Here is a 41790-nt window from a genome sequence, read left to right on the forward strand (position 1 = left end):
CACAGCCAGCACGGCCCGATACCGCTGCTCGGTCACGCTCAACTCCCTCATCTGGGGAGTGTCACCAATCAACCGGAGTAGCTGTCACCCATCACCCGAAGATGTGTGACGCATCAACCGAAGGCCGGACGTCACCCATCAGGCGAAGCAATACACGAGACACAGCGCCCCCGGCAGGACTCGAACCTGCAACCCACGGATTAGAAGGCCGTTGCGCTATCCATTGCGCCACGGGGGCTGGGCGCCGCCAGTATCCCAGCAGCGCCCAGCCCGTCCGTTGCTCCCCCCGACGTCCCTCACGGGTCGATGACGATGGTGCAGGTGATGGTCCGCGGTGACGGATCGATCTTGATGCCGGTGTAGGTCGCCGAGTCGTCCCAGCCCGTCGCGGCCGTGGTGTCGGCCGTGACGCCGGTGTTGGTGCAGGAGATGGCCTCCACGAGGCTGGTCTCACCCGAACCGCCGTCCCGGAAGTTGACCTGGAGATCGGCCAGCGGGGCGTTGACGAAGGTCGCGACTCCTGTGCCGGTCGGCTGGTTGTCGGAGCAGTTCGTGCCGGTCACGACCGTCACCGCCACGTTGGTCTGCGTGGCGCCGCCGTACCCGGGTGGCGGCGTCGTCTCGTTGACCGTGTAGTTGCCGGTTGCGAGCCCGGGGACGCACACCTCGCCGATGTCGGGGTCCGAGTCGCCCGTCCCGTTGTCGGTCACGCTGCCTCCGGTGTAGGAGAACACCGCTCCGGCCGTGGAGACCGCTCCGCCCTTGGTGCTGTTCTTGAGGATCTTCAGGGCGCCGAGCTGGAGCTCGTTGTAGTAGGTGCACTCGAGCACGTCGGTGTCGGCGTCGATGTCGAAGGTCACCTCGGGGCCGTCCAACGACGGTGTCACGCCCACGCTCGCCGAGCAGTCGACGCTGTCGAAGGCCCAGTTGGTCGGGATCACGTCCTCGGTCACGGTGTAGCCGCTGCCGAAGAGCACGCCGTTGAAGACCTTCTCGCCGTCGTCGGTCAGCGTGAAGGTGTTGCCGGAGGTCGGGTCGGTCCCGAACGTCTTGGTGTAGCCGAACACGGTGGTGTTCGGGTTCTCCTCCGGGATCGTCTGCTTGTGGATGACGACCTTGCCGCAGTTGGTGAGGTTGATGCCGACGGGTGCGACGAAGTCCTTGAGCTGTGAGGTGAACGAGTCGGAGGACCGGCTCTTCAGCATCGCGCTGCCGAACGACGAGCACTTGTTGGCCTGGAAGATCAGCCGCAGGTCGAGCTGCGCCTCACCGAAGGTACGAGCCTGCTTCGCGCCGCTGTCGATGAGTCCGTCCGACTCGGCGAAGGGGATCGTGGAGGAGTTGATCGTGCCGGCGGCGCAGGGGTTCCCGCCGCAGGTTGCCGACGGGATGTCGAGGTCCGCGGGGTCTCCCCAGGCCGTGCCGCTCCACGTCCGGGCGGTGATGTCGGCGCGTGAGCCTCCTTGGTCGATGGCGTACTCGAGCAGGAGGTCACCCGCGGTGCGGACCTTGTTGGGCCCGGAGGCGCAGTTCTGGCTCGACTGGTTGAACTCGAAGTCCATCAGCGTCGTGCCGCTCGGCTCCGACACGCGGCTCCACGCGAGGTTGAGGAACCCCGGGTGACCACCCGTGCCGGCCTCGCGGTAGACGTGGAAGCTGAGCAGGTCGCTCTTGTTGGGCGGGATCGAGTCGGTCACCGCGCCGGGGCACGACGTGTCCTCCTTGACGCCTCCGGCGTAGGAGTCGTCGCCCGTGCCGTTGACCTTGTCGGTGGCTCGGGTCTCGGTGACGTTCGCCCAGTCGAGCGAGGGCGGTGCGGCGTCGTCCACCTTGAGGTTGGCGTCGACGTCTATCTCGAAGTTGCTGCCGGCCAGCGACGCCTCGGCGTGGCTGGCGAAGGCCCCCGTGGAGGCCATGGCGATCACCAGGAGGGCGGCGCCGCCGACGGCCGCGGCTCTCCTGGTCCGGTGCGTGCGAAGGTGTGGATGCATGCCGGAGTCTCCTTGCGTGAAGGACTCGGTCGCGGTCGACGTGGAGGTCGGGGCCTGGTGCCCGAGGAGTCGGGTCTCGGCGCGCGCGCTGCGGCCGTGCGGATGTGGGTACGACCCTCGATCGTGGCCCTGGCACCCCGGGCCGTGCGCCGTCGCGACGATCACGATTTCGTCCTGCTTCTTCGCAAGTCCAGCCAGTTCGGTCAAGCGGGCCGACAGACTCGCCGCGGGTCCAGACCAGTCCAGACCGGTGTCCGGACGCGGACGGGCCGCCGACGGACGTGTCCGTCGGCGGCCCGGTGGTGGACGAGCACTGCGTCAGGCAGCCGCCCGCGCGGAGTCCTCGGTGCGCGCGGCCTCCTCGCGCCAGACGCTGCGCCCGCGCGGGGCGTCGTACGCCTCCTGGTCGAGGATGCCCTCGCGCTTGGCGACGATCGTCGGCACCAGCGCCTGGCCGGTGACGTTCACCGCGGTGCGACCCATGTCGAGGATCGGGTCGATCGCCAGCAGCAGGCCGACGCCCTCGAGGGGCAGGCCGAGCGTGGAGAGCGTCAGCGTCAGCATGACCGTCGCGCCGGTGACCCCCGCGGTGGCGGCCGAGCCGATCACCGAGACGAAGGCGATCAGCACGTAGTCGGTGACCGACAGGTCGAGGCCGAAGAACTGCGCGACGAAGATCGCCGAGATCGCGGGGTAGATCGAGGCGCAGCCGTCCATCTTGGTGGTGGCGCCGAGCGGCACGGCGAAGGAGGCGTACGAGCGGGGGACGCCGAGGTTGCGCTCGGTCACCGACTCCGTCAGTGGCATGGTGCCCACCGACGAGCGCGACACGAAGGCCAGCGAGATGGCCGGCCACGCGCCCGAGAAGAACTGGCGCACCGAGAGGCCGTGGAGGCGGAGCAGCGCCGGGTAGACGCCGGCGATGACCAGGGCCAGGCCGGCGTAGATCGCGACGGTGAACATGCCGAGCGAGCCGAGGGCGTCCCAGCCATAGCTGGCGACGGCGTTGCCGAGCAGGCCGACGGTCGCGATCGGGGCGAGCAGGATGATCCACCACAGGACCTTCTGCACGACGGCGAGCGTGGAGCGCACGAACGCGAGGAACGGCTCGGCGGCGTCGCCGACCTTCAGCGTCGCGATGCCGACTGCGATGGAGACCACGAGGATCTGCAGCACGTTGAAGGACAGGCCCACGGAGCCGTCGTCGGACGCCGAGCCCTCGAGCCCGAGCACGTTGGCGGGCACCAGGCCGGTGAGGAAGTCGAGCCACGAGCCGGTCGTCGAGGGCGCGGACGCCGCGTCGGAGGTGACGCTCGTGTGGTCGCCCGGCTGGAGGACCAGGCCGAGGACGATGCCGATGACGACGGCGATCAGCGCGGTGATGGCGAACCAGGCGAGGGTGCGCCACGCCAGGCGCGCCGCGCCGGTGACGTCGCGCAGGTTGGCGATCGAGGCGACGATCGCGAGGAACACGAGCGGGGGCACGACTGCGCGCAGCAGCGTGACGAACGTGCCGCCGACCGTGGCGAGGGTCTCGGTGAGCCAGTTGGGGTCGACCTCACCGGTCGAGGTGTCCACGCTGTCGGCGCCCATGCTGCGGGCGACGAGGCCGAGCGCGACGCCGAGCACCAGGCCGAGCAGGACCTGGACGCCGAAGGATGGGAGCGTGAAGCGGTTCCGCTTCTCGGGCTCCATGACAGGAGTACTCATGCTGGAGGGGCAACCTTTCGGGACCGCCCGGCCGGGAGCCGGACGCAGACGCAGCGGATGTCGGGATGTCGAGGGATCAGGCAGTGCGTCGATGGCGACAGAGCGCGCTCTCGGTGCGGGCCAGGTCGACGGCACGACGCTGCGTCAGCAGGTCTCCGACTGTCAGGTTGGTGCACACGCTGGGTCCAACCTGTGGCCATCCCCACTGATTCCGTGGTTCGAGTCACACGTCAGGAGTCGCCTGACTACAGTGCGCGCATGCTGTCTCGCCACGGCGCCCGTCTGGCCGCCTTCCTCGCCCCTGTCGCCCTTCTCCTGCCCACCGCGGCCCACGCCGACCAGGTCACCGTCGACGACGCCGCCGGTGACGCCAAGGCGATCAACTTCGGCTCCGAGCTGGCCGGCTTCCTCTTCGGGTCGGAGGTCGAGGGGCAGCCGCTGTTCCTCGACGCACCTGCCGAGGCGGCCACCGACATCACCCGCACGACCATCCAGCACGGCAGGCGGATCACCATCACGACCCACTTCCGCGACCTGGTCGAGACCGCGGAGCACTCCGTCGAGATGCGCGTGCTCGTTCCCCGGGGACGGTTCGACCTGTCGGTCGGTCGGTCCGCGGACGGGTCCGGGTACGCCCAGCTCGCGCCGCGCATGGTCTTCACCGAGGACGGTGACGTGCGTCCGCGCCTGTGCCGCTCGGTGCGCGGGCGCTACGACGTGGCCGCCGAGACCGTGACGGTGTCCTTCCCTGCTGCCTGCATCGGCAAGCCCCGCTGGGTCCAGGTCACCTCCGTGGCCAGCCGGATCCAGGTCACCCCGATCGGCGACGGCTCGGTCAACCTCGCCGGCTGGGCCGACGACGCCTTCCGCTCGAGCCTGAGCGAGAAGAGCATGGGTCGCAGCCCCAAGGTCCGCCGCGGCTGACACCGCCCCCGATCCCGACCAGGACGGACCGCGCATGTCTCGCCCCCTCCTTCCCCGCCTCGCTGCCCTCGTCGCGCCTCTCGCCCTGCTGCTGCCCACCGCCGCGCACGCGGAGACGGTCGTGACCGAGGATCCGGCCGGCGACGCCCGGGCGTGGACCGACTACCAGGAGTTCCAGTTCGTCCCGGCACCGGACGAGGAGTCGGTCGACGTCATCCGCACGGCCGCGGCGTTCGGCCAGCGTCGGCTGAGCGTCGCCGTGCACTTCCGCGACCTCGAGGCCCGGGTGCGCCACGGGACGCTGGTGCGGGTGTGGACGCCCCGTGGCGCCTTCGACGTCACCGCCGAGCGTCGTTCGTCGCGACGGACGACCGTCTCGCTCGCGAGGAAGGGTGGCGACACCCTCCGCTGTCGAGGGCTCAGCGGGGCGTACGACGGTGCAGCGGACACCGTCGTCCTCTCGGTCCCGGCGCGGTGCATCGGCGCTCCTCGGTGGGTGCGGCTCGGCGTCAGGGCGACCGCCACCCCGAGGGCGTTCGCGGACAACCCGGGCACCGTCTTCTTCCTCGTCGACGACGGCCACCGCCCCGGACTCAGGGAGAACAGCATCGGCAAGGGGCCGAGGATCCGCCGCGGCTGACCCTCACCGCGCGAGCAGCACCATCACCTCGTAGTGGGTCGTGTGCGGGAACATGTCGAGCACCCGCGCCTCGACGGGCCGCAGTGACGGCATGAGGGCGAGGTCGCGCGCGAGCGACTCGGCGTTGCACGACGAGTAGACGACGTGGCGCACGCCCGACTGCTCGAGCCACCCGGCCAAGTCGGGGCCGATCCCGCGCCGGGGTGGGTTGACCACGACGAGGTCGGGCACGTCGACCTGCTCGAGGGCGTACGCCGTGGCGTCCGCCGCGACGAAGCTCGCGCCCACTCCTAGCTCGGCCGCCGTGCCGGTCGCCGCGGCGACGGCGTCGGCAGAGACCTCCACCCCGAGGACCTCGCGCCCGGGGCCCGCGAGGTGGAGCGCGAAGCCGCCGACGCCGCAGTAGAGGTCCCACACGGTGCGGACGTCCGGCAGCGCGTCCACCCACGCGCGCGCCTGCTCGTACAACGCCTCGGCGACGAACGTGTTGGTCTGGAAGAACGACCGCGGTCCCAGCCGCAGCGTCACGCCGGTGGCGAGGCGCATCGGCAGGACCGCGTGCTCGGTGAGCACGATCTCGCGCTCACCCTCGAGGACCGCCTTGTGCTCGGGCTGCACGTTGATCGTCACCACCCGCAGTCCCGGCACCGCGTCCAGCAGGGCAGGCAGCCGGGACCGTACGCGGGCCTCCAGCGCCGTGGAGCGCATCACCAGCCGGAGCAGCATCTCGCCGTCGGGCGACTCGGTCAGCAGCACGTGCTTGAGCTCACCCGTGCGAGACGCGACGTCGTAGGGCGCCAGGCCGGCGTCCCTGATCCAGCCGGCGATCCGGTCGAGGGCCGTCGTCAGGCCGGGGGAGTGCAGGCCGCAGTCACGCAGGTCGACGCCGGCCAGGTCGCGGTCGAGGATCCCGAGGGTCGGTGCGTCGACCGTGCCGCCGACCGCCATCTTGGCCTTGTTGCGGAAGCCGGCCTCCGGGCCGGCCACGGTCCGCAGCCAAGCCGGTGCGTCGACCAGCGACCGGGCGTGCTGCTCCTTGTCGGAGAGCTGCCGGGCGCGTGGCACCTCCAGCAGCGTGCAGGAGCGGCACCGGAAGGCGTCGTAGTGGTGGCAGTCCATGGTTTCGAGACGGTCGCTGCGCGACCTCCTCAACCAGCGGACCTGTGGCGGCCCATCCACTCCTCGACGTCGGCCGACGTGCGGGGGAGCGCGGCCGAGAGGTTCCGGTGGCCGTCGGCGGTGACGAGGATGTCGTCCTCGATGCGGATGCCGATGCCGCGCAGCTCCTCGGGCACGAGCAGGTCGTCCTCCTGGAAGTAGAGGCCGGGCTCGACGGTGAGCACCATCCCCTCGGCGAGGTCGCCCTTGGGGTAGATGTCGGCCGACGAGCGGCCGCAGTCGTGCACGTCCATGCCGAGCATGTGCGAGGTGCCGTGGAGGGTCCAGCGCGCGTAGAGCTTCGACTCCGGGTCGAGGGCCTCCTCCGCGGAGACGGGCAGGAGCTGCATGTCGGCCAGGCCGTGCGCCAGCACCTCCATCGCCGCGTTGTGCGCGGCCAGGAACGGCACGCCGGGGCGTACGGCGTCGATGCCCGCCTGCTGCGCCTTCTGGACGAGGTCGTAGAGCTCGCGCTGCAGCGGGGTGAACGTGCCGTCGACCGGCAGCGTGCGGGTGACGTCGGCGGTGTAGAGGTTGTGGCCCTCCACGCCCATGTCGAGCAGGACCAGCTTGCCGGGCTCGATGGAGCCGGTGTTGTCGATCCAGTGCAGCGTCGTGGCGTGCGAGCCGCCGGCGCAGATCGAGTCGTAGCCGATGTCGTTGCCCATCGCGCGGGCGCGACGGAAGAAGGTGCCCTCGATCCAGCGCTCGCCGAACTCGAGGACGCGGTCCCACTCGCGCACGGAGTCCTCGAAGCCGAGCGTGGTGATGTCGCAGGCCTCCTGCAGCTCGCCCACCTCCCACTCGTCCTTGACCAGCCGCAGCTCGTCGGCGACGCGGGCGAGGTCCTCGTCCTTGGTCAGGTCGCGCGTCTTGCGGTCGTCGCCGAAGGACGGCAGGTCCTTGACGTGGCGCACCTCGATGCCGAGGGAGTCGGAGATCTCCTGCGCCGACGGGCGGCGGCCGGCCCACAGCTCGCCGTACTGGCGGTCGCGGAAGAACTCGTCGGTGTCGCGGTCGGAGCGCGGGCGGGCGTAGAGCACGGACTCGCCGTCCTCGACCACCAGCACGGCGTCGGAGGTCTGGTTGCCGGTGAAGTAGGTGTGGGCGGTGTCGGGCCGGAAGCGGTAGTCGGTGTCGTTGGCGCGCACCTTGTAGGTGCCGGCCGGCAGCACCAGGCGGTCGTCGGGGAAGGCCTCGGTGAGCTTCGCCCGGCGGGCAGCGGCCAGGTCCGCGACGGGGTGGCGCGGCACGTCGAGCTCGCGGTCGCCCCAGCCCTTGCGCATGAACGCGGCGTAGGCAGCCGGCACGGCGGGGTCGTGCGACTCGGTCTTGGGCTCGGTGCTCTCGGGTGTCGTCTGCTCGCTCACGCGGTCACTGTACGCCCGGCGGCGGGCGTGAAGTGCCCGAGGCGACGCCCCGGGGCCGCCGCCCCAAGGGGTGCGGCGAGGCGGGCGCGAGAGGCCTGCTCCGTTAGGGTCGGACCCATGCAGAGAGGCCGCCGCGACAGTGTCGCCTTCACCGTGGTGGTCGCGGCCCTGGTCCTCCTCGGCGGCATCGTGATGGCTGCCGTCGTCGCGTTCTCCGGCGCGCCCGGCACCCTCGCCCTCGCGGCGCTGGTCGCCGCCGTCCCCGTCGGTCCGCTGGTCGGCTGCTTCATGTGGCTCGACCGCTACGAGCCCGAGCCGCGCAACCTCCTCGTCGCCGGCCTGCTCTGGGGCGCGTTCGCCGCGACCGGCGCGGCGCTGGTCTTCCAGGGCCTCGGGCTGGTCGGCGGTGCCAGCGAGCGCGACAGCCTCGCCGTCGTCGCCCCCGTCACCGAGGAGCTCACCAAGGGTGCGTTCCTCATGCTCCTGCTGTGGTGGCGCCGCCACGAGCTCGACGGGGTGCTCGACGGCATCGTCTACGCCGGCATGGTCGGCGTCGGGTTCGCCTACACGGAGAACATCCTCTACCTCGCCGCCGCCTACGACGGCACCGACGGCCTCGGCCCCGGTGGGACCACCGCCCTGACCGTCACCTTCGTCGTGCGGTGCCTCATCAGCCCGTTCGCGCACCCGTTCTTCACCGCGTTCATCGGGATCGGCGTCGGGCTCGCGATCGCGTCGCGCCGGGTGTCCGTACGCGTGCTCGCGCCGGTGGTGGGCTTCGTCCTGGCCGCCTTCCTCCACGGCGTGTGGAACTCCTCCACGCTGTCGGGGACCGGTGGCTTCCTGGTCGTCTACGGCACGTTGATGTTCCCGGCCTTCGTCGGGGTCGTCGCCTTCGCGGTGTACCGACGCCGCTCCGAACGGCCGCTCCTCACCGAGGCCCTGCAGGACGCCGCGGACCGCGGGCTGCTCCCCGCCACCGACATCCCGTGGCTCGTCGACCTGCCCGCACGACGGCACGCCCGTCGCTGGGCACGCCACCACGGCGGCCAGCAGGCCGAGCGCGGCATGCGCGAGTACCAGGCCGTCGCGATCGAGCTCGGCTACCTCCACCACCGCTACCTGCGCGGGACCGCACCGGCCGACTTCTCCGTGCGCGGTCAGGAGCACGTCGAGGAGCTGCGCCGGATCCGCCCCTACATCTCCTTCCCCGGACAGGTGGTACCCACCCGATGAGCGACACCACGGCGATGGTGACGGCCCTCGTGCGGCTGCGTGGCGCCCTCCAGGAGGCGCGCCTGCCCCTCGAGCTCCCCGGTGCCGCCGAGCAGCGCGCGGCCCGGGCGGAGATGGTCGACCAGCTCGAGGACTACGTGATCCCGCGGCTGATGACCCTCGACGCACCGCTGCTCGCCGTCGTCGGCGGGTCCACCGGCGCCGGCAAGTCCACGCTGGTCAACTCCCTCGTCGGCACCCGCGTGACCGCCCCCGGCGTGCTGCGGCCGACCACCCGCTCGCCGGTCCTCGTGCACCACCCCGACGACGCCAGGTGGTTCGGTCAGGACCGGCTGCTCCCCGAGCTCGAGCGCGTCGACCGGCAGACCAACGACCCCGGAGCGCTCCAGCTGGTGCCGTCGCCGGCGATGGCGCCCGGCCTCGCGATCCTCGACGCGCCGGACATCGACTCCGTCGAGGAGCAGAACCGCGTCCTCGCCGCCCAGCTCCTCGCCGCCGCCGACCTGTGGCTGTTCGTCACGTCCGCGGCCCGCTACGCCGACCAGGTGCCGTGGGAGTTCCTGCGCAAGGCCGCGGAGCGGTCCGCCGCGGTCGCCATCGTCCTCGACCGCACGGCCCCGGACGCGGTGGACACCATCTCCACCCACCTCGCGCGGATGCTGGCCAGCAGGGGCCTCAAGGACTCGCCGCTCTTCGTCGTCGAGGAGGGCGAGGTCTCCGAGCTGGGGCTGCTGCCGGCGGCGGACATCCTGGAGATCCGGCAGTGGCTCCGGGCGCTCGCCGACGACCAGGAGGCGCGCGCCTCCGTCGTCCAGCAGACCCTCGACGGCGCCATCCGCACCCTCGGCCGGCGTACGCACACCGTCGCCGACGCCGCCACCGAGCAGGTCGACGCGGTGCGCCGGCTCCGGGAGGACGCCAACGAGGCCTACGACCGCGCCGTCACCGCCGTCGGCGAGGCCTCGGCCGACGGCTCGCTGCTGCGCGGGGAGGTGCTCGCCCGGTGGCAGGAGTTCGTCGGCACCGGCGAGCTGCTCCGCAGCCTGGAGACCCGCGTTGGCTGGTTGCGCGACCGCGTCGTCAACGCGGTCAAGGGCAAGCCCCAGCAGGCCGAGCGGGTCAGCGTCGCTGTCGAGTCAGGCCTCGAGACGCTCATCCTCGAGCACGCCGAGGCCGCGGCCGAGCGCGCCGAGGCGTCGTGGCGCGGCACCGCCGCCGGTCAGGTCCTGCTGCGTGACGCCGGCGAGGACCTCGGCCGCGCCTCTCGCGACTTCCGCCGCCGCGCCGAGCGCGCCGTGCGCGACTGGCAGTCCGACGTGCTGGAGATGGTCCGTACGGAGGGGGCCGACAAGCGGTCCACCGCGCGCTTCCTCGCCTTCGGCGTCAACGGCCTGTCCGTCGCCCTGATGGTCGTCGTCTTCGCCCACACCGCGGGCGTCACGGGCGCGGAGGCGGGCATCGCCGGTGGCTCCGCGGTGCTCGGCCAGAAGCTCCTCGAGGCCGTCTTCGGCGACCAGGCCGTCCGCTCGCTCGCCGAGCGCGCGCGCCTGCAGCTGGAGGCCACGATGCACGAGCTGCTCGACGCGGAGCGGCGCCGCTACACCGACCTCCTCGACAGCCTCCAGATCGCGCCGGAGACGCCGGACCGGATGCGCGCAGCGGCTCGCAAGGTCGACGACCTGCGATATGCCGCAGCGCACACCCCTATGGGTTCGGACAGCAGCGAGGGCGCGCCCTAGGGTTGGGGGACAAGCAGTCCGCCCAAGCCGTGAGGGAGTCATGACGTCGTTGCTCGAAGGTGCCAAGAACCTGGTCACCAGGAGCTCTGACATCGGCGCTCGCGTCGACGGGCTCGAGCGCGCCGCCGAGGCAGCCCGGGGTCGGGTCGACGACGCCGTCGTCGACGAGGCCGCGAAGGTCGCCGCGCGCGCCGCGGGCCGCCTCAGGCTGTCCGCCGACCACACGGTGGTCGCGCTCGCCGGGGCGACCGGCTCCGGCAAGTCCTCTACCTTCAACGCGCTGAGCGGGCTCGAGCTCGCCGCGGTCGGCGTACGCCGGCCCACCACGTCGTGGGCCACCGCCGTCGTGTGGGGCAAGCAGGGCGCGGAGGAGCTCCTCGAGTGGCTCGGCATCCCCGCCCGCCACCAGGTCACCCGCGACTCGATGCTGTCGAAGGCCGACGAGGACGCCGAGATGCGTGGAGTGGTGCTGCTCGACCTGCCCGACCACGACTCGACCGAGGTCTCGCACCACCTCGAGGTCGAGCGCCTCGTGCAGCTCGCCGACATGCTGGTGTGGGTCCTCGACCCGCAGAAGTACGCCGACGCCGCCATCCACGACCGCTTCCTCAAGCCGCTCGCCGGTCACCGCGACGTGATGCTCGTGGTGCTCAACCACATCGACACCGTGCCCGAGGACCGCCGCGCGGGCATGCTCGACGACGTACGCCGCCTCCTCGAGGCCGACGGCCTGGCCGGGGTGCCGGTGGTGCCGGTCAGCGCCCGCCACGGCTGGGGCATCGACGAGCTCCGCGGCATGGTCGCCAAGCGCGTCGCGGAGAAGAAGGTCACCCGCTCGCGGCTGGAGGCCGACGTGCGGTCCGCTGCGGAGCGGCTCGAGCAGGCCGTCGGCACCGGGAAGCCCCCGACCCTGTCTAAGGAGCGCGTGGCCGCCCTCGACGACGCGTTCGCCGACGCCGCCGGTGTCCCCACCGTCGTCAAGGCCGTCGCCGACTCGACGCGCCTGCGTGCCAACCGCGCCACCGGCTGGCCCGTCACGGCATGGTTCTCCCGGCTGAAACCCGACCCCCTCAAGCGGCTCCACCTCGACCTCGGCGCGGCGGGCAAGGAGCTCACCGGCACCGCCCGGACGTCCGTGCCGAAGGCGACCGGGGTGCAGCGCGCCCGGGTCGACACCGAGGTCCGCGCGCTCGCCGACCAGGTCGGCGAGGGGATGGCTCCCTCGTGGGCCGCATCCGTGCGGGCGGCCTCGGTCTCGCGGCTGCCCGACATCAACGAGCGCCTCGACAGGGCCGTCGCCGCCACCGACCTCGGCGCCGCGCGGATCCCGGCGTGGGCCGGCCTGGTGCGGGTCCTCCAGTACGTCCTGATCATCTCCGCCCTCGTCGGCGCGGGCTGGCTCGCCCTGCTCGCCCTGGGTTCGTACGCCCGGCTCCCCGAGCCGCCGACCCCGGAGATCGGCGCGTTCCCGCTCCCGACGCTGCTGCTGCTCGGCGGGATCGGCCTGGGCCTGCTTCTCGCCCTGGTGAGCCGGTGGCTGGTCGCCGCCACCGCGCGCAAGCGGGCGCGCACCGCCGACAAGCGGCTGCGCGACGCGATCTCCGAGGTCTCCAGCGAGCTGGTGGTCGCCCCGATCGAGGCCGAGCTGGCGTCGTACGCCGCGGTGCGCGAGGGGCTCACGGCGGCCCTGCGCTGAAGCGGCGGGCCCGGTTCCGGGCCGGCAGGCGTCCACAGGCGGCTCCTCGGGCCGTTCCTCCACAGGGCACGCCTGTGGTCGGCCCGTGCTGTCGGTCGGACTGCGGAGCCTTGGGTCATCGCGGCGGACCACCGTCGCCCGACCCGAGGAGTCATCACATGAACGACACCCACATCACCCTGACCGGCTGGATCGGCGGGGACGTCGCCCTCCGTGAGGTCGCCGGCGGCCGCGCGGTCGCCTCGTTCCGCCTCGCCTGCACCCCCACCCGCTACCGCGACGGCGAGTGGGTCAAGGGCACCACGTCGTGGCACACCGTCAAGGTGTGGAACCGGCTGGCGCGCCACGTCGCCGCCTCGCTCGGCAACGGCGACCCGGTGGTGGTGCACGGCCGGCTGGTGGCCGACGTGTGGGAGCGCGACGGCAAGCCGCAGACCTCGTTCGAGGTCGTCGCGACCTCGGTGGGGCACGACCTGACCCACGGCACCGCGAGGTTCACCCGGGCGGCGGCTGCCGAGGCGGCCGTGGAGCCCGCCGCCGAGCCTGCACCCGAGCCCGCACCCGAGCCCGCGCTCGGGTCCGCGCCGCAGGCGGCGTGAGCCGGGGCGCGATTGTCGGCGGGGGCGCGCTTCCCCGTAGGCTCGCCCGCATGGCTGAGTACGTCTTCACGCTGCGCAACGTGCGCAAGGCCCATGGTGACAAGGTCGTCCTCGACAACGTCACCCTCTCGTTCCTCCACGGCGCCAAGATCGGCGTCGTCGGACCCAACGGCGCGGGCAAGTCCACGCTGTTCAAGATCATGGCGGGGCTCGAGCACGCCAACAACGGCGACGCGATCAAGGACCCCGAGGCCACGGTCGGCATGCTCCAGCAGGAGCCGCCGCTGAGCGAGGGCAAGACCGTCCTGGAGAACGTCGAGGAGGCTGTCGCCGAGCTCAAGGGCAAGATGAAGCGCCTCGAGGAGGCCTACATGGAGATGGGCGAGCCCGACGCCGACCAGGACGCTCTCATGCAGGAGACCGGGGACCTCCAGACCGAGCTCGACAACGCCAACGCGTGGGACCTCGACAGCCGGCTCGACCAGGCCATGGACGCCCTGCGCTGCCCGCCGCCGGACGTGCTGGTCGACAACCTGTCCGGCGGTGAGCGTCGCCGCGTCGCCCTGTGCAAGCTGCTCCTCGAGCAGCCGGACCTGCTGCTCCTCGACGAGCCCACCAACCACCTCGACGCCGAGTCGGTCCAGTGGCTCGAGGGCCACCTCAAGTCCTACCCCGGCGCCGTCATGGCCATCACCCACGACCGCTACTTCCTCGACAACGTCGCCGAGTGGATCGCGGAGGTCGACCGCGGCCAGATCCACGGCTACGAGGGCAACTACTCGACCTACCTCGAGACCAAGCGCGACCGGCTCAAGGTCGAGGGTCAGAAGGACGCCAAGCGTGCCAAGATGCTCGAGAAGGAGCTGGAGTGGGTCCGCTCCAACGCCAAGGCCCGCCAGACGAAGAGCAGGTCGCGACTCGCGCGCTACGAGGAGATGGCGGCCGAGGCCGACCGGATGCGCAAGATCGACACCTCCGAGATCAACATCCCGGCCGGGCCACGCCTCGGTGACATCGTGCTCGAGGCCGACAACCTCGCGAAGGGCTTCGAGGGTCGCACCCTCATGCACGACGTCTCCTTCAAGCTCCCGCGTGCCGGCATCGTCGGCGTGATCGGCCCCAACGGCGTCGGCAAGACCACGCTCTTCCGGATGATCACCGGCCAGGAGGAGCCCGACGCCGGTGAGCTCAAGGTCGGCCAGACCGTGAAGATCTCCTACGTCGACCAGAGCCGTGGCGGCATCGACCCCAACAAGAACGTCTGGGAGGTCGTCTCCGACGGGCTCGACTTCATCAAGGTCGCCAACTTCGAGATGAACAGCCGCGCCTACGTCGCGTCGTTCGGCTTCAAGGGCCCCGACCAGCAGAAGAAGGCCGGCGTGCTCTCCGGTGGTGAGCGCAACCGCCTCAACCTCGCGCTCACCCTCAAGATGGGCGGCAACATGCTGCTCCTCGACGAGCCCACCAACGACCTGGACGTGGAGACCCTGTCCTCGCTCGAGGACGCGCTGCTCGACTTCCCCGGCTGCGCCGTGGTCACCTCCCACGACCGGTGGTTCCTCGACCGCGTGGCGACCCACATCCTCGCGTGGGAGGGCGACGACCAGGACCCGGCCAAGTGGTTCTGGTTCGAGGGCAACTTCGCGTCCTACGAGGAGAACAAGGTCGAGCGCCTCGGCATCGAGGCCGCGCGACCGCACCGGGTCACGCACCGCCGCCTGACGCGCGACTGATGAGCCGGGCAGCCGGCCGCGAGGAACGAGCGGCCGGCGTGGGCCCGGCCAGGTCGAGTGGCCCGCGACCGAGGGACGAGGTCGCGCAACGGCTGTATCGAGACCCGGTTACCTGATCTCCGACTCCGGGTGCCGGGTCACCAGGTGGTCGGAGATCCGGTCGAACACGCGGCCCACGGCGGCGAAGTCCTCGGCCGGCACGAGGTCGACCACGTTGCGTCGCACGCTCTCGACGTGGCACGGCGCGGCCTTGACGAGCAGGTCGTGGCCCGCCTCGGTCATGGTGGCCACCACGCCGCGCCCGTCCTCTGGCGTCGTGCCGCGGGTCACGTAGCCGGCCGCCTCCATCCGGGCGACCGTGTGCGTCACCCGGCTGCGCGAGTACGCCATGGCGTCGGCGAGCTGGGCCATCCGCATCGCGCGGCCGGGTCGCTCGGAGAGGCGCACCAGTACCTCGTACTCGGTCAGGGACATGCCGAACTCGCGCCGCAGGTCGTCGTCGAGCCGTTCGAGCAGCAGGGTCATGCCCATCATCAGGGCACGCCAGGAGTGCTGCTCGTCGTCGTCGAGCCAGCGCGGTTCCCCCGTCACGGTCATGACGGCAGCCTAGTGCCGACGAGCGCCCGTTCGGCTCAGGCTCAGGAGACCCGCTCGAGGATCATCGCCATGCCCTGGCCGCCGCCGACGCACATGGTGATGAGCCCGGTGGACTTGTCGTGCCAGTCGAGGCTGTTGAGCATCGTGTTCTGCAGCCGGGCCCCGGTCATGCCGAACGGGTGGCCGACCGCGATCGCGCCGCCGTTGACGTTGAGGCGGTCGAGGTCGATGCCGAGGTCCTGGTAGGACGGCACGACCTGGGCGGCGAACGCCTCGTTGATCTCGACGAGGTCGATGTCGTCGATGGTCATGCCGGCGTACCTCAGGGCGTTCCGCGTCGCCTCGACGGGGCCGAGGCCCATGATCTCGGGGGACAGGCCGGACACGCCGGTCGACACGATGCGGGCCAGCGGGGTGAGGCCGAGCTCGGCCGCCTTGGTGTCCGACATGATGACGACCGCGGCCGCGCCGTCGTTGAGCGCGCAGCAGTTGCCCGCGGTGACGACGCCGTCGGGGCGGAAGACCGGGTCGAGGCCGGCGATGGCGTCGTACGTCACGCCTGCGCGCGGGCCGTCGTCCTTGGTCACCACCGTGCCGTCCGGAGTGGTGACCGGCGTGATCTCGCGCTCCCAGAAGCCGTCGGCGATCGCCTTCTCGGCGAGGTTCTGCGAGCGTACGGCGAACTCGTCGAGCTCCTTGCGGTCCAGCCCGCGCAGCCGGGCGACGTTCTCCGCCGTCTGGCCCATCGCGATGTAGATGTCGGGGAGCAGGCCGTCCTCGCGGGGGTCGTGCCAGTCCTGGCCGCCCTTGGCGTACTCCTCGGTGCGCGCGCCGGCCTCGTCGAAGAGCGGGTTGCGGGTGCCGGGGAGGTGGTCGGAGGTGCCCTTGGCGAAGCGGGACACGGTCTCGACGCCGGCGGAGACGAAGATGTCGCCCTCGCCGGCCTTGATCGCGTGGAACGCCATGCGGGTGGTCTGCACCGACGAGGAGCAGTAGCGGGTGACGGTGGCGCCCGGGACCTCGAGCCCGAGCAGCGTCGTCACGACGCGCGCCATGTTGTTGCCCGACTCGCCGCCGGGCAGTCCGCAGCCGAGGAGGAGGTCCTCGATGGCCGCAGGGTCGAGGTCGGGGATCTTGTCGAGCGCGGCCTGGACGACGAGGGCGGTGAGGTCGTCGGGGCGGAAGTCCTTGAGCGAGCCCTTGTTGGCCCGGCCGATGGGGGAGCGCGCTGCGGAAACGATCACTGCCTCGGGCATGGAGAACTCCGGTTACTCGTGGGTTGCATGGTCTCCCGGCACCTTAGCGCCGCAGCCGGTCAGCCCTGCCCCTGGCCCGGGTCGAACCCGGCGAGCAGGAGGTCGACGCTGCTCGCCACGAACGCGCCGCGGCGGTCCGGGGGCAGCAGGAGCGAGGCGAGCAGCACGCCGTCGAGGGCGGCGACGAGTGCCTCCGCGGATCCCGGGTCGTTGCCCGCGTCGGCCAGGACGTCGCGGACCATGCCGACGAGGTCCTCGCGCCACTGGGTGAACCGTTCGGCGAGCCGGGCGTCGCGGGTCGCGGCGACGGTCAGCTCGAGCCTCGCCGCGAGCAGGTCCGGTTGCTCGAGCCACTGGGAGAACAGGGTGGACACCTCCGCGACGGCGCGCTCGTGGTCGCCCGGGCAGCACGCCAGGCGCGTGCCCAGCGCCGCGACGTCTGCCGCCAGCCGGTCGGCGACGAACTTCCCGAGCGCGCCCAGGAGGGCGTCGCGGGTGCGGAAGTAGGCCGACGAGCTCCCCTCGGGGAGGCCGGCCGCGCGGTCGACCGCGCGGTGGGTGAGGCCGCGGTTGCCGCTCCTCGCCAGCACGGTCGTCGCCGCAGAGAGGATCTCGCGGCGGCGCGGCGACAGGGCGTCGTTCCTGGGGCTCACCGGGTCTCCTCTCCCGACCGCGGTGATGCAGGACACCTGTGGTCCGGCTTGCGGTTCGGCGAGGGCAGCGTAGTCTTCTACATACGTAGAACCTACATCTGTAGAAGGAAGGCCCCCATGCAGCTCCTCGCCAGCACCGCCCTCGCTCCCTACCTGTCCTTCGTGGGCGTGGTGCTCCTCGTCGGCCTGGTCACCGTGCTCGCCGTCGCGCCCGTCGCCGTGCGCGAGGCCCGACGCGACCGCCGGGCCCGTCACGAGTCGATCCCGACCTACTACGGCCGTCTGCACTTCGCACACTGATCGCCGGCCCCGGTCGCATCTGCGACGATCGGGTCGTGCGCCATCTGTACCGCTGCCCGCTGAGGTGGGCCGACCTCGACCTGCTGGGCCACGTCAACAACGTCACCTACGTCGACTACCTCCAGGAGGCGCGGGTCGACATGTTCCGCACCCACGCCCCCGACAGCCGGGCCGAGGACCTGGCCGAGGGCGTGGTGGTGGTCCGGCACGAGGTGACGTACGTGTCCTCGCTGACCTTCGGCTTCGAGCCGGTGGCGATCGAGTGCTGGGTGACCGAGATCCGCGCGGCCAGCTTCACCATGGCCTACGAGGTCTTCGAGGAGGACGAGTCGGGTGGGCGCACCGTGTTCCTCCGCGCGCGCACGGTGCTGACCCCGTACGTCTTCGCCACCGAGCGCCCGCGGCGGCTGCACGCGGAGGAGCACGAGTCGCTGTCGCGGCTCCTCGAGCCGGACGAGCCCGTCCGGCCGCGCCCGGCGCCCGAGGTGGTCGACGTGCCGGGCGGGCACTACCCGGTCCACGTGCGGTTCAGCGACGTCGACGTCTACGGCCACGTCAACAACGTGAAGTACTTCGAGTACTTCCAGGAGGCGCGGATCCAGCTGATGGTGGCCAGCGGCCGCGAGCTCGGTGAGGGCTACCACCTCGTTGTCGCGCAGACCGACGTCGACTACCGGCGCCCGATCCTGTTCCGCGCCGAGCCCTACGACTGCCGTACGTGGGTCTCCCACCTGGGCAGCACCTCGGTCGTCTTCGAGTCCGTGGTGCGCGACGGCGACGAGGTCCTCGCCCGCGCGCGCGTCGTGGGGGTCTGCATCGACAGCGCCAGCGGGCGGCCGGCGCCCGTCCCCGACGCCTTCCGCGAGATCGTCGCGGCCGCTAGTCCATCGAGTTGACCATGAACTGGGCCGCGTGGGTCACGTAGTCCCAGAAGCGTGCGTCCTGCTCCTCGGTGAGGTCGGCCTCGTCCAGGCCCGCCCGGAAGTGCACGAGCCAGCGCTGGGCGGCCTCGGGGGTCACCCGGAACGGCGCGTGACGCATCCGCAGGCGCGGGTGCCCGCGCGTGTCCCCGTACGTCGTCGGCCCGCCCCAGTACTGCACGAGGAACAACGTGAAGCGCTCCTCGGCCGGGCCGAGGTCCTCCTCGGGGTACATCGGCCGCAGCAGCTCGTCGTCGGCCACGCCCTCGTAGAAGCGGTGGACGATCGTGCGGATCGTCGCCTCGCCGCCGATCTCGTCGTAGAACGTGGTCGTCACCCGGCCATTGTGTCCGGTGCCTGCTCGCGCGCTCAGGCGGGCCCCTCGGCGCGGGCGGGACCCTGTGCCGGCGGGGTGCCGGCCGGGGGCTCGGCGGGCGAGTCGGCGGCGTCGCCGTCGGGCTGCCGCGGGTCGCCGTCGCGCATCCACAGCACGCGCTGGGCGAAGGGGATCTCGATGCCCTCGTGGTCGAAGCGGTACTTGATGCGCTGGCGCATCTCGCGGGCGACCGCCCACTGCTCGAGGGGAGCCGTCTTGAGCGCCACGCGCACGACCACGGCGTCCGGCCCGAGGTCCTGCACGCCCCACACCGAGGGCTCCTCGATGATGCGGCCCTTGAAGTCCTCGTCCTCCCAGAGGTCGTGGGCGACGTCGGCCAGCACGCTGCGCACGCGGGCGAGGTCCTCGCCGTACCCCACGCTCACGTCGAGCACGGTGCGGGCCCAGTTCTGGCTCATGTTGCCCACGCGCAGGATCTCGCCGTTGCGGACGTACCAGACCGTCCCGTTGACGTCGCGCAGCCGCGTGACGCGCAGGCTGACGGCCTCCACGGTGCCGACGGCCTCACCGAGGTCCACCTCGTCGCCCACGCCGTACTGGTCCTCGAAGATCATGAAGATGCCGGACAGGAAGTCCTTGACCAGCGCCTGCGAGCCGAAGCCGATCGCGACGCCGATGATGCCGGCGCTGGCGATGAGCGGCGCGATGTCGTAGCCGAGCTCGGCGATGAACATCAGCGCGATCACGACCATCACGACGCCGGTGACGATGCTCTTGAGCAGCGAGCCCATGGTGGCGGCGCGCTGGACGCGCCGGGTGTAGGCGGGGTCCTCGCGCAGGTTGAGCGCGGCTCCCATCCGACCGCCGGCGATGGCGCGGCTGACCCGGTTGGGCAGCATCCCGTGCTCGGCCTTCAGCACGACGCGGTCGATCAGCCGGTGGAGCAGCCACCGGACCGTGAGTCCGATGAGGATCAGTCCCACCAGGGCCGACGGCTTGCCGACGACCCAGTCCGCGACGTTGGCCAGCTGCTGGTTCCCGGTCTGGTCGAAGACCCAGCCGCAGATGTTCTCGTCGGGTCCGCAGGTGGACATCAGGTTCAGGGTTTCGGTCTCGCTCCCGGAGACCTCGGTCACGTTGATGATCGGGGTGGTGAGGGGGTGAGGCATGCCCGCCAGTATGGCGATAGCCTTGTAGCCGTGACCACGCACGTCAGCCTGCACGTCAGCCCCTCCCGCTCGCCCCGCAGCGCGTACGCCCGCTGGGCCGGGCGCGCAGCCGTCGTGGCCGCGGCCCCCGCCCTGGCCCTGCTCTCCGCGCCGGCCCACGCCGACGTGCCTGCTGGCTGGGGCGACCAGACCGAGCACCAGGGCCTCGACGCCCTGCACAGCCTCGGCATCTTCCTCGGGGCGCCGCTGCTGCTGTTCGTGATCATCGCGGTCGCGGTCTACCTGCCCGCCATGATCCGTGGCGAGAAGCTGCTGCCCGACCACTCCGCCGGCGAGGCCCAGTGGATCGGCGGCCCCCGTCAGGGTGTCGCCGAGCTGCCCGCGCCCGACGGCGCGGACTCCCGGGCGGGTGGCGCCAGTGGCAGCTGGTGAGCTGAGCGAGACCGACCGGCTGTCCCTCGACAAGGCCATCCGTCTCGCCGAGCAGACGTGCCGCTTCGAGTTCTCGGTCTATGTCGGGCCGGCCGAGGGTGACGACACGCGCGCCTGGGCGACCCGGCTGCACAACCGTCTCGTCGCCCCCGCACGCAGCGTGCTCGTGCTCGTCGACCCGCGCCGACGCGTCGTCGAGGTCGTGACCGGCGGTGACGTGCGCCGGCACCTGACCGACGCCGAGGTCGAGCTGGCCGTGCTGACGATGTCCTCGGAGTTCGCCGCCGGCAACCTCGCCGCGGGCCTCCAGCGCGGCATCGCGATGCTGGCCGAGCACGCCCGCCCGCAGAACACGCTCCACGCCTGACGGCGAGCGGGGCCTGACGGACACGACGAAGCCCCCTCCCGCGATCCGCTCGCGGGAGGGGGCTTCGGTCGTTCGTACGCCTCGCTCAGCGGGCGTCGTACCGCTGGGCCGTCAGGGCCCGGGCGATCTCGGCGCGCGCCTCGCCGACGTAGCGCTGCGCCTGCTTGGGCGCCTTGTTGTCGGCGAGCCACTCGTCGAGGCGCGCGAGCGTGGCCTCCGAGCCGAGCGGCCTGGGGAAGCCGTGCTCGAGGATCGTCGACGCCTTGTGGAAGCCCAGCACGTCGACGAGCGTCTCCGAGGCGGTCAGGAACTTCTCGAGGTAGGGCTCGAGCACGTCCTCCTGGCCGAACCGGAAGATCGAGAACGCGATCTCGCGCGAGGTCTCGTTGGGCGTGGCCGGGTCGACGAGCGCGTCCCAGGCGGCGGCCTTGGCCTCGGCGGTCGGCTGGGCGGCGCGCGCGGCCGCGGCCTGCTCCTGGCCGGAGATGGTCTTGTCGACCTCGAGCTCGGCGTCGATCTCGGCGTCCCCGAAGCGACCCTGCTTGGCGAGGGCGGTGATGAGCGCCCAGCGCATGTCCTGGTCGATCGCGAGGCCCTCGACCTCGAACGACCCGTCGAGCAGGCCGATCAGGTCGTCGAGCGCCGCGTCGCTGTGCGCGGCGCCGGCGTACGACCGGGCGAAGGTGAGCTGGTGGTCGCTGCCCGGCTCGGCGGCGAGCAGGAGCTCGCGCAGGCCAGTCTCCCATCGCGCCTTCAGCTCCGACCGGTGGGCGGGGGCGGAGTAGAAGTTGACGGCCAGTGCGGTCGAGGCCGGGATCCGGGTGACCGCCCACGCGTCGGTCTCCGCGCCGATGTTGGCGAGCACGAGGTCCGCCCAGTCGCGGGTGCGCATCTCACCGTCGCGGGTCATGTCCCACGCGGCACCCCACACGAGCGCGCGCGGCAGGGAGTCGTCGAACGTGGACAGAGCCGAGATCGCGGTGGCCATGGACCGCTCGTCGAGGCGGATCTTGGCGTAGGCGTGGTCCTCGTCGTTGAGCAGCAGCAGCGCGGGCTGCTTGACGCCGACCAGCTCGGGCACCTCGGTGCTGGCGCCCTCGACGTCGATCTCGAGGTAGTCGCGACGGACCAGGCGGCCCTCGACCTCGTCGTAGAGGCCGATGCCGAGGCGGTGGCGCCGCAGCGTCGGCCAGTCCTCGTGGGCCGTCTGCTCGACGGAGAACGACGAGTAGGCGCCCTCGCCGTCGAGCTCGAACGCCGGCGCGAGGGTGTTGACGCCGGCGGTCTGCAGCCACTCCTGCGCCCAGCCCTGGAGCTCACGGCCCGAGGACTTCTCGAGCGTGGTGAGCAGGTCCTTGAACTCGGGGTTGCCGTACTCCCACTCCTTGAAGTAGGCGCGCAGGCCCTCGAGGAACGGCTCGATGCCCACCCACGCCACGAGCTGCTTGAGCACCGACGCGCCCTTGGCGTAGGTGATCATGTCGAAGTTGACCTCGACGGCGTGCAGGTCGACGTTGTCGGCCGCGATCGGGTGCGTCGAGGGCAGCTGGTCGGCGCGGTAGCCGGTCTGCTTGCGGGCGTTGGCGAAGCCCGTCCAGGCGTCGTCGAACTCGGTGGCGTTGGCCTCGCACCAGTAGCAGGCCCACTCGGCGAACGACTCGTTGAGCCAGAGGTCGTCCCACCACTTCATCGTGACGAGGTCGCCGAACCACATGTGGGCCATCTCGTGGGTGATGACCGAGGCGCGGAACTCGAAGAACGAGCGCGGCTGACGGCTGCGGGGGAGGTACTCGTCGCGCAGCGTCACGCAGCCGGCGTTCTCCATCGCGCCGGCGTTGTACTCGGGGACGTAGAGCTGGTCGTACTTGCCGAACGGGTAGGGGTAGTCGAACTGCTCCTCGAACCACGCGAAGCTCTGCTTGGTGAGCTTGACGAGCTCGGCCGTGTCCAGGTGCTCCTTGAGCGACTGGCGGCAGTAGTGGCCGAGCGGGATCGTGCCGAACTTGCCCTCGTAGGTGTCGAACTCGCCGTGGTACTCGCCGGCGACGATCGCGGTGATGTAGGTCGACATCCGCTTGGTGGTCGGGAAGCTCCACAGCGACGCACCGTCGCCGGCGTCGGTCGGCTCGGGGGTGGCGGCGTTGGAGACCACGACCCAGTGCGACGGCGCGGTGACGTTGAAGGTGAAGACGGCCTTGAGGTCGGGCTGCTCGAAGGTGGTGAAGACGCGCCGGGCGTCAGGCACCTCGAACTGGCTGTAGAGGTAGACCCTGCCGTCGGCAGGGTCGACGAAGCGGTGCAGGCCCTCGCCGGTGTTGGAGTAGGCGCAGTCGGCGGTGACGACGAGCGTGTTGGTCGCCTCGAGGTCGTCGAGCGCGATGCGGCTGTCGGCGTACGCCGTGGCGGGGTCGAGGCTGCGTCCGTTGAGCGTGATCTCGCGGACCGTCGGTGCGACCAGGTCGGCGAACGTGCTGGCGCCGGGCTCGCGGCAGGTGAACTCCAGCGTGGTGGTGGAGACGAAGGTGGTCTCCTCGGGTCGGGTGGCTGACGTCAGGTCCAGGTCGACGGTGTACGCCGAGACGTCCAGGAGCGCGGCGCGGGTGGCGGCCTCGTCCCGGGTGAGGTTGGTTCCAGGCATGCGGGCATCCTGCCACCGGGGTTGTGGCCCGGCCCACACAGGTGGGGAATACGTGGCCGAGGCGAGGGCTTGTGGTGGACATGGCTACCGCTGACCTCTGGTTCGACCCGCTCTGTCCCTTCGCCTGGATCACGTCGCGCTGGATCCGCGAGGTCGAGCAGGTCCGCGACATCGACGTGCAGTGGCACGTGATGTCGCTGGCCTACCTCAACAAGGACAAGGACATCCCGGCCGACTACCGCGAGATGCTCCAGGGCACCGAGAAGCCGGTCCGGGTGGCGATCCGGATCGCCGAGCTGTACGACAACAAGACCCTCGGCGACTGGTACACCGCGATCGGCACCCGTCGCCACAACAACGGCGAGGAGCTCTCGGAGGAGACCGTCGCCGCGTCGCTGGCCGACGTCGGCCTGCCGGCCGACCTGATCGACGCCTGGGACGACGCCTCGCTCGACGACGCCGTCGCCAAGAGCCACCACGAGGGCATGGACGCCGTCGGCGACGACGTCGGGACCCCGACCATCCACATCAACGGCTCGGCGTTCTTCGGTCCGGTGCTGTCGAAGATCCCGCGCGGCGAGGAGGCCGGCGAGCTGTGGGACGGGGCCGTCGCCGTCGCCAAGTTCCCCTACTTCTACGAGCTCAAGCGCTCGCGCACGGGAGACCTCGACTTCAGCTGACGCCGGGGTCGGCCGTGCGCACCGCGCGGTCGGCCAGCTCGGCGCCGGCCGCGTCGTACAGGCCGACGACGGCCGCCCGCTCCACGAGCTGGGCGACCTCCTCGTCGTAGCGCGTCACGGCGGTCACCGACCCCCCGAACCCGCTGCGTTGCAGCTGCTCGAGCGCTGCGAGGTTGCTGCCGTGGAACGGCATCGCCAGGAGGACCAGCCGCACGGTGCCCTCGTCCCGGACCCGGGCCCAGAAGAGCGGGTCGGTGGCGTCGCCCTCGACCACGTGCAGCCCCTCGGCGGTCAGGTCCCCGGCTCGCGCGGCGTCGGAGTCGACGCCGGTGACCCGCAGGCCGTAGCCCTCGACGAGCCTGGTGCTGGCCGCCCGTCCCAGGCGTCCCATCCCCAGCACGAGGGCGTCAGCACCCCGCAGGTCGACGGGACGCTCCTCCGGGTGCAGGCGTCGGGGGTCGGGGACGCGGCGCGATGCCGCGGCCGACACGCCGTCGACGGCCGCGCTCGTCACCGACGCGGCGACGAAGCTCAGCGCGACCGCCGTCGAGACCACGACCAGCCACTCGGGGTCCAGGGCGCCGGCGGAGGCCGCCGCCACGACGACGATGAGCGCGAACTCCGAGAAGCTCGCGAGCGAGACGGCCGCGCGGGTGGCCGTCCGTACGCGGAAGCCGCACGCCCGCAGCAGCAGCGCGAAGAGGGTGGCCTTCAGCGGCACCAGCGCCACCAGCGCCACCGCCAGCGCGATGCCGGACGCGTCGGGCGCGCCGTGCAGGCCGACCGACAGGAAGAAGGCGACCAGCAGCAGCTCCTTGACGGAGAAGACGGACTTGGCCACCTCCTCCGCCCGCGGCGAGGGCGCGAGCAGCACGCCGATCGCGAGGGCTCCGAGGTCTCCCTTCAACCCGGCCGCGTCGAACAGGGCGTAACCGGGGACCAGTGCGAGGGCGACGCCGACGAGCGTGAGCAGCTCGCCGTGGTCGAGCCGGGCGAGCATGCGGCGCGCGGGCCACGAGGCGGGCACCAGGAGCAGGAGGAGTGGCGCCCACCAGCGGGGCGCCTCACCCTCGACGACGGCCAGGACGGCCACGGCGACCAGGTCCTGCACGACCAGGATCCCGATGGTGGTGCGTCCGGGGAGTGATCGCGCGGCGTTCTGCTCCTCGAGCACCTTGACCGCGACCACCGTGCTGGAGAAGGAGAGTGCGAGCGCCACCAGCACCAGGTCGGCGCCCTCGACGTCGGCGAGGAGCCCCACGCCGACGGCTCCGGCGGCCGCGAGAAGGGTCAGCACCAGCACGATGCTCAGGAGCGCGTGCACCGCGCTCACGCCGAGCACCTCGCGACGTACCAGCACGCGGATGTCGAACTTCAGCCCGATGGCGAACAGCAGCAGCACCACGCCGAGGTCCGCCAGCGTGTCCAGGGCGGGCGTGCCGGTCACGCCCAACCCGGCGAGCACGAACCCGGCGAGCAGGAAGCCGACCATGGGCGGCAGTCGCAGTGCGTGGGCCAGCAGGCCGCCGGTCACGGCCACCGACAGCATGAGCACCAGGTCGATCGACATCCCACCTCCCAGCGGCCGGTCGGCGCCACCCTAAGGTGCTGCGCCCGGTCGCCGTGGTACCGGCTCGGAACCGGTTCGCCAGCCTCACTAGGCTTGCGCCATGACTCGTGTCCTGTCCGCCGTCGCCTGGCCGTACACCAACGGCCCGCGCCACATCGGCCACGTCGCCGGTTTCGGCGTGCCCTCCGACGTGTTCAGCCGGTTCATGCGGATGGCGGGCCACGACGTCCTGATGGTCAGCGGCACCGACGAGCACGGCACGCCGATCCTGGTGCTCGCCGACAACGAGGGCGTGCCCGCGCGGGAGCTCGTCGACAAGTACAACCAGGTGATCGTCGACGACCTGTGCGGCCTCGGGCTGTCCTACGACCTCTTCACCCGCACGACCACGGGCAACCACTACGCGGTGGTGCAGGAGATGTTCGAGACCTGCCGCCGCAACGGCTACATGGTCGAGGAGACCACGAAGACCGCGATCAGCCCGTCCACCGGCCGTACGCTCCCGGACCGCTACATCGAGGGCACCTGCCCGATCTGCAAGTACGCCGGGGCGCGCGGCGACCAGTGCGACAACTGCGGCAACCAGCTCGACCCGACCGACCTGATCGACCCGAAGTCGCGGATCAACGGGGAGACGCCGCAGTTCATCGACACCCAGCACTGGTTCCTCGACCTGCCCGCCCTCGCCGACGCGCTGGGGGAGTGGCTCGACCAGCGCGAGGCCACCGGCCTGTGGCGCCCCAACGTCATCAAGTTCAGCCAGAACATCCTCAAGGAGATCCGGCCGCGCGCGATGACGCGCGACATCGACTGGGGCATCCCCGTCCCCGGCTGGGAGGACCAGCCGACCAAGAGGCTCTACGTCTGGTTCGACGCGGTCATCGGCTATCTCTCCGCCTCGATCGAGTGGGCCCGCCGGCTGGGGGAGCCGGACAAGTGGCGCGAGTGGTGGAACGACGGCGACGCCGAGTCCTACTACTTCATGGGCAAGGACAACATCGTCTTCCACTCCCAGATCTGGCCCGCGGAGCTCCTCGCCTACAACGGCCAGGGCTCGCGCGGTGGTGACGCCGGGACCTTCGGCAGCCTCAACCTGCCGACCGAGGTGGTCTCCAGCGAGTTCCTCACCTTCGGCGACTCGCAGTTCTCCACCAGCCGCGGCAACGTCATCTACGTCGGCGACTTCCTCGCGCGCTACGGCCCCGACGCGCTGCGCTACTACATCTGCGCCGCCGGGCCGGAGACCTCCGACGCCGCCTTCACCTGGGCCGACTTCGTCACCCGCAACAACTCCGAGCTGGTGGCGGGCTGGGGCAACCTGGTCAACCGCACCGCGACGATGATCGCCAAGAGCTTCGGCGAGATCCCGCCCGCGGGAGCGCTCGAGGAGGTCGACGAGCAGGTGCTCGCGACCGTCCGCGGCGGCTTCGACACCGTGGGCGGCCTCGTCGAGAAGCACCGGCTGCGGGCCGCGATCGCCGAGGCGATGCGCGTGGTCGGCGAGGTGAACAAGTACCTCACCGTGACCGAGCCCTACAAGATGAAGGACGAGTCGCAGCGTGAGCGCCTCGGCACCGTCCTGCACGTCGCGGCCCAGTGCGTGAGCGACTGCAACACGCTCCTCTCCCCGTTCCTCCCGCACTCGGCCAACAAGGTGCACGCGGTGCTGGGCGGCGAGGGCGAGTTCATGCCGATGCCGCGCGTCGAGCAGGTGGACGAGCTCGAGCCCGGCAACGGCGCGGGCCACACGTCGTACTCGATCATCACCGGCGAGTACACCGGGACCCCCGCCTGGGAGTCGCGGCCCGTGACCGTCGGTGCGAAGGTCGACAAGCCGACGCCGGTCTTCACCAAGCTCGACCCCTCGGTGGTCGAGGAAGAGCTCGCCCGCGCGGGTGCCTGACTAGGCTCGGCACATGACCGCCGGAAGCACCGCCGAGATGTACCTGCCGCACTTCGTGGTGAAGCAGAAGCTCACCTTGATGGTCAACCGCTACGAGGTCTCCGAGTCCGACGAGGCCGGCAACCCGACGCGGCTCATGGCGCTCGCCGAGCAGAAGCGGATGGCCTTCAAGGAGCAGGTCACGTTCTTCTCCGACGCGAGCAAGGCGCGACCCGTGTTCGGCTTCAAGGCCCGCAAGAAGCTCGACCTCAATGCCGGCTACGACATCACCGACGAGTCCGGGGCGCAGATCGGGTTCTTCCGGAAGGACTTCGGCGCCTCGCTGCTGCGCTCCACCTTCCACATCGAGGGCCCGGGCTACACCGGCACCGGACAGGAGCGCAACCAGGTCGCCGGGCTGCTGCGCCGCTTCACGGAGCTCGACTTCATCCCGATCCACTTCGACTTCGTCGACTCCGCGGGCAGCCCGCTCTTCTCCGTCGAGCGCAAGATGTCCATCGGCGACCGCTACCGCGTCACCGTCCCGGACCAGCGGGTCGACTTCCGGGTGGCGGCCGCCGTCGCGGTGGGCCTCGACGCGCTCATGTCCCGCTAGTCCCCAGGAGGTCGTCATGCAGGTCGCAGTCCTCGGCACCGGCACGGTCGGTGCCACGCTCGCCCCACGACTCGCCGAGCTCGGCCACGTCGTACGCCTCGGCACGCGGGACCCGGCGGCGACCCGGGCGCGCGAGGGGTGGAGCGAGCTGCCAGGCGTCGAGCTGTGCACGTTCGCCGAGGCGACGGCGGGTGCCGACCTCGTCGTGCACGCCGGCAACGGCGCGAGTGCGCTCGACCTGCTCGCGCAGGCCGGCGACCTGGCCGGCGTCGTGCTCCTCGACATCTCCAACCCGCTCGACTTCTCCGCCGGGTTCCCGCCGACCTTGAGCGTCAAGGACACCGACTCGCTGGGGGAGCAGGTCCAGCGGGCCTTCCCCGAGGCGCGGGTGGTCAAGTCGCTCAACACCCTGACGGCCGAGCTGATGGCCCACCCCGACCTCCTCCCCGAGCCGACGAGCGTCTTCGTCAGCGGCGACGACGCCGACGCCAAGCGTCTCGTCACCGGCGTGCTGGCCGAGCTGGGCCACCGCGACGTGATCGACCTCGGCGGCATCGAGACCTCGCGCGGCGTGGAGATGTGGCTGCCGCTGTGGCTGCGCCTGATGGGGTCGCTGGGCACGGCCGAGTTCAACCTCAAGGTGGTGCGGGCGACGTGATGTACCCCGAGGTCCGTGCCGCGGTCGCCGCCGACACCGGCCCCGACCTCCGCGCGCCGGGCTTCGACCTCGCCGCCCACCGCGAGGAGGTGCGCCGGTTCAACCTGCGCCAGCCCCGCGAGGACGTCGCCTCGGTCGAGGACGTCGACGCCCACGGCGTGCCGTGCCGGCTGTTCACCCCCGCGGACCCGATGCCGGGGCTCGTCGTCCACGCCCACGGCGGTGGCTTCGTCCTCAACGACGTCGACGTCCACGACGGCATCTGCCGACGGATGGCCAACCGGGGCCGACGCGCGGTGCTGAGCGTGGACTACCGCCGCCCGCCCGAGGACCCGTTCCCCGCGGCCCCTGACGACCTCGACACCGTCGTGCGCTGGCTGCGCGACGGCCACGGTCCGCAGGGGCCGTACGCCGCCCACGGCGACTCCGCCGGCGGCAACCTCGCGCTGGTCGCGGCGCTGCGCAACCCCGGCTTCTTCCACGCCGTCGCGCTCGTCTACCCGTTCCTCGACCCGCGCAACAGCTTCCCGTCGTGGCAGGTTGGGGCGGCGTCGGGCTTCGACGCGTCCGAGGCGACCTGGTACTGGCAGCAGTACGCCCGCAGCGAGGCCGACTGGGACGACCCCGACCTCGCGCCGCTGCTGTCCGACCGGCTGCACACGCTCCCGCCGACCTTCGTCGCGACCGCGGAGGCCGACCCCCTGTGCGACGAGGGCGAGGAGCTCGCCCGTCGCATCGCCGAGTCCGGGGTCGAGACCGTCGGCATCCGCTGCCTCGGCCAGACCCACGGCTTCTGGCGGCACGCGCAGTTCACCGCGTCCGAGCCGCTGGTGCGGCAGGTGGCGGGCTGGCTCGACCTGCACCTCGGCTGAGTCGTGCCGGCCGTCGGCCGCTCGTACGACCGCGCGCCATGACGCTGCTGCGGGACGTCATGGCGACCGGTTGCCCGGACGACCGCGCGCCATGACGTGCCGCCCCTTCCGCGCTGACCGGGCGGCTCGGAACCGGCTGGGGGCCGCCTCGTGCGGCTCTGCCAGACTTCCTCCCATGCGCGTTCACCTCGGCTCCGACCATGCCGGCCTCGACCTGAAGGACCACCTCGTCACCTGGCTGGTCGACCAGGGCTACGAGATCGTGGACCACGGTCCCTTCGTCTACGACGCCTTCGACGACTACCCCTGCTTCTGCCTCCGGGCGGCAGAGGGCGTGGCGGCCGACCGGGCCGAGGGACTGGACAGCCTCGGCGTCGTGATCGGCGGCTCCGGCAACGGCGAGCAGATGGCGGCCAACAAGGTCGAGGGCATCCGCTGCGCCCTCGTCTGGTCCGAGGAGACCGCCGTGCTCGCGCGCGAGCACAACGACGCCAACGTCGTCTCCGTCGGCGGCCGGATGCACTCGCTCGAGGAGATGACCCGCTTCGTCGAGGTGTTCCTGACCACGCCGTTCTCCGGCGACGAGCGCCACGTGCGCCGCATCGGCCAGCTGACGACCTACGACGAGACGCAGGAGCTCCCGCCGCTGCCCGAGTCTGCCCTCCGCGGGCCGGATGCCTGAGGGGCACACCCTCCGCAAGCTGGCCGACGACCTCGCCGCTGCGTTCGCCGGTCGTGCCGTCCGGGTGACCTCGCCGCAGGGGCGCTTCGCCGCCGACGCGGAGCAGGTCGACGGCTCGCGCCTCGTCGGCGCCGAGTCCGCCGGCAAGCACCTGTTCGTCGAGCTCGAGGGCGAGCGCTACGTCCACGTCCACCTCGGCCTGATCGGACGCTTCGACGTCCACGTCCTCGACGCAGGAGAGGAGGTGCCGGCCCCGGTCGGAGCTGTACGCCTGCGCCTGGTCACCGTCGCAGGCCCGGGCGAGGCGGGCGACCCGCGCCCCCGGGCGTACGCGGACCTGCGCGGGGCGATCCTGTGCGACCTCGTCGGTCCGGCGAAGCGGGAGCAGGTGCTCGCCAGGCTCGGCCCGGACCCGCTGCGCGCCGACGCCGACCCCGACCTGGCCTGGCGGCGGATCTCGAGGAGTCCTCGCGCGATCGGCGACCTGCTGATGGACCAGAAGGTCCTCGCCGGGGTCGGCAACGTCTACCGAGCCGAGGTGCTGTTCCGGCACCGCATCCACCCGCTGCGTCCGGGCAACACCCTCCGCGTGGGTCAGTGGCAGGCGATGTGGGCCGACCTCGTCGAGCTCATGGCCGAGGGCGTGCGCACCGGCCGCATCGACACGGTGCGTCCCGAGCACACCCCGGAGGCGATGGGTCGCGAGCCGCGGCGCGACGACCACGGGGGCGAGGTGTACGTCTACCGCCGCACGTCGATGCCGTGCCTGGTCTGCACCAGCACCGTCCGCACGAGCGTGCTCGTCGGACGCAACGTCTTCTGGTGTCCGCAATGCCAGCCGAAGTTCCGCTCGCGGGCCGTACGATCTCCCAGCAAGGGGCCTGGCGCAGCGGGAGGAGCTCGGCCGTGAGTTCTCCATCGCTGGGCGCAGCCGTGGGACGGGTCGTCCCGCGGGGATCACGCGTGCTCGTCCTGCTCGTCGTGTCGACCGTCCTGATCGGCCTGGCCATCTGGCGCTTCGACGAGGACGCGCCGCTGGTGACCCTCCTGGTGCCGCTCGTCGTGTCGAGCCTCGTCCTCGGCCCACGGCAGCTGCCGTGGTTCGTCCTGTTCGTGCTGCTGGTGCTCGCGCTCGTCGTGCCCACCCAGGACATCAACCTGCGCATCTCGCTGACCGTCATCATCATCTTCGGCCTCGGCTTCCTCGTCCTGATGTCCTCCTTCCGCCGCTCGCGCCTCGGCGTCGCGGGCATCCAGGGCGAGACGATGTTCGTCGACCTGCGCGACCGGATCCTGCGCCAGGGCGGCATCCCGGACCTCCCCGACGAGTGGTACGCCGCCTCCGAGCTGCGGTCGGCCGGCGGCACCCCCTTCGCGGGCGACTTCGTCGTCGCCTCCCGGGTCGAGGGTCGCCTCGAGGTGGCCGTGGTCGACGTCTCCGGCAAGGGCCAGGGTGCGGGGACCCGGGCGCTGCTGCTCTGCGGGGCCATCGGCGGGCTGCTGAGCGCGTTGCCGCCGAGCGAGTTCCTGGCCGGCGCCAACCGGTTCCTGCTCCAGCAGGACTGGGACGAGGGGTTCGCGACCGCGATCCACCTCTCCCTCGACCTCGAGACCGGCCACTACGACATCCGCAGCGCCGGCCACCCGCCCGCCGCCCTGCGCCACGCGGGCTCGGGGCGCTGGGAGGTCCTCGAGTCCGAGGGGCCGATCCTGGGCCTCATCGACGACGCCGACTTCCCGCCGACGTCGGGGGAGATGCGCCACGGCGACGCCCTGCTGCTCTACACCGACGGCATGGTCGAGACGCGCAACCGCGACATCGCCCTCGGCATCGACCGGATGCTCGGCCAGGCCGAGCACCTCCTGCGGGGTCAGTTCGAGGGAGGGGCCACCCGGCTCGTCGAGGCCCTCGGCTCGCGCAACGACGACCGCGCGCTGCTGCTCGTCCACCGCCGCTGACCCTCGCGAGCCGGTTGCGGCGCACGCTCGCGGGTGTGGCACGATGACACCCGCACCGGCGACCACGACGTCGTCGGGACGCGCGCGGATGTAGCTCAATGGTAGAGCCCCAGTCTTCCAAACTGGCTACGCGGGTTCGATTCCCGTCATCCGCTCCAAGCAGGCTCCCGCGTCACCCGCTCGAGGCGCGCAGGGCCCGTTTGGCGGGGCGTAGCGTAGTGGCTAGCGCGCCTGCTTTGGGAGCAGGAGATCGCAGGTTCGAGTCCTGTCGCCCCGACCCACCTGTCCCTCCCGTCGCCTCCTGTCGCCTCCTGTCCCAGGCGTTGCGGCACCGCGCGGGCGTGATTCGGCGTGTGCCCACGGCGTCGATAGACTCATCGGGTTTGCGGTCGCCGGGCTCGTGCCCGGGCGCTGCCGCACGTCACCCCACGACCATCAGCATCAGGAGACATTTGTGAAGAGCGCCGTCGAGACCTTGAGCCCGACCCGGGCCAAGCTGACCGTCGAGGTGCCCTTCGAGGAGCTCAAGCCGAGCCTCGACGCGGCGTACCAGAAGATCGCGAAGCAGATCAACGTCCCGGGCTTCCGCCGCGGCAAGGTCCCGCCCGCGGTCATCGACCGCCAGATCGGTCGCGGCCCGGTCCTCGACGAGGCGATCAACGCCGTCGTCCCGCAGCAGTACATGGCCGCCCTGCAGGAGCACGACCTCGAGCCCCTCGCCCAGCCGGAGATCGAGGTGACGAAGTTCGAGGACAACGAGTCCCTCGAGTTCACCGCCGAGGTCGACGTGAAGCCCGACTTCGAGCTGCCCTCCTACGACGGCCTCGAGGCCAGCGTGGACGACGTCGAGATCTCCGACGCCGACGTCGAGGAGCAGGTCGAGGCGCTGCGTGAGCGTTTCGGCACCCTGGTTCCCGTCGAGCGCGCGGCCGCCGACGGCGACTTCGTGACGATCGACCTGGTCGCGGCCAAGGACGGCGAGACCGTCGAGGGCGGCGAGGTCACCGGCATGTCCTACAAGGTCGGCCGCGGCGGCATGATCGACGGCCTCGACGAGGCGCTCGCCGGGATGTCCGCCGGCGAGGAGAGGACCTTCGACTCCGAGCTCGTCGGTGGCGACCTGGTCGGCGAGCCGGTCCAGGTGACCGTCAAGGTCTCCGCCGTGCAGGAGCAGCAGCTGCCCGAGTACGACGACGAGTTCGCCCAGCTCGCCTCGGAGTTCGACACCGCCGAGGAGCTCACCGCCGACGTGCGCGAGCGCCTGGGCCGCGGCAAGCGCCTCGAGCAGGCCGCCGCCGCCCGCGACGCCGTCCTCGAGGCCCTGCTGGAGAAGGTCGAGATCCCGCTGCCCGAGGTCATGGTGACCGACGAGCTCAACGCCCGCCGCGCCAACGTCGAGCAGCAGCTCGGCTTCGCCGGCATCACCATGGAGAAGTACCTCGAGGACGAGGGCCAGACCCAGGAGGAGTTCGAGGCCGACCTCGAGCGCCGGGTCCGCGACGCCGTCGCCGCCCAGTTCATCCTCGACAAGATCGCCAAGAAGGAGGAGTTCGGCATCGACCAGGCCGAGCTCTCCGAGCACCTCGTGCGGCGCGCCCAGCAGTCCGGCCAGGACCCGCAGGAGTTCGCCAACCACATGTTCGAGCACAACCACATCCCCGAGCTCGTGCAGGAGATCCTGCGCGGCAAGGCGCTCGCGACGATCGTGGAGGCTGCGACCGTCAAGGACGCCTCCGGCAACGTGGTCGAGCTGAAGAACCTGCGTCCCGACGGCACCATCGGTGAGCCCGTCGACGAGGCTCCCGCGGACGCCGCGGCTGCCGAGGAGACCACGGAGGACTCCACGGAGGACTCCGAGAAGGCCTGACCTGCACCACGCGCGACGGCGCTCGTCCCTCCGGGGGCGGGCGCCGTTCGTCGTCCCGCGAGCTCGTCAGCCTCGTCGGACGTGCCCAGCACACGAATCCGCTGTGGGCGAACAGGGTGGGTTCGCGCGTGGAAGTGTCCGACCTTCCGGCTAGTGTCGCCAGCGTGAACCAGAACTCCAGCCCAGCCCTCTCGCCCGAGATGAACGGCGCCGGTGGGATGTATGGCCTCGACGACCACATCTACCAGCGCCTCCTCCGTGAGCGCATCGTCTTCCTCGGCTCAGAGGTGCGCGACCAGAACGCCAACGCGATCTGCGCGCAGCTCCTCCTGCTGTCCGCGGAGGACCCGGAGGCCGACATCTTCCTCCACATCAACAGCCCCGGCGGTTCCGTCGACGCCGGCATGGCGATCTACGACACGATGAACTACATCCCCAACGACGTGGCGACCGTCGGCATGGGCCTGGCGGCGTCGATGGGCCAGTTCCTGCTCTGCGCCGGCACCAAGGGCAAGCGCTACGCCCTGCCCCACGCGCGCATCATGATGCACCAGCCCTCCTCGGGCATGGGCGGCTCGGCCTCCGACATCAAGATCCAGGCCCAGCAGTCGCTCCACATCAAGAAGGTGCTGCTCGACCTGATCGCCGAGCACACCGGCCAGACCGTCGAGCAGGTCGTCGCCGACGCCGACCGTGACCGGTGGTTCACCGCCGACCAGGCCGTCGAGTACGGCCTCGTCGACCAGGTCATCACCAGCGCCCGCGAAGCCGCTGACGAGGGCCGCCCGGCCCGCCAATCCGGTTCGACGCAGAAGGACTGAACATGAACTACTACATCCCCCAGTGGGAAGAGCGGACCTCCTACGGTTTCCGCCGCATCGACCCCTACGCCAAGCTGTTCGAGGAGCGCATCATCTACCTCGGCACGCCGATCAGCGACGACGTGGCCAACGCGGTCATCGCCCAGCTGATGTGCCTGGAGACGATGAACCCCGACACCGACATCAGCATCTACATCAACAGCCCCGGCGGCTCGTTCACCGCGCTGACCGCGATCTACGACACGATGCGCTTCATCAAGCCCGACGTGCAGACCGTGTGCCTGGGCCAGGCGGCCTCCGCGGCGGCGATCCTGCTGGGCGCCGGCGCCAAGGGCAAGCGGATGGCGCTGCCCAACAGCCGCATCCTGATCCACCAGCCCTACACCGAGGGCACGTTCGGCCAGACCTCCGACATCGAGATCCAGGCCAACGAGATCCTGCGCATGCGCGAGCTCCTGGAGCAGATGATCGCCGACTCGAGCGGCAAGAGCATCGAACAGGTCAGCTCTGACATCGAGCGCGACAAGATCCTGACCGCCGAGCAGGCGGTCGAGTACGGCCTGATCGACCAGGTGATCGAGTCGCGCAAGGGCACGCCCGCCCTCGCCTGAGTGCGAAAATGAGGGTCCCCGACATCTCGTGTCCGGCCCCCGCAAGGGGCCGGCACGGGGTACCGTCGTGGGGCTCGTCGCAAGGCAGCACAGTGCAAGGTGTGAAGTGCCGGAGCCCCCATCCGGCGAGACTGGAGGACACGACTCGTGGCACGTATCGGTGACGGCGGCGACCTGCTGAAGTGCAACTTCTGTGGCAAGAGCCAGAAGCAGGTCAAGAAGCTCATCGCTGGCCCCAACGTCTACATCTGCGATGAGTGCATCGAGCTCTGCAACGAGATCATCGAGGAGGAGCTCGCCGAGGGCTCCGAGGTGAGCCTCGAGGAGCTCCCGAAGCCTCGCGAGATCTTCGAGTTCCTCAACTCCTACGTCATCGGCCAGGAGCACGCCAAGAAGTCCCTCGCCGTCGCGGTCTACAACCACTACAAGCGCGTCCAGGCCGGCCTCCAGCCGGTCTCCGGCAAGGCCAAGGACGACGTGGTCGAGGTCGCCAAGTCCAACATCCTCGTCATCGGACCGACCGGGTGCGGCAAGACCTACCTCGCCCAGACACTCGCCCGGATGCTCAACGTCCCGTTCGCCATCGCCGACGCGACGGCCCTCACCGAGGCCGGCTACGTCGGCGAGGACGTCGAGAACATCCTCCTCAAGCTCATCCAGGCCGCCGACTACGACGTCAAGAAGGCCGAGACGGGCATCATCTACATCGACGAGATCGACAAGGTGGCCCGCAAGGCGGAGAACCCCTCGATCACGCGCGACGTCTCCGGTGAGGGAGTCCAGCAGGCGCTGCTCAAGATGCTGGAGGGCACGACCGCGTCGGTGCCTCCGCAGGGCGGTCGCAAGCACCCGCACCAGGAGTTCATCCAGATCGACACCACCAACATCCTCTTCATCGTCGGTGGCGCCTTCGCCGGCCTCGAGCAGATCATCGAGCAGCGCGTGGGCAAGAAGTCCCTCGGCTTCACCGCCGAGGTGCGCGGTGCCGCCGAGCGCGAGGCCGACGACCTGCTCGCCCAGGTCCGCCCCGAGGACCTCACCAAGTTCGGGCTCATCCCCGAGTTCATCGGTCGCCTGCCGCTGATCGCCAGCGTGAGCAAGCTCGACCGCGAGGCGCTGGTGCAGATCCTCACCGAGCCGCGCAACGCGCTCGTCAAGCAGTACCAGAAGCTCTTCGACCTCGACGGTGTCGAGCTCGAGTTCACCGACGAGGCCATCGACTCGATCGCCGATGCCGCCCTCGAGCGCGGCACCGGTGCTCGCGGCCTGCGCGCCATCATCGAGGAGGTGCTCCTCTACGTGATGTACGACGTCCCGTCGCGTGGCGACGTCGCCAAGGTGATCGTCACCCGCGAGACCGTCGAGGACGACGTCGCCCCGACCCTGGTGCTCCGCGAGTCCGAGGGACGCAAGAAGAAGTCCGCCTGACCCACCGGCCCCACCGGCCCACGTGGCCCGTTGTGACCATGCCGACCTAGTCCTTTCGGACTATTCCGGGCCATGGACGTGGGACACGCGTCATGGCCCGGGGAGACTGGCGTCTCGTCTGCATGTGGGAAGGGGACCCGGTGGGGGTTGACCAGAAGCGGCCACTCGTGGGGTTCGCTCTCGTGGCGGTGCTCTGTGCCGTCCTGATGTCGCTGTCCGTCAGTCGCGGCTTCGGCCTCGACGACCTCGTCCAGCCCGGCAAGCCCATCGCTGCGCCGGTCGAGCAGAGCCCGGCCGCTCCGCCCGTCGACGTGGTCGCCGACGAGGCGCCCGTCAGCATCCCCGAGGAGCTGAGCGCCCAGCCGCTGGAGGCGATCGTCGCCGCCGCCCCGGCCCCCGCGGCAGAGCAGGCAACCGGTCAGGCAGCGACCCGGACGGCCGGGCAGCCCGCCCAGCAGACCACCGCCGTCGCGTCGGACACCAAGGACGCTGCGAAGGCGGACCGCAAGGCCGACCGTGAGGCGGCGAAGGCTGCGCGCAAGGCCGACCGTGAGGCGGCGAAGGCTGCGCGCAAGGCCGACCGTGAGGCGGCGAAGGCTGCCCGCAAGGCCGACCGTGAGGCGGCGAAGGCTGCCCGCAAGGCCGACCGCGAGGCGGCCAAGGCTGCCCGCAAGGCAGACCGCGAGGCGGCCAAGGCTGCCCGCAAGGCAGACCGCGAGGCGGCCAGGGCGGCCGGCCACGCCGCCAAGAGCCACGCCAACGGTCACGCCAACGGTCACGCCAAGAACTGATCCCACGGCCTGTCGGACAGGACGAAGGCCGGCTGCACCGGCCCCGTGAGCGTACGGCTCACGACGACCGGCCCCTTCCTCCTGTCCGACACGCCGGGCGGCGTGGTGCGTCAGTCCTCGGTGGGCGCCAGCTCGGCGGTCACCTTCAGCTCCGTGGCCGAGTCGTCGGCGACGAAGTCGAGGTCACCGACGATGGTGCCCACGGCGCGGAGGTCGTCCTGCGCCTGCTGGGCGGCCTCGATCAGCGTGGTCGGGCCGGTGATCACGACGCGGGAGAGGGGCGCGCGCATCTTGGCCTTGGCCTGCGACTTCGCACCGCGGATGCCGGTGAGGGCAGCGGCCACGGCGTCGAGCACCAGGGGCTGCGAGGCCGCGGCGGAGCCGAGGTCGGCGGCCGTGGGCCAGGCCGCGTGGTGGATCGACCCGTCCTGCCACCACGACCAGACCTCCTCGGTCGCGTACGGCAGGAACGGCGCGAGCAGCCGCAGCTGGACGTGCAGCGCGATCGCCAGCGTGGCGCGGGCCGAGTCCGTGCCCTGTCCGCCCTCGGAGTCGTACGCACGCTCCTTGACGAGCTCGAGGTAGTCGTCGCAGAACTCCCAGAAGAACTTCTCGGTGACCTCGAGCGCGGTCGTGTAGTCGTAGGCGTCGAACGCCTCGGTCGCCCGACGGACGACGACCTCGAGGCGGCCCAGCAGGGCGCAGTCGACCGGGGCGCTGACGGCGGCCGGGCTGAGCTCGGTGGCGCCGACGTTGCCGAGGACGAACTTCGAGGCGTTGAGGACCTTCATCGCGAGCCGGCGCCCGACCTTCATCTGCGACTCGTCGAACGGCGAGTCGAGGCCCGGCCGGCCGATCGCGGCACGCCAGCGGACGGCGTCCGCGCCGTACTTGTCGAGGATGTCGGTCGGGACGACGACGTTGCCCTTGGACTTCGACATCTTCTTGCGGTCGGGGTCGACGATGAAGCCCGAGATCATCGCGTGCGACCACGGCACGACCTGGTGCTCGTAGTCGGCGCGGACGACCCGCGAGAACAGCCAGGTCCGGATGATGTCGTGGGCCTGGGTGGCCAGGTCGTAGGGGAAGACCCGCGAGAAGAGGTCGTCGTCGACCTCCCACATGCCCGCGATCTGCGGGGTGAGCGACGACGTCGCCCACGTGTCCATCACGTCGGGGTCGCCGACGAAGCCGCCGGGCTTGCCGCGCTGGTCCTCGGTGTAGCCCTCGGGCGCCTGGGTCGACGGGTCGACCGGCAGCTGGCCCTCGCTCGGCATCAGCGGGTGGTCGTGGTCGGGCTCGCCGTCCGCGTCGAGCGGGTACCAGACCGGGAACGGGATGCCGAAGAACCGCTGGCGCGAGATCAGCCAGTCGCCGTTGAGGCCGCCGACCCAGTTGTCGTAGCGGTGCTTCATGTGCGCGGGGATCCAGGTGATCTCCTCGCCGCGGACGAGCATCTCCTTGCGGAGCGCGGCGTCCTTGCCGCCGTTCTTGATGTACCACTGGCGGGTGGCGACGATCTCGAGCGGCTTGTCACCCTTCTCGTAGAAGTTCGCCATGCGCTGGGTCGGCTTCGGCTCGCCGTCGAGGTCGCCCGACTCGCGGAGCAGGCCGACCATCGCCTCGCGGGCGCTGAAGGTCGTCTTGCCGGCCATCTCGGCGTACGCCGTGGCGGCGGGCTCGGCGGACAGCCACTCGGGAGTCTCGCGCGTGAGCCGCCCGTCGCGTCCGACGACCGTGCGGATCGGCAGGCTGAGCTCGCGCCACCACATCACGTCGGTCAGGTCGCCGAAGGTGCAGCACATCGCGATGCCGGCGCCCTTGTCGGGCTCGGCCGCGGGGTGCGCGAGGACCGGGATCTCGACGCCGAAGACCGGCGAGGTGACCGTGGTGCCGAAGACGTCCTGGTAGCGCTCGTCGTCGGGGTGCGCGATCAGGGCGACGACGCTCGGGATCAGCTCGGGACGGGTGGTCTCGATGTGGATGGGGCGGCCGTCCGGCTTGTGGAAGGCGACGCGGTGGTAGGCGCCGGGGTAGTCGCGGGCCTCGAGCTCGGCCTGCGCGACCGCGGTCTGGAAGGTGACGTCCCAGAGCGTCGGCGCCTCGGAGAGGTACGCCTCGCCGCGGGCGTAGTTGCGCAGGAAGGCCCGCTGGCTGACCGTGCGGGAGTGGTCGCCGATCGTCGTGTAGGTCGGGTTCCACTGGACCGAGAGGCCCAGCTGGCGCCACAGCGCCTCGAAGGCCTTCTCGTCCTCGACGACGAGCTGCTCGCACAGCTCGATGAAGTTGGGCCGGCTGATCGAGACCTGCTTCTTGGGGTCGGGCTTCTCCGGAGGGGTGAAGTCGGGGTCGTAGGGCAGGGTCGGGTCGCAGCGGACACCGAAGTAGTTCTGCACGCGCCGCTCGGTCGGCAGGCCGTTGTCGTCCCAGCCGATCGGGTAGAAGACGGCCTTGCCCTGCATCCGCTGGTAGCGCGCGATCAGGTCGGTGTGGCTGTAGGAGTAGACGTGGCCGACGTGCAGCGAGCCGCTGACGGTCGGCGGGGGAGTGTCGATCGAGTAGACGTTCTCCCGGGGCTGGGTGCGGTCGAAGGCGTAGGTGTCGTTGTCGGCCCACGCCCGCGACCACTTGTCCTCCAGACCCTCGAGCGCCGGACGCTCCGGTACGACGACGGCACGCTGGTCGGTGCTCGCTGTCGTCGGACCAGTGTCCGGGGCCTGGGTGCTGGGGTTCTCAGTCATGCTCTGAGTCTATTGACGGGCCTCCGGCCTGCGAAAACGAGTATCGGCGCGGCCCGTCCGCGCCCTAGCGTCCCGGTATGGACCACGACCTCGGCGGCGCGTACGCACTGGAGTTCTTCGACGACCCGCGGCCCTTCCTCGACGCGGCCGGGCAGCTCCTCGGGACCGACCCCGTGCTCGGGAGCGTCATCGCCAGCGTGAGCGAGCGGACCGCCCGGGAGCTGGCCGACGGCCACGACTCGTGGGCCGGGGTCGGCGCACCGTTCGAGCGCTGGTGGCTCGTCGTGCGCGACCCCGCCGGCGAGGCCGTCAGCGCCGTCATGCGCACCGCGCCGTTCAAGCCCCACCCGACGTTCGCGATGCCCATGCCGGACGCCGCCGCTCGCGCGCTCGCAGTGGCGCTGCACGAGCGGGGCGAGCACCTCGGCGGGGCCAACGGTGCGCTGCCGGGCGCGGAGGTGCTGGCCCGCGCCACCGCCGAGCTGACCGGCGGTGAGCTGGTCGTCGACAAGGGCACGCGACTGTGGGAGGCCACGTCGGTCGAGGTGCCTCCGGCGCCGGAGGGACGGCTGCGGCTCGCGACGGAGGACGACGCTGCCCTCGTGCTCGCGTGGTTCACCGCGTTCCACGAGGAGGCCGACGAGCAGGCCGGGCGCGAGCCCGACCCGACCTCGGGGGAGCACAACACGCTCGACAGCGTGCTGGTCCGGATCCGCGAGGGTGTCGAGTGGCTGTGGGAGCTGCCCGACGGCACGGTCGCCCACCTGACGGGCGCCGGGCTCCCGTCGTACGGCGTCTCCCGGATCGGCCCGGTCTACACGCCCCGCGAGCACCGTGGGCGGGGCATCGCGTCGTACGTCGTGGGCGAGCTGACCCGACGCGGGCTCGAGGCCGGGCACCGGATGTGCCTGTTCACCGACCGGGACAACCCGACGTCGAACAAGATCTACGCCGCGCTCGGCTACGAGCCCGTGGTCGACATGGCCGAGCACCTCGTCAGGCGTCCGGCGACGCCCTAGCTGTACCCGGCCAGGACGTTGGTAGCAGCGAGCCTGGTTGAACGAGCGAGAACCTCCGAGTGGGATGTGGCTTGTCTAAGGCCCACGCCCAACCGGAGGTTCTCGTGTCCCACGGTAATGCCCGGCTG

General features: G+C 71.2%; 37 protein-coding genes and 3 tRNA genes. 27 read left to right on the plus strand and 13 right to left on the minus strand.

The annotated features are described in order from the left end of the window. Window positions 1-165: 165 nt before the first annotated feature. From IEZ24_RS20845 to IEZ24_RS20855, 3 genes are all read right to left on the minus strand, one after another. Window positions 166-238 (minus strand) — tRNA-Arg (locus IEZ24_RS20845). Window positions 239-296: 58 nt separating this feature from the next. Next, window positions 297-1991, minus strand: a complete 1695-nt coding sequence (locus tag IEZ24_RS20850; protein WP_129457047.1) for an MSCRAMM family protein — start codon at window positions 1989-1991, stop codon at window positions 297-299. A 318-nt stretch (window positions 1992-2309) separates the two neighbouring features. After that, window positions 2310-3701, minus strand: a complete 1392-nt coding sequence (locus IEZ24_RS20855) for a dicarboxylate/amino acid:cation symporter (protein ID WP_129457046.1) — start codon at window positions 3699-3701, stop codon at window positions 2310-2312. A gap of 258 nt (window positions 3702-3959) precedes the next feature. On the opposite strand from IEZ24_RS20855, the gene IEZ24_RS20860 reads away from it, so the two are divergent. Then, a complete protein-coding gene (locus IEZ24_RS20860; protein ID WP_129457045.1) occupies window positions 3960-4625 on the plus strand; it encodes a hypothetical protein in 666 nt (221 codons plus the stop codon). 34 nt (window positions 4626-4659) lie between these two features. Then, on the plus strand, window positions 4660-5265 hold the full coding sequence (locus IEZ24_RS20865) for a hypothetical protein (protein ID WP_129457044.1): 606 nt from the start codon (window positions 4660-4662) through the stop codon (window positions 5263-5265). Between the two features lie 3 nt (window positions 5266-5268). Here the strand turns inward: IEZ24_RS20865 and rlmC are convergent, their stop codons facing one another. Together rlmC and IEZ24_RS20875 are read right to left on the minus strand one after the other, a co-directional pair. Further along, window positions 5269-6384: a 23S rRNA (uracil(747)-C(5))-methyltransferase RlmC gene (rlmC, locus tag IEZ24_RS20870; RefSeq protein ID WP_129457043.1), complete on the minus strand. Its 1116-nt coding sequence runs from the start codon at window positions 6382-6384 to the stop codon at window positions 5269-5271. A gap of 29 nt (window positions 6385-6413) precedes the next feature. Continuing rightward, window positions 6414-7793 (minus strand): aminopeptidase P family protein, encoded by a 1380-nt coding sequence (locus IEZ24_RS20875; protein WP_242498624.1) that lies wholly within the window; start codon window positions 7791-7793, stop codon window positions 6414-6416. Window positions 7794-7910: 117 nt separating this feature from the next. Here IEZ24_RS20875 and IEZ24_RS20880 point away from each other — a divergent pair, with 117 nt between their 5' ends. The 5 genes from IEZ24_RS20880 to ettA all read left to right on the plus strand — a co-directional run bounded on the left by IEZ24_RS20880 (window position 7911) and on the right by ettA (window position 14796). Continuing rightward, a complete protein-coding gene (locus IEZ24_RS20880; protein ID WP_129457042.1) occupies window positions 7911-9029 on the plus strand; it encodes a PrsW family intramembrane metalloprotease in 1119 nt (372 codons plus the stop codon). Then, window positions 9026-10768 (plus strand): dynamin family protein, encoded by a 1743-nt coding sequence (locus IEZ24_RS20885; protein WP_224745657.1) that lies wholly within the window; start codon window positions 9026-9028, stop codon window positions 10766-10768. The genes IEZ24_RS20880 and IEZ24_RS20885 overlap by 4 nt, the downstream gene beginning before the upstream one ends. Before the next feature lie 40 nt (window positions 10769-10808). After that, the gene (locus IEZ24_RS20890; RefSeq protein ID WP_129457041.1) at window positions 10809-12464 is read left to right on the plus strand and encodes a YfjP family GTPase; all 1656 of its coding nucleotides are present in this window, start codon (window positions 10809-10811) and stop codon (window positions 12462-12464) included. A 158-nt stretch (window positions 12465-12622) separates the two neighbouring features. Further along, window positions 12623-13063 (plus strand): single-stranded DNA-binding protein, encoded by a 441-nt coding sequence (locus tag IEZ24_RS20895; protein ID WP_129457040.1) that lies wholly within the window; start codon window positions 12623-12625, stop codon window positions 13061-13063. A 50-nt stretch (window positions 13064-13113) separates the two neighbouring features. After that, a complete protein-coding gene (gene ettA / locus IEZ24_RS20900) occupies window positions 13114-14796 on the plus strand; it encodes an energy-dependent translational throttle protein EttA (protein WP_129457039.1) in 1683 nt (560 codons plus the stop codon). Window positions 14797-14904: 108 nt separating this feature from the next. On the opposite strand, the gene IEZ24_RS20905 is transcribed toward ettA, so the two are convergent. Genes IEZ24_RS20905 through IEZ24_RS20915 form a run of 3 tightly spaced genes read right to left on the minus strand, consistent with a single transcriptional unit; the run spans window position 14905 to window position 17302 of the window. Then, on the minus strand, window positions 14905-15393 hold the full coding sequence (locus IEZ24_RS20905) for a MarR family winged helix-turn-helix transcriptional regulator (RefSeq protein ID WP_191192894.1): 489 nt from the start codon (window positions 15391-15393) through the stop codon (window positions 14905-14907). Between the two features lie 41 nt (window positions 15394-15434). After that, window positions 15435-16649, minus strand: a complete 1215-nt coding sequence (locus IEZ24_RS20910; RefSeq protein ID WP_129457038.1) for an acetyl-CoA C-acetyltransferase — start codon at window positions 16647-16649, stop codon at window positions 15435-15437. A gap of 59 nt (window positions 16650-16708) precedes the next feature. Next, on the minus strand, window positions 16709-17302 hold the full coding sequence (locus IEZ24_RS20915) for a TetR/AcrR family transcriptional regulator (protein ID WP_207206947.1): 594 nt from the start codon (window positions 17300-17302) through the stop codon (window positions 16709-16711). A 117-nt stretch (window positions 17303-17419) separates the two neighbouring features. Between IEZ24_RS20915 and IEZ24_RS20920 the strand changes: the two genes are divergently transcribed. Continuing rightward, window positions 17420-17602, plus strand: a complete 183-nt coding sequence (locus IEZ24_RS20920; protein ID WP_129457037.1) for a hypothetical protein — start codon at window positions 17420-17422, stop codon at window positions 17600-17602. Window positions 17603-17637: 35 nt separating this feature from the next. Then, the gene (locus IEZ24_RS20925) at window positions 17638-18498 is read left to right on the plus strand and encodes an acyl-CoA thioesterase (RefSeq protein ID WP_129457036.1); all 861 of its coding nucleotides are present in this window, start codon (window positions 17638-17640) and stop codon (window positions 18496-18498) included. Here IEZ24_RS20925 and IEZ24_RS20930 read toward each other — a convergent pair. Both IEZ24_RS20930 and IEZ24_RS20935 read right to left on the minus strand, forming a co-directional pair. Beyond that, window positions 18482-18859, minus strand: a complete 378-nt coding sequence (locus IEZ24_RS20930) for a globin (RefSeq protein ID WP_129457035.1) — start codon at window positions 18857-18859, stop codon at window positions 18482-18484. The genes IEZ24_RS20925 and IEZ24_RS20930 overlap by 17 nt on opposite strands. 32 nt (window positions 18860-18891) lie before the next feature. Further along, window positions 18892-20028, minus strand: coding sequence for a mechanosensitive ion channel family protein (locus tag IEZ24_RS20935; protein WP_224745658.1), 1137 nt, complete (start codon window positions 20026-20028; stop codon window positions 18892-18894). A gap of 30 nt (window positions 20029-20058) precedes the next feature. Here IEZ24_RS20935 and IEZ24_RS20940 point away from each other — a divergent pair, with 30 nt between their 5' ends. After that, window positions 20059-20460: a hypothetical protein gene (locus tag IEZ24_RS20940; protein WP_165356217.1), complete on the plus strand. Its 402-nt coding sequence runs from the start codon at window positions 20059-20061 to the stop codon at window positions 20458-20460. Then, window positions 20447-20827 (plus strand): DUF5130 family protein, encoded by a 381-nt coding sequence (locus IEZ24_RS20945; RefSeq protein ID WP_165356216.1) that lies wholly within the window; start codon window positions 20447-20449, stop codon window positions 20825-20827. Before IEZ24_RS20940 ends, IEZ24_RS20945 begins: the two co-directional genes overlap by 14 nt. Window positions 20828-20912: 85 nt before the next feature. Here the strand turns inward: IEZ24_RS20945 and pepN are convergent, their stop codons facing one another. Next, window positions 20913-23465 (minus strand): aminopeptidase N, encoded by a 2553-nt coding sequence (gene pepN, locus IEZ24_RS20950; protein ID WP_129457033.1) that lies wholly within the window; start codon window positions 23463-23465, stop codon window positions 20913-20915. A gap of 80 nt (window positions 23466-23545) precedes the next feature. On the opposite strand from pepN, the gene IEZ24_RS20955 reads away from it, so the two are divergent. After that, complete coding sequence (locus IEZ24_RS20955; protein WP_129457032.1) at window positions 23546-24145, plus strand: mycothiol-dependent nitroreductase Rv2466c family protein; 600 nt, start codon at window positions 23546-23548, stop codon at window positions 24143-24145. Here the strand turns inward: IEZ24_RS20955 and IEZ24_RS20960 are convergent. Then, window positions 24138-25715, minus strand: coding sequence for a cation:proton antiporter domain-containing protein (locus tag IEZ24_RS20960; RefSeq protein WP_224745659.1), 1578 nt, complete (start codon window positions 25713-25715; stop codon window positions 24138-24140). The genes IEZ24_RS20955 and IEZ24_RS20960 overlap by 8 nt on opposite strands. Window positions 25716-25815: 100 nt before the next feature. On the opposite strand from IEZ24_RS20960, the gene metG reads away from it, so the two are divergent. From metG to IEZ24_RS21030, 14 genes are all read left to right on the plus strand, one after another. Beyond that, a complete protein-coding gene (metG, locus tag IEZ24_RS20965; RefSeq protein WP_129457031.1) occupies window positions 25816-27618 on the plus strand; it encodes a methionine--tRNA ligase in 1803 nt (600 codons plus the stop codon). A gap of 13 nt (window positions 27619-27631) precedes the next feature. Beyond that, a complete protein-coding gene (locus IEZ24_RS20970) occupies window positions 27632-28213 on the plus strand; it encodes an LURP-one-related/scramblase family protein (protein ID WP_224745660.1) in 582 nt (193 codons plus the stop codon). Window positions 28214-28229: 16 nt separating this feature from the next. Then, the gene (locus IEZ24_RS20975) at window positions 28230-28871 is read left to right on the plus strand and encodes an NADPH-dependent F420 reductase (protein WP_129457030.1); all 642 of its coding nucleotides are present in this window, start codon (window positions 28230-28232) and stop codon (window positions 28869-28871) included. After that, entirely contained in the window at window positions 28871-29743 is an 873-nt protein-coding gene (locus tag IEZ24_RS20980) for an alpha/beta hydrolase (protein ID WP_224745663.1), read from the plus strand. Before IEZ24_RS20975 ends, IEZ24_RS20980 begins: the two co-directional genes overlap by 1 nt. A gap of 175 nt (window positions 29744-29918) precedes the next feature. Continuing rightward, window positions 29919-30425 carry a ribose-5-phosphate isomerase gene (locus tag IEZ24_RS20985; RefSeq protein WP_129457028.1) on the plus strand — a complete coding sequence of 169 codons (507 nt, stop codon included), beginning with the start codon at window positions 29919-29921 and terminating at the stop codon, window positions 30423-30425. After that, window positions 30418-31335 carry an Fpg/Nei family DNA glycosylase gene (locus IEZ24_RS20990; RefSeq protein ID WP_129457027.1) on the plus strand — a complete coding sequence of 306 codons (918 nt, stop codon included), beginning with the start codon at window positions 30418-30420 and terminating at the stop codon, window positions 31333-31335. The genes IEZ24_RS20985 and IEZ24_RS20990 overlap by 8 nt, the downstream gene beginning before the upstream one ends. Continuing rightward, on the plus strand, window positions 31332-32384 hold the full coding sequence (locus tag IEZ24_RS20995) for a PP2C family protein-serine/threonine phosphatase (RefSeq protein WP_242498623.1): 1053 nt from the start codon (window positions 31332-31334) through the stop codon (window positions 32382-32384). The genes IEZ24_RS20990 and IEZ24_RS20995 overlap by 4 nt, the downstream gene beginning before the upstream one ends. A gap of 84 nt (window positions 32385-32468) precedes the next feature. Next, window positions 32469-32542 (plus strand) — tRNA-Gly (locus IEZ24_RS21000). Window positions 32543-32588: 46 nt separating this feature from the next. Continuing rightward, window positions 32589-32661, plus strand: a tRNA-Pro gene (locus tag IEZ24_RS21005). Between the two features lie 177 nt (window positions 32662-32838). Continuing rightward, a complete protein-coding gene (gene tig, locus IEZ24_RS21010) occupies window positions 32839-34251 on the plus strand; it encodes a trigger factor (protein ID WP_129457025.1) in 1413 nt (470 codons plus the stop codon). Between the two features lie 200 nt (window positions 34252-34451). Continuing rightward, the gene (locus IEZ24_RS21015; protein ID WP_129457048.1) at window positions 34452-35072 is read left to right on the plus strand and encodes an ATP-dependent Clp protease proteolytic subunit; all 621 of its coding nucleotides are present in this window, start codon (window positions 34452-34454) and stop codon (window positions 35070-35072) included. A 2-nt stretch (window positions 35073-35074) separates the two neighbouring features. After that, window positions 35075-35683 (plus strand): ATP-dependent Clp protease proteolytic subunit, encoded by a 609-nt coding sequence (locus IEZ24_RS21020; protein WP_129457024.1) that lies wholly within the window; start codon window positions 35075-35077, stop codon window positions 35681-35683. 147 nt (window positions 35684-35830) lie between these two features. Continuing rightward, window positions 35831-37111: an ATP-dependent Clp protease ATP-binding subunit ClpX gene (gene clpX, locus IEZ24_RS21025; RefSeq protein ID WP_129457023.1), complete on the plus strand. Its 1281-nt coding sequence runs from the start codon at window positions 35831-35833 to the stop codon at window positions 37109-37111. 167 nt (window positions 37112-37278) lie between these two features. Further along, window positions 37279-37902, plus strand: coding sequence for a hypothetical protein (locus IEZ24_RS21030; RefSeq protein WP_191192895.1), 624 nt, complete (start codon window positions 37279-37281; stop codon window positions 37900-37902). A 110-nt stretch (window positions 37903-38012) separates the two neighbouring features. Here IEZ24_RS21030 and valS read toward each other — a convergent pair whose 3' ends face one another. Then, window positions 38013-40643 carry a valine--tRNA ligase gene (valS, locus tag IEZ24_RS21035; RefSeq protein ID WP_129457022.1) on the minus strand — a complete coding sequence of 877 codons (2631 nt, stop codon included), beginning with the start codon at window positions 40641-40643 and terminating at the stop codon, window positions 38013-38015. 77 nt (window positions 40644-40720) lie between these two features. Between valS and IEZ24_RS21040 the strand changes: the two genes are divergently transcribed. Further along, window positions 40721-41662, plus strand: a complete 942-nt coding sequence (locus tag IEZ24_RS21040) for a GNAT family N-acetyltransferase (protein WP_129457021.1) — start codon at window positions 40721-40723, stop codon at window positions 41660-41662. The last annotated feature ends 128 nt before the right edge of the window (window positions 41663-41790 follow it).

This window comes from Nocardioides ganghwensis (assembly GCF_014779655.1).
Classification (GTDB): domain Bacteria; phylum Actinomycetota; class Actinomycetes; order Propionibacteriales; family Nocardioidaceae; genus Nocardioides; species Nocardioides ganghwensis.

Bases quoted from the DNA above. Each gene is read 5' to 3' on its own strand.
- IEZ24_RS20920 (WP_129457037.1), top strand. From the start codon at position 17,420: ATGCAGCTCCTCGCCAGCACCGCCCTCGCTCCCTACCTGTCCTTCGTG.
- IEZ24_RS20910 (WP_129457038.1), bottom strand. From the start codon at position 16,649: ATGCCCGAGGCAGTGATCGTTTCCGCAGCGCGCTCCCCCATCGGCCGG.
- IEZ24_RS20895 (WP_129457040.1), top strand. From the start codon at position 12,623: ATGAACGACACCCACATCACCCTGACCGGCTGGATCGGCGGGGACGTC.
- IEZ24_RS20890 (WP_129457041.1), top strand. From the start codon at position 10,809: ATGACGTCGTTGCTCGAAGGTGCCAAGAACCTGGTCACCAGGAGCTCT.
- IEZ24_RS21040 (WP_129457021.1), top strand. From the start codon at position 40,721: ATGGACCACGACCTCGGCGGCGCGTACGCACTGGAGTTCTTCGACGAC.
- IEZ24_RS20990 (WP_129457027.1), top strand. From the start codon at position 30,418: ATGCCTGAGGGGCACACCCTCCGCAAGCTGGCCGACGACCTCGCCGCT.
- IEZ24_RS20970 (WP_224745660.1), top strand. From the start codon at position 27,632: ATGACCGCCGGAAGCACCGCCGAGATGTACCTGCCGCACTTCGTGGTG.
- IEZ24_RS20880 (WP_129457042.1), top strand. From the start codon at position 7,911: ATGCAGAGAGGCCGCCGCGACAGTGTCGCCTTCACCGTGGTGGTCGCG.
- IEZ24_RS20855 (WP_129457046.1), bottom strand. From the start codon at position 3,701: ATGAGTACTCCTGTCATGGAGCCCGAGAAGCGGAACCGCTTCACGCTC.
- IEZ24_RS21015 (WP_129457048.1), top strand. From the start codon at position 34,452: ATGAACGGCGCCGGTGGGATGTATGGCCTCGACGACCACATCTACCAG.
- IEZ24_RS20985 (WP_129457028.1), top strand. From the start codon at position 29,919: ATGCGCGTTCACCTCGGCTCCGACCATGCCGGCCTCGACCTGAAGGAC.
- pepN (WP_129457033.1), bottom strand. From the start codon at position 23,465: ATGCCTGGAACCAACCTCACCCGGGACGAGGCCGCCACCCGCGCCGCG.
- IEZ24_RS20905 (WP_191192894.1), bottom strand. From the start codon at position 15,393: ATGACCGTGACGGGGGAACCGCGCTGGCTCGACGACGACGAGCAGCAC.
- IEZ24_RS20960 (WP_224745659.1), bottom strand. From the start codon at position 25,715: ATGTCGATCGACCTGGTGCTCATGCTGTCGGTGGCCGTGACCGGCGGC.
- metG (WP_129457031.1), top strand. From the start codon at position 25,816: ATGACTCGTGTCCTGTCCGCCGTCGCCTGGCCGTACACCAACGGCCCG.
- IEZ24_RS20865 (WP_129457044.1), top strand. From the start codon at position 4,660: ATGTCTCGCCCCCTCCTTCCCCGCCTCGCTGCCCTCGTCGCGCCTCTC.
- IEZ24_RS20980 (WP_224745663.1), top strand. From the start codon at position 28,871: ATGTACCCCGAGGTCCGTGCCGCGGTCGCCGCCGACACCGGCCCCGAC.
- rlmC (WP_129457043.1), bottom strand. From the start codon at position 6,384: ATGGACTGCCACCACTACGACGCCTTCCGGTGCCGCTCCTGCACGCTG.
- IEZ24_RS20850 (WP_129457047.1), bottom strand. From the start codon at position 1,991: ATGCATCCACACCTTCGCACGCACCGGACCAGGAGAGCCGCGGCCGTC.
- IEZ24_RS20860 (WP_129457045.1), top strand. From the start codon at position 3,960: ATGCTGTCTCGCCACGGCGCCCGTCTGGCCGCCTTCCTCGCCCCTGTC.
- IEZ24_RS20885 (WP_224745657.1), top strand. From the start codon at position 9,026: ATGAGCGACACCACGGCGATGGTGACGGCCCTCGTGCGGCTGCGTGGC.
- ettA (WP_129457039.1), top strand. From the start codon at position 13,114: ATGGCTGAGTACGTCTTCACGCTGCGCAACGTGCGCAAGGCCCATGGT.
- IEZ24_RS20955 (WP_129457032.1), top strand. From the start codon at position 23,546: ATGGCTACCGCTGACCTCTGGTTCGACCCGCTCTGTCCCTTCGCCTGG.
- IEZ24_RS21020 (WP_129457024.1), top strand. From the start codon at position 35,075: ATGAACTACTACATCCCCCAGTGGGAAGAGCGGACCTCCTACGGTTTC.
- IEZ24_RS20935 (WP_224745658.1), bottom strand. From the start codon at position 20,028: ATGCCTCACCCCCTCACCACCCCGATCATCAACGTGACCGAGGTCTCC.
- IEZ24_RS20975 (WP_129457030.1), top strand. From the start codon at position 28,230: ATGCAGGTCGCAGTCCTCGGCACCGGCACGGTCGGTGCCACGCTCGCC.
- valS (WP_129457022.1), bottom strand. From the start codon at position 40,643: ATGACTGAGAACCCCAGCACCCAGGCCCCGGACACTGGTCCGACGACA.